Origin of the sequence: Aromatoleum toluolicum (genome assembly GCF_012911005.2) — a bacterium.
Classification (GTDB): domain Bacteria; phylum Pseudomonadota; class Gammaproteobacteria; order Burkholderiales; family Rhodocyclaceae; genus Aromatoleum; species Aromatoleum toluolicum.
This window is the reverse complement of record NZ_WTVS01000007.1, coordinates 1-57,671: the sequence shown is the minus strand read 5'-3', so window position 1 is coordinate 57,671 and position 57,671 is coordinate 1. Positions and strand designations below refer to the sequence as shown.

At 64.0% G+C, this 57,671-nt stretch carries 50 protein-coding genes (1 of these 50 running past the window's edge); 15 read left to right on the top strand and 35 right to left on the bottom strand.

Annotation, left to right across the window (positions count from 1 at the left end; translation table 11 throughout):
• The 4 genes from GPA27_RS04990 to GPA27_RS04975 all read left to right on the top strand — a co-directional run.
• Positions 1-190, top strand: partial view of a glycosyltransferase family 39 protein gene (locus tag GPA27_RS04990; RefSeq protein WP_169138209.1) — the 3' portion only. It extends 1,331 nt beyond the left edge of the window; the window shows 190 of its 1,521 coding nt (coding positions 1,332-1,521); its start codon lies beyond the left edge, outside the window; its stop codon occupies positions 188-190.
• The gene (locus GPA27_RS04985) at positions 165-596 is read left to right on the top strand and encodes a GtrA family protein (RefSeq protein WP_169138207.1); all 432 of its coding nucleotides are present in this window, start codon (positions 165-167) and stop codon (positions 594-596) included. Before GPA27_RS04990 ends, GPA27_RS04985 begins: the two co-directional genes overlap by 26 nt.
• On the top strand, positions 593-1,639 hold the full coding sequence (locus tag GPA27_RS04980; RefSeq protein ID WP_169138205.1) for a glycosyltransferase family 2 protein: 1,047 nt from the start codon (positions 593-595) through the stop codon (positions 1,637-1,639). Before GPA27_RS04985 ends, GPA27_RS04980 begins: the two co-directional genes overlap by 4 nt.
• Before the next feature lie 165 nt (positions 1,640-1,804).
• A complete protein-coding gene (locus GPA27_RS04975) occupies positions 1,805-2,512 on the top strand; it encodes a hypothetical protein (RefSeq protein WP_169138203.1) in 708 nt (235 codons plus the stop codon).
• Here GPA27_RS04975 and GPA27_RS04970 read toward each other — a convergent pair.
• From GPA27_RS04970 to GPA27_RS04915, 12 genes are all read right to left on the bottom strand, one after another.
• Positions 2,487-5,645 carry a sulfatase-like hydrolase/transferase gene (locus GPA27_RS04970; RefSeq protein ID WP_169138201.1) on the bottom strand — a complete coding sequence of 1,053 codons (3,159 nt, stop codon included), beginning with the start codon at positions 5,643-5,645 and terminating at the stop codon, positions 2,487-2,489. The two genes, GPA27_RS04975 and GPA27_RS04970, sit on opposite strands and share 26 nt — an antisense overlap.
• Before the next feature lie 2 nt (positions 5,646-5,647).
• On the bottom strand, positions 5,648-6,544 hold the full coding sequence (locus GPA27_RS04965; RefSeq protein ID WP_169138199.1) for a glycosyltransferase family 2 protein: 897 nt from the start codon (positions 6,542-6,544) through the stop codon (positions 5,648-5,650).
• Positions 6,537-7,499 carry a sulfotransferase family protein gene (locus tag GPA27_RS04960; RefSeq protein ID WP_169138197.1) on the bottom strand — a complete coding sequence of 321 codons (963 nt, stop codon included), beginning with the start codon at positions 7,497-7,499 and terminating at the stop codon, positions 6,537-6,539. Before GPA27_RS04960 ends, GPA27_RS04965 begins: the two co-directional genes overlap by 8 nt.
• Before the next feature lie 8 nt (positions 7,500-7,507).
• Entirely contained in the window at positions 7,508-8,806 is a 1,299-nt protein-coding gene (locus GPA27_RS04955) for a glycosyltransferase family 4 protein (RefSeq protein ID WP_169138195.1), read from the bottom strand.
• A gap of 532 nt (positions 8,807-9,338) precedes the next feature.
• Complete coding sequence (locus GPA27_RS04950) at positions 9,339-10,262, bottom strand: glycosyltransferase (protein WP_169138193.1); 924 nt, start codon at positions 10,260-10,262, stop codon at positions 9,339-9,341.
• Positions 10,259-11,245 (bottom strand): glycosyltransferase family 2 protein, encoded by a 987-nt coding sequence (locus tag GPA27_RS04945; RefSeq protein WP_169138191.1) that lies wholly within the window; start codon positions 11,243-11,245, stop codon positions 10,259-10,261. Before GPA27_RS04945 ends, GPA27_RS04950 begins: the two co-directional genes overlap by 4 nt.
• Before the next feature lie 3 nt (positions 11,246-11,248).
• Complete coding sequence (locus GPA27_RS04940; RefSeq protein ID WP_169138189.1) at positions 11,249-12,040, bottom strand: polysaccharide deacetylase family protein; 792 nt, start codon at positions 12,038-12,040, stop codon at positions 11,249-11,251.
• A gap of 149 nt (positions 12,041-12,189) precedes the next feature.
• Complete coding sequence (locus GPA27_RS04935; protein WP_246260944.1) at positions 12,190-13,266, bottom strand: glycosyltransferase WbsX family protein; 1,077 nt, start codon at positions 13,264-13,266, stop codon at positions 12,190-12,192.
• Positions 13,267-13,320: 54 nt separating this feature from the next.
• Complete coding sequence (locus GPA27_RS04930) at positions 13,321-15,300, bottom strand: hypothetical protein (RefSeq protein ID WP_169138188.1); 1,980 nt, start codon at positions 15,298-15,300, stop codon at positions 13,321-13,323.
• A gap of 26 nt (positions 15,301-15,326) precedes the next feature.
• Positions 15,327-16,793: a lipopolysaccharide biosynthesis protein gene (locus GPA27_RS04925; protein ID WP_169138187.1), complete on the bottom strand. Its 1,467-nt coding sequence runs from the start codon at positions 16,791-16,793 to the stop codon at positions 15,327-15,329.
• A 47-nt stretch (positions 16,794-16,840) separates the two neighbouring features.
• A complete protein-coding gene (locus GPA27_RS04920) occupies positions 16,841-17,626 on the bottom strand; it encodes a class I SAM-dependent methyltransferase (RefSeq protein ID WP_211164833.1) in 786 nt (261 codons plus the stop codon).
• 827 nt (positions 17,627-18,453) lie between these two features.
• Positions 18,454-22,035: a VanZ family protein gene (locus GPA27_RS04915; RefSeq protein WP_169138186.1), complete on the bottom strand. Its 3,582-nt coding sequence runs from the start codon at positions 22,033-22,035 to the stop codon at positions 18,454-18,456.
• Between the two features lie 223 nt (positions 22,036-22,258).
• Here GPA27_RS04915 and GPA27_RS04910 point away from each other — a divergent pair, with 223 nt between their 5' ends.
• Positions 22,259-22,672, top strand: coding sequence for a hypothetical protein (locus tag GPA27_RS04910; protein ID WP_169138185.1), 414 nt, complete (start codon positions 22,259-22,261; stop codon positions 22,670-22,672).
• Here GPA27_RS04910 and GPA27_RS04905 read toward each other — a convergent pair.
• Entirely contained in the window at positions 22,669-23,874 is a 1,206-nt protein-coding gene (locus tag GPA27_RS04905; RefSeq protein WP_169138298.1) for a pyridoxal-dependent decarboxylase, exosortase A system-associated, read from the bottom strand. The genes GPA27_RS04910 and GPA27_RS04905 overlap by 4 nt on opposite strands.
• A 35-nt stretch (positions 23,875-23,909) precedes the next feature.
• Complete coding sequence (locus GPA27_RS04900) at positions 23,910-25,511, bottom strand: acyl-CoA ligase (AMP-forming), exosortase A system-associated (protein ID WP_169138184.1); 1,602 nt, start codon at positions 25,509-25,511, stop codon at positions 23,910-23,912.
• A 153-nt stretch (positions 25,512-25,664) separates the two neighbouring features.
• Here GPA27_RS04900 and GPA27_RS04895 point away from each other — a divergent pair, with 153 nt between their 5' ends.
• Positions 25,665-25,916, top strand: a complete 252-nt coding sequence (locus tag GPA27_RS04895; protein WP_076602209.1) for an acyl carrier protein — start codon at positions 25,665-25,667, stop codon at positions 25,914-25,916.
• 6 nt (positions 25,917-25,922) lie between these two features.
• Here the strand turns inward: GPA27_RS04895 and GPA27_RS04890 are convergent, their stop codons facing one another.
• Entirely contained in the window at positions 25,923-27,650 is a 1,728-nt protein-coding gene (locus GPA27_RS04890) for an SLC13 family permease (RefSeq protein ID WP_169138183.1), read from the bottom strand.
• Positions 27,647-28,444, bottom strand: a complete 798-nt coding sequence (gene cysQ / locus GPA27_RS04885) for a 3'(2'),5'-bisphosphate nucleotidase CysQ (RefSeq protein WP_256222778.1) — start codon at positions 28,442-28,444, stop codon at positions 27,647-27,649. The genes GPA27_RS04890 and cysQ overlap by 4 nt, the downstream gene beginning before the upstream one ends.
• 98 nt (positions 28,445-28,542) lie before the next feature.
• Between cysQ and cysD the strand changes: the two genes are divergently transcribed.
• Together cysD and cysN are read left to right on the top strand one after the other, a co-directional pair.
• Positions 28,543-29,442 (top strand): sulfate adenylyltransferase subunit CysD, encoded by a 900-nt coding sequence (gene cysD, locus GPA27_RS04880; RefSeq protein WP_169138180.1) that lies wholly within the window; start codon positions 28,543-28,545, stop codon positions 29,440-29,442.
• Position 29,443: 1 nt separating this feature from the next.
• Positions 29,444-31,351, top strand: coding sequence for a sulfate adenylyltransferase subunit CysN (cysN, locus tag GPA27_RS04875; RefSeq protein ID WP_169138179.1), 1,908 nt, complete (start codon positions 29,444-29,446; stop codon positions 31,349-31,351).
• Between the two features lie 70 nt (positions 31,352-31,421).
• Here the strand turns inward: cysN and argB are convergent, their stop codons facing one another.
• Both argB and GPA27_RS04865 read right to left on the bottom strand, forming a co-directional pair.
• Complete coding sequence (gene argB, locus GPA27_RS04870; RefSeq protein WP_169138178.1) at positions 31,422-32,324, bottom strand: acetylglutamate kinase; 903 nt, start codon at positions 32,322-32,324, stop codon at positions 31,422-31,424.
• A gap of 116 nt (positions 32,325-32,440) precedes the next feature.
• On the bottom strand, positions 32,441-32,860 hold the full coding sequence (locus tag GPA27_RS04865; RefSeq protein WP_169138176.1) for an Hsp20/alpha crystallin family protein: 420 nt from the start codon (positions 32,858-32,860) through the stop codon (positions 32,441-32,443).
• A gap of 119 nt (positions 32,861-32,979) precedes the next feature.
• Between GPA27_RS04865 and GPA27_RS04860 the strand changes: the two genes are divergently transcribed.
• Positions 32,980-33,189: a cysteine-rich CWC family protein gene (locus GPA27_RS04860; RefSeq protein WP_246260943.1), complete on the top strand. Its 210-nt coding sequence runs from the start codon at positions 32,980-32,982 to the stop codon at positions 33,187-33,189.
• Positions 33,190-33,211: 22 nt separating this feature from the next.
• On the opposite strand, the gene nudB is transcribed toward GPA27_RS04860, so the two are convergent.
• From nudB to GPA27_RS04805, 11 genes are all read right to left on the bottom strand, one after another.
• Entirely contained in the window at positions 33,212-33,667 is a 456-nt protein-coding gene (gene nudB / locus GPA27_RS04855) for a dihydroneopterin triphosphate diphosphatase (protein WP_169138174.1), read from the bottom strand.
• An 8-nt stretch (positions 33,668-33,675) separates the two neighbouring features.
• The gene (locus tag GPA27_RS04850; RefSeq protein WP_169138172.1) at positions 33,676-34,119 is read right to left on the bottom strand and encodes a barstar family protein; all 444 of its coding nucleotides are present in this window, start codon (positions 34,117-34,119) and stop codon (positions 33,676-33,678) included.
• A 14-nt stretch (positions 34,120-34,133) separates the two neighbouring features.
• Complete coding sequence (locus GPA27_RS04845; protein WP_169138170.1) at positions 34,134-34,499, bottom strand: guanyl-specific ribonuclease; 366 nt, start codon at positions 34,497-34,499, stop codon at positions 34,134-34,136.
• A gap of 53 nt (positions 34,500-34,552) precedes the next feature.
• Positions 34,553-36,175, bottom strand: a complete 1,623-nt coding sequence (locus GPA27_RS04840; protein WP_169138168.1) for a response regulator — start codon at positions 36,173-36,175, stop codon at positions 34,553-34,555.
• Between the two features lie 177 nt (positions 36,176-36,352).
• Positions 36,353-38,152: an aspartate--tRNA ligase gene (gene aspS / locus GPA27_RS04835; protein ID WP_169138166.1), complete on the bottom strand. Its 1,800-nt coding sequence runs from the start codon at positions 38,150-38,152 to the stop codon at positions 36,353-36,355.
• 45 nt (positions 38,153-38,197) lie between these two features.
• Positions 38,198-38,824, bottom strand: a complete 627-nt coding sequence (locus tag GPA27_RS04830; protein WP_169138164.1) for a DUF502 domain-containing protein — start codon at positions 38,822-38,824, stop codon at positions 38,198-38,200.
• Positions 38,825-38,839: 15 nt separating this feature from the next.
• Entirely contained in the window at positions 38,840-39,100 is a 261-nt protein-coding gene (locus tag GPA27_RS04825) for an FmdB family zinc ribbon protein (protein WP_169138162.1), read from the bottom strand.
• 130 nt (positions 39,101-39,230) lie between these two features.
• On the bottom strand, positions 39,231-40,082 hold the full coding sequence (locus tag GPA27_RS04820) for a prepilin peptidase (RefSeq protein ID WP_169138160.1): 852 nt from the start codon (positions 40,080-40,082) through the stop codon (positions 39,231-39,233).
• Positions 40,083-40,136: 54 nt separating this feature from the next.
• Positions 40,137-41,369, bottom strand: coding sequence for a type II secretion system F family protein (locus GPA27_RS04815; RefSeq protein WP_169138158.1), 1,233 nt, complete (start codon positions 41,367-41,369; stop codon positions 40,137-40,139).
• A 16-nt stretch (positions 41,370-41,385) separates the two neighbouring features.
• Complete coding sequence (gene pilB / locus GPA27_RS04810; protein ID WP_169138156.1) at positions 41,386-43,101, bottom strand: type IV-A pilus assembly ATPase PilB; 1,716 nt, start codon at positions 43,099-43,101, stop codon at positions 41,386-41,388.
• A 103-nt stretch (positions 43,102-43,204) separates the two neighbouring features.
• Positions 43,205-44,032, bottom strand: coding sequence for a cytochrome C assembly family protein (locus GPA27_RS04805; RefSeq protein WP_169138154.1), 828 nt, complete (start codon positions 44,030-44,032; stop codon positions 43,205-43,207).
• Between the two features lie 42 nt (positions 44,033-44,074).
• Between GPA27_RS04805 and ffh the strand changes: the two genes are divergently transcribed.
• The 6 genes from ffh to tssA all read left to right on the top strand — a co-directional run bounded on the left by ffh (position 44,075) and on the right by tssA (position 49,280).
• Positions 44,075-45,433, top strand: coding sequence for a signal recognition particle protein (gene ffh, locus GPA27_RS04800; RefSeq protein ID WP_169138143.1), 1,359 nt, complete (start codon positions 44,075-44,077; stop codon positions 45,431-45,433).
• Positions 45,434-45,446: 13 nt separating this feature from the next.
• A complete protein-coding gene (locus tag GPA27_RS04795; RefSeq protein WP_169138141.1) occupies positions 45,447-46,217 on the top strand; it encodes an EI24 domain-containing protein in 771 nt (256 codons plus the stop codon).
• A 3-nt stretch (positions 46,218-46,220) separates the two neighbouring features.
• Complete coding sequence (locus GPA27_RS04790; protein ID WP_169138139.1) at positions 46,221-46,973, top strand: competence/damage-inducible protein A; 753 nt, start codon at positions 46,221-46,223, stop codon at positions 46,971-46,973.
• The gene (locus GPA27_RS04785; protein WP_256222775.1) at positions 46,970-47,743 is read left to right on the top strand and encodes a M48 family metallopeptidase; all 774 of its coding nucleotides are present in this window, start codon (positions 46,970-46,972) and stop codon (positions 47,741-47,743) included. Before GPA27_RS04790 ends, GPA27_RS04785 begins: the two co-directional genes overlap by 4 nt.
• A gap of 14 nt (positions 47,744-47,757) precedes the next feature.
• Positions 47,758-48,141, top strand: coding sequence for a lactoylglutathione lyase (gene gloA, locus GPA27_RS04780; protein WP_169138135.1), 384 nt, complete (start codon positions 47,758-47,760; stop codon positions 48,139-48,141).
• Positions 48,142-48,215: 74 nt separating this feature from the next.
• A complete protein-coding gene (gene tssA, locus GPA27_RS04775) occupies positions 48,216-49,280 on the top strand; it encodes a type VI secretion system protein TssA (RefSeq protein ID WP_211164832.1) in 1,065 nt (354 codons plus the stop codon).
• A 15-nt stretch (positions 49,281-49,295) separates the two neighbouring features.
• Here the strand turns inward: tssA and GPA27_RS04770 are convergent, their stop codons facing one another.
• Genes GPA27_RS04770 through GPA27_RS04745 form a run of 6 tightly spaced genes read right to left on the bottom strand, consistent with a single transcriptional unit; the run spans position 49,296 to position 57,204 of the window.
• The gene (locus GPA27_RS04770; RefSeq protein WP_169138132.1) at positions 49,296-50,078 is read right to left on the bottom strand and encodes an OmpA family protein; all 783 of its coding nucleotides are present in this window, start codon (positions 50,076-50,078) and stop codon (positions 49,296-49,298) included.
• Complete coding sequence (tagF, locus tag GPA27_RS04765; protein WP_169138130.1) at positions 50,075-51,058, bottom strand: type VI secretion system-associated protein TagF; 984 nt, start codon at positions 51,056-51,058, stop codon at positions 50,075-50,077. Before tagF ends, GPA27_RS04770 begins: the two co-directional genes overlap by 4 nt.
• Entirely contained in the window at positions 51,055-54,825 is a 3,771-nt protein-coding gene (gene tssM / locus GPA27_RS04760) for a type VI secretion system membrane subunit TssM (RefSeq protein WP_169138128.1), read from the bottom strand. Before tssM ends, tagF begins: the two co-directional genes overlap by 4 nt.
• Before the next feature lie 3 nt (positions 54,826-54,828).
• Positions 54,829-56,259 carry a hypothetical protein gene (locus GPA27_RS04755; protein WP_169138126.1) on the bottom strand — a complete coding sequence of 477 codons (1,431 nt, stop codon included), beginning with the start codon at positions 56,257-56,259 and terminating at the stop codon, positions 54,829-54,831.
• A 15-nt stretch (positions 56,260-56,274) separates the two neighbouring features.
• Positions 56,275-56,541 carry a PAAR domain-containing protein gene (locus GPA27_RS04750; protein WP_169138124.1) on the bottom strand — a complete coding sequence of 89 codons (267 nt, stop codon included), beginning with the start codon at positions 56,539-56,541 and terminating at the stop codon, positions 56,275-56,277.
• 51 nt (positions 56,542-56,592) lie between these two features.
• Positions 56,593-57,204 (bottom strand): M15 family metallopeptidase, encoded by a 612-nt coding sequence (locus GPA27_RS04745; protein ID WP_256222774.1) that lies wholly within the window; start codon positions 57,202-57,204, stop codon positions 56,593-56,595.
• Positions 57,205-57,671 lie beyond the last annotated feature (467 nt).

Sequence of the window (57,671 nt, the reverse complement as noted above, 5' to 3'; positions counted from 1 at the left end):
CCTGATCCGGCGTGGGGCATCCGTGGCGCCGATCGTCCGCACGCCACTGTGGCTCTGGCTGTATCTCCTGATCCTGCATGCCGTATTCGAGAGCGCGGGAAAATATCATGTGCCGGTCCTGTGGGTCCTGATCGTGCTCCTTGCCGGCTATGCCGCGCGCCTGCATGAGCTCGAAGATCATGCAGCTTAGAAACCAGTTCCTGCCTTTCCTGCTGATAGGGGGATTCGCGACCGCGCTGCACTTCGTTGTCCTCATCGCTCTGGTGCAGAGCAGCATGCTACCGCCCGTCCCTGCCAGCAGTGTCGGCTTCGGGCTGAGTGCGTTGCTCAACTACGCCCTCAACCGGCACTACACCTTCGAATCCGATAGTCCTCACGCGCGGGCGCTGCCGCGCTTCGCCGTCGTTGCCACGAGCGCGCTCGGCCTGAATGCGCTGTTGCTTTATCTGATGCAAGGCGTTTTCGGCATCCACTACGTGCCTGCTCAGGTCGTAGCGACGTCGGGCACGCTGATCTGGAACTTCGCTCTGAACCGGAGCTGGACCTTCGCGGCCACCGTGCTTCCCGTCCCGCAGGTCAAGGAGCCCGAATCATGATCCTGTCCGTCGTCGTGCCCTGCTACAACGAGGAGGCGGTGCTCCCGGAAACTGCCCGGCGCCTTCTGGCCTTGCTCAATGAACTAGTCGGTGATGGGCGAATCGCCTCGGGCAGCCATGTCATCTTTGTCGATGACGGTAGTCGCGACCGGACTTGGCCTCTCATCGAGGAGTTGTCGAGCCTGCATTCCTGTGTCCGCGGGCTCAAGTTGTCTCGCAATCGGGGGCACCAGAACGCACTTCTGGCCGGACTTTTCGCTGCAGAGGGCGATGCAGTCGTTACCGTGGATGCCGACCTCCAGGATGATCTCGGCGCGATCGTTGAAATGCTGGTTGCTCATGCGCACGGTGCAGAAGTCGTGTACGGCGTGCGCAAGCATCGCAGCACCGATACCCTGTTCAAACGCTTCACCGCCGAAGCCTACTATCGAATGGTGGCGCGCATGGGGGTCGAGATCATCTTCAATCATGCCGACTACCGATTGCTCGGCAGGCGGGCTCTCGAGGCTTTGCGCCAGTTCGGCGAGAGCAATCTTTTCCTGCGGGGCATCATTCCTCAGCTTGGTTTTCCCTCGGCCATCGTCTATTACGATCGCGCCGAGCGTTTCGCTGGCGAATCCAAGTACCCGCTCGGGAAGATGCTCGCATTCGCGTGGCAGGGGGTTACATCGTTTTCGGCAGCGCCGCTGCGGATGATCACAGGGCTCGGCGTGCTCATCTCGCTCGCGAGCTTCGCCGTGACGATCTGGGCAGTATGGATCCGCCTCTTCTCCGACAGCGCCGTACCTGGCTGGGCGTCGACGGTGGTTCCGATGTACCTGCTGGGCGGTGTTCAGCTGCTGTGTATCGGCATCATCGGCGAGTATCTGGCGAAGATCTACATGGAGACCAAACGTCGGCCGCAGTTCTTTGTTGAGAGGTACTCCGGTGCCTGGCCGGGCGGTGATACCGCGTGTCGTCCTGCTGCGGGCGAGGTGGTCGACTCGATGCGGAGCAGGGATCAGGCAAAGGATCGGATGCCCGCGCAGCAGATGGATTCTTGAGGGAGAGCATCGATGTCATGTCACAGGATCGCGCCGCTTGTGGTCGGAATTGTTGGCCTCCTGGTGAGTAGTGCAGGCATAGCGCTCGAACCATTCGGCGCAACGCCTCAGGAAACGGCCCTCTGTTCTGCGCTCGTCTTTGGTGGGAAGGACAAGCGCTACCACATGAAAACCGAGCCAGATGTGGGGTGGGAACATACACATCACTGGTGCGACTGCGTCCGTTTACGCTATCGGGCGATCAAGGCTCTTGGGGACAAGGCTACGTTCTCGCACAATCTCAATGAAGCAATTGGCGGCTGCGACTACGTGATTCGTGCCGCAAAACCCGGGTTCCGGATGTTGCCGAAGGTCCATGTCGACAGGGGGCGTGCGCTGAAGCTGCGGGGTGATACAGGGGCAGCCGTTCTTGCATTCCAGCGAGCAATTTCCCTTGACCCTATGGAGATTAGTGCGTACAGCGAGCTATCACTGATTCAAGAGGAGCAAGGTCAAGAAGGAGAGGCCCGTGAAACGGTCACACGTGGTTTACAGCATAATCCCGATTCGCAAATGCTGCAGAAGCGTTATCTCGAATTAGGTGGGAAGGAGCCGTTTCCCGAACCGATCGCGCGAATAGCTCCTCTCCCCGCTCCCGCCGACAGGCCCACAGAGGCGCCGCCGTCCGATACCCTCGAGCTCGAGCTTCAGGATCCGGTCCTTGCAGTGGAGGCTCCGGTCGAACCGACCGTGCAAAACGATGGGCTATCGACGGAAGCTGGCAAACCCGCTGACGTAGGGAGCGGTCGCTCTTGTCGCTTCTGCCCACCGGAGGAAATTCAGCGGCGTTGGATCGAGTCGTTCAAGACTAACCAAGAGAAGAAGCCGGAATAGCCGGCGTTGCGGACGGTGCGCTCAAGAGGTGACGGCGCACAACCGGATCGCGTTCGATCCAGTCGCGCAAGTCCTGCCACAGCCGATTTACGAGTTCCGGATTTTCGGCTGAGAGGTCGCGAGTGCAGTTTGCGTCGGTTTCGAGGTCGAAGAGGGTGAGCTTCATGCCGTTTTCCAACGGTTGATAGACGAGTTTCCAACGGCCGTCGCGCAACATACGGTCTTTGGCGACCACAACTCGTTCCTTGTACTCGTGCTTGATCGACAGCGAGCCGCTGGCCTCATTCGGTATGTCCAAGAGTTCCAGCAGTTCGGGGTAGTTGAGGTGGTCGCTCGGCAGGCCGGGCACTCTCGCGATCCAGATGCCGGTCTCGTTGAAGCCTTTCAGATTCAGCTCGCGCGGTGGATCCTGCATCGTTGCCGTGAGCGACACGCCGTCACAGCGCACCGAGGGGGCGGCGAGCAGGTCGAGGAGGGTGGGCAGCACGTCGATCGAGCGCACGACCTGACCGACCCGCACCGGTTCATTCATTCTCGGGTCCGCGATCACCAGCGGCACCCGCGCACTGAAATCGCCCACCGCCGAATTGCCCTGCCCCCACGTATCGTGCTCGAAGAACTCCATGCCGTGGTCGCTGTACAGCACGACGACGGTGTTGTCGGCAAGTCCCGTTGCGGCCAGATGGTTCATGAGTTTGCCGACTTCGTCGTCGAATTGCGACACGCAGCCGTCGTATAGCGCGAGGATCTGATCGAGGTCGAACTCCTCGCGCGGCTCGCCCTGGCGGCGGATGATCTCGAAGGGGTCGGTCAGCCGCGCCATCGCGAACTTCGATGCCCCCGAATAGTCCGGATCCGCATGGCGCAGGTAGTACGGGTACTCGGACGCGAAGGGCGGATGCGTCGTGGAATAGAAGACGTTGAGCAGGAAGGGCTCAGACGTGCTCGCGAGCCTGGAAATCAGCCTGCGGGTGCGCTGGCCGAGCTGGGTCGTCTGCGGTGCGCCGCTCAGATAGTGCACTTCAGGCAGCAACAGGCGGCCGACGCGGTTGTGCAGGAAGAGCGACAGGAACAGGCGGATGTCCTTCGGGCCTTGGCGGATGAGGAACTTCAGGTTCCACTGGTCCTCGGGCAGATCCAGCACGTCGAAGCCCAGCGAGAACTTGCCCAGATCGCCGCCGCACCAGTCCGATACGGCCGCCGTTCGGTAGCCGAGGGCGCGCAGGATCGTCGGCAAGGCCTGGACTTCCAGCTGCGTTTCGTCGGTCGCGACGAAGTTGTCGCGGATGCCGTGCGTGTGCGGCCAGGTGCCCGTGAACAGCGAAATCAGGCTGGGCGCCGTTCTCGCGCAGGGGACGTAGCAGTTCTCGAAGTGCACCCCGCGGCGCGCGAGGGCGTCGATGTGCGGCGTCAGCGCCTGCCCCTTGCGCCGGGTGCCGACGCGGTCGGCGCGCAGCGTGTCGGAGCCGATCAGGATCAGGTTCGGACGCCCCGACGGCTGCGGTGCGGCAATCTCGCCCTCGGGCTCCCACAGCGCGAACACCAGAACCCCCCAGTAGCCGACGCCCAGGCTGGCGAGGGCTGCAGCCGACGCTCCGTGCCCGGTCAGCGTCAGCGCGATCACCAGTCCCGTGAACAGGCTCGCGGTCACCACGGCGCCTGCGATGGCGGCCTGCCGCAGCCCTCGTGCGGAAAGGCGGTTCCACAGGCGCTGGAGGCGGTCGGTGCGATACTGCCAGGAGGCGACGATGAGCCCGGGGTTGTGCACCAGGGTTCGGCAGGTGACATACGTGCCGATGAGTCCCAGCGACAGCAGGCCTCCGGCAGCCGCGCGCCACGGCTCGTGCGGAACCCCGAGCACATCGGCCCCGGCTGCCGCAACCACGGCGCCCGGCAGCGTACAGAACAGGCCTATGATCAGCGACCACACGCCCAATCGAGCCATCGCGAAGGGAAAGTACGCGCGGTAACGGCGCACGATTTCCTCGCGCAGTTGCGGCCCGGTCTGCGAGAAGTCGATGACCGATTTGACTACCAGCGCGAGCGTCACCAGCGTGGCGACCACCAACGCCGGCAGCAGCACATCGGGAATCCTCGACCACGCAAGTTGGGCGGCAAGTCCGAAGCCGGCAAACCCGAGTGTGCCGGCCAACGCAAGGCTGGTCTGCACCGGCAGCCAGGGCAGGCGAGCACGCCGGCGCCGGTGCCGCGCGGCTTCGCGCATGCCGCTCATCTCGCCGAAGGCCGACGCGAGCCGCACGAGATAGAAGCGCCGAACCTGCGAGCGCAGCGCCAGCGTGCAGCCGCCCGCATAGGCGGCGACCTTGCGCCACATGTACAACGGCACACCGCTCTCCGTTCGACGGAAGCGCATCACCGACTTCGAGCGCTGGAAGCCCTTGCGCATCAGGTACCACAGCGTAAGGCGCTCGCCGTCGACGTAGTGATACTGGACGATTTCCGGCGCGTATTGCAGGACGGCGCCCGTGCGCATCGCGCGGCGAACCCACTCCAGATCCTCGGCGCCCCCCAGGTTATGGCCGGTCGGGCCGAGTTCGGTGAGGAAGGGGCCGGTGGTGCGCAAGACCTCGAGGCGCGCAACAAGATTGCCGCCGCCCGGGATGTTGCCATCCAGATCGACGCGCATTGGCGTGTCGCCCTGATCGTAGCGGGGCACGGGCAGCGGATAGATGCGATAGGGGCCGTCATCGTGCACCCAGTCCGGTTCGGTGCCATCCCAGTCAGGCAGGATGCGCCCGCAGATCAGGCCCGCCTGCGGCCAAGTCCGCGCCGCATGCGCGATGCCGCACAGATAGCCGGCGTCCACGCGGTGATCGTCGTCGACGAAGGCCACGACCGGGTCTCCGAGCATCGGCAGCGCACGGTTGAGCGCGTGCGACTTTCCCGGGGTCGGCTCGTTGATCCACTCCAGCGGCAAGCGTCCCGCCGTAGCGCCGTATGCGTCGAGCAGCGCATGCGTGCCGTCCGTGCATGCATTCGCCACGACGAAGAGGCGGACCTGTGCATTTTCCGGCCTCTGTGCGACGTTCAGCGACTCGATGACACGTGCGAGCAGTTCGGCACGGTTATACGTACAGATCAGGACCGTGATGCGCAGCGGTTCGCCCGGCATGGCTACACCGTCCGGTTGCTCAGCATCGCCAGCAGCAGGCCCGCCATCAACCGGCCGCGGCTGATGGGCGCGATGCACAGGCCGGTCAGCAGGTCGCGCAGCGCCTGCCCGCGCCGCTGCGAACGCCACGCCCACTTTGCGTAGTCCGACAGCATTCCCGCATAGGCGTGACGCCAGAACGCGCCGCGCTTGTCGGGTGGCAGCAGGTGGCGGTTCTTGCGCATCACGCGCCGCGCCGCGTCGCGCATCACGTCCAGGTTGCGGCTCATGCTGTCCGGGCGTTTGGTGATGACGACGAGCGGTTCCGCGACGCACGCATAGCCGCCGACGGCCGCCAGGCGCATCCACATGTCGACGTCCTCGAGGCTGCGCAGGCTCTCGTCGAACGGGCCCGCCTTCGCAAGCGCGTCCGCCCGGGCCATCACCGCCGAGCCGCTGCCGGCGATCGAGCCGTTTGCCGCGAAGATGGCGTCGAGCACGGGTTGCCCGCTGCAGCCGCAGGGCCAGTCGCCCAGGTGGCGCCCCTCCGGATCGGCGATGCGCGCCGCCGTCGAGCAGAATGCGAGCTCCGGCCGATCCTCCATCAGCGCCACCTGGCGCGCGAGCTTGTCGGCCTCCCACCAGTCGTCCGCGTCCAGGAACGCCACATAGGCCCCCCGCGCCGCGGCGATCCCCGCGTTGCGCGCGCTGCTCAGGCCGCCATTCGGCTTCGCGAGCACGCGCGATCCCGGCGCGCAGCCTGCCAGCACCTCGGCCGTCCCGTCGGTGCTGCCGTCATCGACCACGATCAGCTCGACCTCGCGATACGTCTGGGCGAGCACGCTGCGCACGGCCCGCTCGATGCACCAGGCCGCGTTGTAGGCGGGGATGACGACGCTGACCGTCGGCGCCTCAGTCATCCGGGTCGTACCCCATTTCGCGCATCAGCGGAGCAATCATCGGCAGGATCCGCTCGACCGCTGCCGGATTGTGTTCCTTCCACTTCTGCTTCTGCGGTGCCCCCTTCACGATGCTCGTCGGTCGCGACACCAGATTCGCGCACCGCTGCGCGGTCTGCGCATCGAACGGCACCTCCAGGCGCTCGAACGCCTCGCGGAACATGTCGACGGGGCGCTCGAAGATGTCCTCGTAATGCAGGCCGATCCACTGTTGCGGGGGAATGGCGCGGGCAGCGTCGAGCGCGAGGCGGTTCGCCGTGATCCACTGGAAGGCGCACACCTCCTCGAGGCTTGCGTGGTTTAACTCGCGCCATCCCGGCGGCAGGAAGAAGTGCCATTCGCGGAACTCCCCGCCGCTTATCGCAACCGGCTCGGGCGGAAGACCGAAAAATTGCGTCAGTCCGAAGCCCCCGTCGGTACGCCCCAGGCGCCAGCCGTCCATCATCGAGCTGACGTTGTCGCGGCCGTCGCGCTGGATGAACACGAAGCGCGCCTGCGGGAACAGGGCATGCAGGTAAGACACGCGCAGCGTGTTGATGCAGGTCTTGTCGAGCACCGGCCCCGCGCCGAGCCGTGCGTAGAAGTACGCTAGCACGCGGTCGCGGTGCTCCGGCCGTGCATCGTCCGCGGTGGCGGCCTCCGAGTCCCAGCCGTTGTTCAGCGGGCCGTGCAGTGCGTTCCAGAGTTGTGGAATCTCGTAATCGAAGTGCAGGAAATGCCCCGATGCCGCGATCGTCTCGAAGGTCACCGTCGTCCCCGAGCGCGAGCAACCGATCACGAACACCGGATCGGGCGTTGCAGGCCGCGTGATCGACCAGAGCGCCTCCTTCGCCCGCCACCCCAGCGCGCGCAGGTTCTTGTCGCGAATCTCGGGATCGAGCAGTTTCGGCAGCTTGGCGAGGACCGTTAGCGACATCGTTTCCTCTACTTGAAGTCGGCGCCCGAAAGCCGTGTGAGCTCCTCGTCACCCTCGGCTGGACTGCCGTTCCCGTTCAGCGCTTCCATGTAGATGCGCTCAAGCTCACGCACCGGCTGATCCGTGAATCTGTTGCGAACGATCTCAAACGCCTTGTTCCCGAGCCTGAGGCGTTCCTCTGGGTGATCCAGGAGCCAGCAGGTATGGCGCTTCAGCGTATCGAAATCCTCTCGGTCGAACAGGAGACCATTCATGCCATCCTGAATGATCTCCGGTGTGCCGCCCGTGCGCGACGCAATGATCGGCTTCTTGGCGGCCGCCGTTTCGAACAGCACCATCGCGCAGGCTTCCTCACATTGGGTCGGCATGATCAACACGTCCGCTGTCGCATAGATGTTCTCGGGATCGGTCCGGTAGCCCAGATAGCGGACTCTCGGGTTGCACGTGGTAATTTCCCTGAAGCGCGCCGAAAACGCCGGATCCGTTTCCATGATCTCGCCCGCAATCAGAAACTTCACGTCGGGCCGGTCGAGTTCCTCGGTGAGGCGCAGAAAGAGTTCTATGCCTTTGAGTCGCTTCACATGTCCCAGAAATCCGACGACGAGATCACCGCACGCCAAGCCGAGTTCGTCGCGAATCGATCGTCCACGGGTGAAGCGCTCGAGGTCGGAGATATTGTGAATGGCCGCCACGTGGCGCGTCCCGAATCCTGAGTGTCTGGCCACGTACTGCGACACCGCGACGATCTGTTTCGCATACTTGATGAAGGGCGTCGGTTCTGGATCTACCATGTGAAAGTGCATGACCACGGGAATTCGCAGTAGCCGGGCTGCCAGTACCTCCGGTGGTTTCCAGCCCAGCGAGCCGATGTTCATGTGGACAAGGTCAACCCTGCGGCGCAACAGAAATGCTGCGCTGCGTGCAACGTTCAGGGCGTACCGGAATGGATTGCCGTCCCAGTCATGCTTTGGGCGTATGGCGCTTTCGATTCCCTTCGCGGCAAGGGTGTTGACCAGCTTGCCGCTTTGCGTGACGACGACCAGTGGTTCGAATTTTCGCCGGTCGATGCGCACGACGAAATTCAGCAAGGCCCGGCTTGCACCGCCCCAGTCCTCGAATGTCCCCAGGTAGTAGCAAACTCTCGCCGTCATCGTGAATTCTCGCCATCTGATAGCCGGCCGTTGCGGGGTGCGTCTCGAAAGATCGGACGCGTCGTCATGGCGGAGCTGAGATATGCCACTCTCGAGAGCAATCGCCTTGATGCGGATCGATGCAGCATGTGCCCGGGCCTCGGCCGGCTGTCGCATGGTGATCGCCGGCGTACTGCCTGGTGAGCCGATTCTTATCCCCGTCGAGTGGGCGAATCTCCATCTGCTACGGTGCCTCGATCACATATCCACCATCTTCCTGATGCCGGCAGGTGCACACCGGCGTCGGTGCCGGCCGACACCTTGCCGTCGACGATGGGCGCGGCCAGCGTGGCGATGCGGGTTCGACCAAGGAAACGTGATGATCAAGTGGAGCGTACAGGATCCTTGTTCCATAGCGCGAGCGTACGAATGTTTCGTTCCCGGATGTCAGGGTGTCCACCGACCGACGTGCCTTTCCGCATGACGTCTTTCCCGCGAGCCAGTGCCCGTAGCGCGACTATCGCATCGGCTCACCTTATTCGCGCCACGTTACAGCCGTCGAGGACGTGCATCACGCAGCAGACTCGATCGTGACTGCGTCCTACCCTCGGGAGTGCCTACCTTCCGATCCTGCAGCCATACTTTCTTAATAGTGTCGCGAGCCCCCGATCCGGGTTCGACAATCTCGCATGAACCGTAGCGCTGTGGCCTATGGCCGTGTGCGTTGCCGATAGCCAACGAGGCAGCCGAACGTGTTAATTGCGTTCATGGCCTGTCGCAGTGAGCCAGGCCTTTGCGTGATCTGCATGCCGATCGACCTCATTGCTTGACGGAGAAACTGCACAACCAGGAACGGTGGTACATCAAAGAGCGTGCGATCATAGCTGGGCAAGCGGTATCGTCCCTGCCGCACTCCTGCCAGATAGTGCAAACGAAGAAAGTAGCTCCGCTTCAGTTTCCAGTCATCCACCGCATGCAGCACCCCCATGTCGGGCCGGTATCGGATCCGTGCGCCCTGGGCGAGTAGGGTGCGGAACATCATCGCGTCCTCGCCGCCGCCTATGCCCTCGCCGGCCCGGTTGTAACGTAGATCGAAACGCAGTTGCGGATTCTCTCTAAAGAGTCGCATGTTGTATGCGATGTTTCCGCACCAAACGGGCCTCGAGGCATCTTCGATCCAGAACGGGCTCGCGCCGTGATCTAGTTCGCCGAGAAAACCAGCGACCTCGTCATCGAGCCACGTGGGGCGCTCGTTCTCACCCAGGTCGATCGTGATCCTGCCTCCTGCACATTGCGCCCCTTCCGTGGCAATCGCGGAGTGTGCCGCCCTCAGAAGGCCTGCCACCGGAAGCTCGTCGTCGTCGATGAAAACAAGGACGTCGCTGCCGATGGCTTCCTCGATCGCACGGTTGCGGGCCGGAACGATGCCCTGCTGTGTCTCGGTGACGAATCGCAGTGGTGCGCCGGGTTGTGCCGCCTGGGCCGTTAGCACTTCGACTGTGTTGTCGGTGCTGTTGTTGTTGATAGCCAGGATCTCGAACGGTACGGGGCAGTCCTGGGCCCGCATTGATTCGACAAGTCTGGAGATTCGACTCGCCCGATTGAAGGTACAGAACGCGAATGTCAGCATCATCGCTCGTCCTGGCGCTGCCGCGCGTCATCGGCAGAGTCATTCGACAGTGCCCCTAGCAGTGCCTGATGCAGACCCAAGGGAAGAAGCGCCGTGATCAAGTATTTCCAGTCGCGCAGCCCGCCATAGCCCTCTTTCATCACGGCGCGAAAGATTGCGCGCGCAGCGAGGAGGTCGCGCTTCCAGTAACTCTCATAGCCGCGTTTCAGGAGTTCTCCCGCAGTTAGTTCGCGCACGCGATTCGTGCCGAGCCGTTCGCGCACACCAGGGTTTGCGATCAGGAACTTCTCCTGAACTCGCCGGTGATTGAGCGCGATCCTCGCGCGGTTCTTCGTAATCTGATCGCCCTGATGGTGATGATAGTTGGCCAGAACGCGCGGTACGCGGACAAGAGGTAGCGTCGCGCCCAAGCGTAACCAAAGGTCATAGTCCATGCAAGAACTCAGGCTCTCGTCGAAGCCCCCGCTTTCGCGAATCGCTTCTGCGCTCACAAGCGCAGCGTGGATCGGCCAGCGACAGCCCTGAAGAAGTGCTTCGATCTTGCCACCATGTTCGTAGTCCGGCGGCACAAATGGTGGTGCTGTGTGCGAGCCGTTGTCGGTAATATTCTGCCAGCCGCAGTAGGTCAAGCCATGAGCGCCTGCATTCCGCAGCGCCTGCTCCATTACCTCGAGGAACTCGGGATGCCAAGTGTCGTCGGCATCGAGAAAGGCGATGTAGAAACCGCGTGCTTCACGCAGCGCGTGGTTGCGCGCTGCCGCAGCTCCCGCGTTCCTCTGCCGAAATATGCGAATCCGCGATTCGTCTTGCGCCAGTCGCTGAAGCTCGGTCCATGACGCGTCCTGTGAGCCGTCATCAACGATGATGAGCTCCCAATCTCCACTCGTCTGGGCTAGCACGCTTCCCACGCTCATCTGCAGGTGGCTTGCGGCATTGAAACAGGGCATCACGATCGAGACGGTGGGGGAATACTTTTGGCCGGACATCGTTCAGCCTCGCAAGCGCCGCAGCGCATAACGGGCGATGTCGCTCCAACCGACCTCGTGACTACCGAAATACAGCTTGCGGGCTAGGGTGCCTGCCGTGTCGTGGTTGAAGATTGTGAGCCTGCGTAGCGTGAATGGATTGCCGTCGCGCAGGGCCCAACCGGTACGTGTAGTGCACGCGGCGAGATACCCTGCCGCGCGGACCGCACCCGCACAGCGCATGTCCCATGCTCCGTATGGATACGCAAAGCTTGTCACCGCAAGGCCGAGGGCATCCTCGAGTGCCGCCCGCGAGTCTTGCAGTTCAAGCGCAAGCGCGTTGTCGTCCAGGGCAGGTAGTCGCGCGTGATGCACCGTGTGTGAGCCTATCTCCATGCCGGCTGCATGCATGTCACGCAGTTCGGCGACGCTGAGCAAACGCCCGGCAGGGCGGCCATCGCCTGGCCAGTTTGGCGTCGCACCAAACGCACCCGTGACGACCAGCCATGTGGCGCGCAATCCTCGTTCAAGGAGCGCTTGATAAGCCTGCAAGTTATCGACATAGCCGTCATCGAACGTAATCGCAACCGTCCGTTCTCCATGATCGAACTTTCCCATTGCCAAGTCCGCCATCGTGATGACCCGGTACCCTTGCGCAACCAGGAAATCCACCTGCTCGACAAAACGGTGCAACGATACCGCCCAAGGCCACATCGGCGATTCCTTTCCGGACTGCACCGAATGGTATGCCAGCATCACGGGACCGTGTTCGCCCGCGTTTCGATGCAGAAGAACGGAGATGGGATCAGGTTTCATCAGGTTAAACTCCGCCTCGGTCGGCCGCGCACGCTGCCATGTCGCCATGCAAACGACGCGAATCTTGTCGTGCCGTGCTAACTAGGCGTCATTCGTGTAGCGTTGGGGGCCTGATTTCGTTGTACGGAAGGAGCGCGCGTAGACGATCCTCATTCGAGGATCTCCTCGCGGATTACCTCCAGCCACGCCCGGCCCCATTTCTGGTCAGGCTCGACGTAATTGCCTTCCGCCCATTCGTTCCATGCCTTCAAGAATACAATTCTCTGCTCTGCTTCTCGATTGGATACGCGACCGATGGCTTCACGCAGATGACCGCGGAAAAGTTCTGGCGTCGCATTGTGGAATACCAGTCCGCGCATTCCCGCCCTCGGCGTGTTGTCCCAGTTGGGAAGCGCCAGTGGATAGTCGGGCCATTCCACCGGTGTACTCCGTAGGAGAATCGACCTTACTTCCTCGTAATCCCAGATGGTCAATTCATGCGTGTTGCCCCGCAACGCAAGTTTCAGCTTCGTCGTAAGATAACGGCGCGGAATTCGCCCGTCGTGTCGTGGCAAAGCCTGCATTGTAGATGCGTCCAGGCCGCGCGGTCTCGGATCCCATCCCTCGCTTCTGTGGGATACGCCAATGAGATAAAGACCCGGCAAACCTGCCTGAAGCGCTCGCTCGCGCCAGAAATCGGTCACCCTCACTACATCGGGAATGTCATCCGGTCGATAGATCACGAAGATCGGCTTACCATCGACCGTCAGGTAGCGCCGGTCGGTGAAGGCCTGCAACAACCAATTGAAATGAGCGGCGTGATCGTCCATCCCAAGGTAGACCTGCTCGATCAGCGGTCGGTTCGTTCCTTGCCATGCCGTGCTCCAACTGTGGTTCGCCCAGCAAAGGCAAAACGGGAAATCGGGCTCGGACGAGAGCAGAATCTCGTTGACCGGTCGCTCGAGGATACGCCTTCCCCCGAACCAGTAGTGGTAATAGCAGAATCCCTCAACACCGTAGTCCTGCGCCAGGTTCGCCTGCGCATGACGGGCCTCGGGCAGACGAAGATCGTAGAAGCCCAAGTCGGCAGGTATGTGAGGCTGGTAATGGCCTGGGAACAGAGGCCGCGCCTTGGCAACATTGGTCCACTCGGTAAATCCCTTGCCCCACCACGCGTCATTCTCAGGTGTTGGATGAAACTGCGGCAGGTGAAAAGCAATCAGGCGAGCTCGTCGGTTCATTGGCATGGCATCACAGGTTTGACATACGAAACACATTGCCCTTGAAGATTCAGGCGCACTTCATGCGGTGTCAGGTGGATTCGGCGGAGAATAGTGATGCCCCCACAGCCAGCCATGCGCTGGCACCGATGTGGAACTTCCCGCTCCATCGGATGAGACCCATCGGAGCGTTGTGTCTGGTTCTTTCCGCCAGGCTAGGGGAATGTCCCGCGTCGTAGGGTTGATGATGAGGATTTCGTCCCTGTAGCTTCGCCCGAGATTTGCAATGCGTAGTTGCGAATCGACCGGTGACGGACATGCCCTTCGTTCTGACACGGGAACGACCTCGGTGTTCGTGCCAAGGAGCGCAGGAGGTAGCCCGAAGCCGGCTCTTGCGCACTGCAGCATGGCTTCGGCCAGCCAGATTCTATGCGCGGCGTTACCGCTCGTCATGCACAAGTGCCACAGCGCGTCCACCCAAAAAACAAGCGCGTGCCCCCTTTCCCCGAGGCTGCCCCAATACTCCAGCAAGGGACCATTGCGCGTGTAGGCCAGAGCTGGCTCGATGACGTCGCGGAGGTCTTCCTCGCTGAAGCGGTGCTGGTAACGGAGCAAGTCCCAAACGTTGACCGTGTGGTACGCATGACTGACGCCGGCAAGGTTTATTGCCCGGTCAATGTAGCCGTTGGGCATGACAAGACGTGGCCAGCGAATGCGTATACGGTGCATTCGCGGAACCAGATATTTCCAGCCAAGACGCTTCAGGGCACGTAGGGGCATTGGTAGCCGAGCCGCCGAGTTCGCGGGCAACCACGTGAGTTCTATCACTCGAAATAGAAGTGCATAGAGCTTCTCGGCAGGGCGGCATGCTAGAAGTGCCCTCGTAGCGGCCTGTCCTGAGGCTATCAGGGCGTCGAACTTCGTCTCACCTGTCAGCGCTCGATAGCGATCTAGCGCAATCAGACTGTCGAGATGGGTGTTGAGAACCAGCATGTTCGTTTCCGACTTTTGCCATGTTCGGCTGCCTTGCCACGCGAATGGGCACTTGTCCATGCCTGCCGCCGACAATTCGAGGGTGTCGTGCAGAAACCAGGCGCCTTTCTCCGTTTGATCGGCCAGCTCCGTTACGAATGCGGCGGCCTTCGCGAGTGCCGTCCTGACGGCTGGGTGGCTGTCTTCCTCCAGTGCCGTGGCGAGCAAATGCATGCCACCGACATGCAGCCGTACGTGGCACTCCATGTCATCCGTCCACTCGCCGTGATACCAGGCGCCATCGTCGCGCTGGCGAGCAATGACTGATACCACCACCTGCTGTTTCAAGAGCCCGTACAGACGCTTTCCACTAGCGAGTTCGAGACCCGTCAGAACGAGAAACAGGGCATATGCATCGAGTTCATCAGCGATCTTCCAGTTGCGAGGCCAGGCGAATTGCGTCTCGTATACGTGTCCATGCACCAGATGCGCATAGACGTCCGCGGGGCGCCGGTAACTGGAGTGAGATCCGTAGACGAAGTACGGCTGGGTCTCAATCGTCGCAAGGCAGTCAGTTTCATCGCGCCAATCAGCTAAGTCGGGCGGTAGTTTCCACAAGACGAAGTCAATATGAAACCCCATGGCCGGGCTGGAAAACTGCGCGAAGAGCAGAGCATCGGATGCCGTCATGCCGGTCAATGTAGCCGGAGACTCGTGTGTGATATGCCCATGCCCATCAAGTGAGCGCAGCATAGGGGGGCGAGGAATCCAGTACAGCGGGCTGCCTTCGATCGACGAGACCAGCAACCAGCCACCGGCAGCGACTGATTGGAGTCGGTAGCCTCCCCTTAGTGCCACTTCGATCGATCGCGTTTCCGTGCCTGTGGTACGCAGAAACAAGCATGCAGCGCCGCCAACATTGTCGAGCACGCAAGACGTGCCGTCCGTCAAACTCCATTCGATGCGATGGATTGCGCCGCGCGTGCCGTCCGAAAGAGAGACTCGTCGGACCATGTGCCTCGACGCATCTCCCGACTCAGGCGGCGGAGCGAAGAGGTCCTCGAGAAAGTAGCGTTGTGTGCTGCTCATGAAGGTCGCGGTCTTGGATGGATTGCCTAATCCTGACGCGCTAGACGTAAGCGAAGCTTCCAGCGTTGCGATTCATCGATAAGCGCGGTAGGTGGGCAATATAGGAAGATGATGGAATAGACGAATGCTCCGGTTAATGTGCAGATCAGAAGATAGACGGGGGCAGAATCCCGAGGCATGTTGGGTGGCAAGACAAGATCGAGCAAGGCGAGCGTGGCGAGCAATGCTGTATTGAGCAACATGCCGGGCGTCACGGCTACGAAGAGATCAGAGAGTCGCGTATCGATGCACTTTCTTGCCAGTACGTAGAAATGTGTGGTTGCGTAGATCTGACTGACGACGATGCCGAAGGCGACGCCCGCAAGTCCCCAGTTCAGACCCATATAGCAGCCGCCTGCCACGAGTACGAGGGTGATTGCCTGAAGTACCATTTCGCGCCCCAGGCGGTTCGACGCAGCTAGCAGCGCGCCGCACGGATGGCCGATGCAGTAGAGTGCACCGAGTGGCGCGAGTATCTGGAGCGGTATCGCCGCGTCCAACCACTGCTTTCCATACACAACGACCACGAAAGGCTCCGCCAGCCACCAGAGGCCTATGTAGAAAGGCAGCGTGTACACGGTGAGCAACGAGATCATCTTGTAGAAGAGGTACTTGAGTTTGTCTTGGTTGTCCTGCTCCTCGGACATGGCACGAAACACCGGCTGATAAATCGGTCCGCTTATTGTGTTGAATGGAAGTTTTGCAAGGCTGTCCCCCTTATTGAACAAGCCGACCATCGTGGCCCCTCCAACCGTAGTGATGATGAAGTTGCTTGTCTGATGGCGAAGATAGCTAATCAGGTCATTAAGCGAAATCTTGATGCCAAAGCCGCTATGGCGGTATGCAAGTTCACGGTCGAATACCACGCGGGGGCGCAGCGGTGTGAGGCGTTGGAATAGCGCCAGGTTGATCATGCTTCCGGCCAAGCCGCCAAGGACAAGACTCCAAACGCCATGGCCGGTCACGGCCAGCCCAATGCTGAAAAGACTGCTAATGATATTTGCTATAAGATTTCCGATCGATGATTCCTTGAATCGCATCTCGCGTTGCAGCCAAATCCCATGGAGATTGATGAAGGGGCGCAGCAGGAAGCTCAATGTCGATACTCGAACCAGGTCTTCGTAGCGGGAGTCTTGAAACCACGAGGCAAGGAATGGCGCCAGGCCGAAGAACGTCGTATATATGATTCCGCCGATGGCGAGCTGGAGACTGAAGACGACGTGAAAATCCGCCTGTGTCACGTCCTTTGCGCGAATCAGCGCTTGACCCATACCCCCGGAAGCGATAAGCCCGACGAGTCCAGTAAAGATCTGGATCGTCACAATCATGCCGAAATCTGCGGGGACCAGCAGACGCGCCAGTATCACTCCGAATCCGAATTGCAGCACTTGGCCGACGATGTTGTTTCCGACGAGCCATGTTGAACTGCTTCGAATAGACTGACGGAGGGGCATGCAAGTATTCTTGTCGGTGGGCTGATGCAAGGAGGCGATTGCCGCTGTTAGTGGTCGCGAACGAGATAGAAACACGCCTGATCGCCATCGCCGGCAAGATTAAGCTGTGCTGCACGCTGCCGGTATTGTTGAATCTGCTCGCGGGTGAATATGGAGCTTTCTGGATTTACTTCGTAGGAGCGTGGGTCCAGTAACGGTATATCGCGGACGTATTGTTCGCTGCCCCAGAATTGCAGAGGTTCAGAGTCGAAAACGATATCCCCAAGGCGGAAGCCTGCTTGCTTGGCCAGCACCTGCATGCTCATGATGCTGTGTAGGAAAAGGTGCCGAGGGGCGTCTAGCTGGACCCAGTTATGTCCATACGTTCGCCACGCATTCGTGCCGCAGACCGGGATGCGGATCAGCACGGCATGACCCGGTTTGACGAGGCGGAACAGGCTTTGCAGCGTCGGCAGCGGATCCGGCATATGCTCGAACGAGTGGTGTAGTGTAATGAAATCGAAGGCGCCGTCCATCTCATGAACCGAGAGCTTTAGTACACGCACGCCGTTCTGGTAATGAATATCATTGCCGATGAACGGATCGATTCCGACCAGATTAGTAAAGCCCTCCCGACGCAGGGTGAGCAGTCGGTCGCCTAGACCACACCCGACATCTAGGATCGCGGCACTGAAATCACGTACGCCGCCGCGCCGCAACCATCCAAAGTGACGCGGTTGCACATGCTGCATTGCAGCGATCTTTCCGACTATGTGTAGATCTGTAGTGAGCCAATATTCGGCACGCTGCCTGCGAAGCCAGCTTGAAACGGGTCCTTCTGCGACCTTGTTCATGCGCGGCAGCTGGAAGTCCCAATAATTCTTCGGGTAATACTTGGAAAGGTCCTCAGGGGGGTGTGCAATCTGAAGGCAGCCGCACCGGCCACATATGATGTATGTGAATTCATCGCGAAAGCCAAACATCATTTCGCGCGCGACGATCTCGTTATTCTCACTCTCGTTCGCACAGATTCTGCAAGCAACCATTGTTAGGGTTCTCGGTTCGATAGCAGTGTACTGGGCCGACGAGCGTTGCTGCGAAGATTGGTCGGTCGCGAAAGCCGCTGTTCCTTGTGTAGGCAATTCGCCTTCCAAAGCCAGCTTAGTTGGGCTGGTTTCTGTCCTGGCACGCTTGGTGCTCGGTAAAGCGTGTGTTCGAGTTAGGTCCGCGACATATAATTATAATGTTGGCACTGATCGGACGACGACGCCGTGAATTATCAGTCACCTCTTGGTGCGCGTATCGCTTGCTCGTGCTGCGGTAGCCTGTCCTGCGGCGCGGTACAAGAGTGTCGTAGTAGGACGGGTGATGGGGCGTAAGCGCGATTCGGTCGGCTTCGGTCGTGACAGATGTCTCGTCGGGGGAGTCGCGGGGGCCATGAAGCCGTCCGTCATTGGAAGGGGCGTCGATATCGAAGCGCTGGACATTCGCAGATGCCTGCTGAACGCAGAATGGCAGCGGCTGTGGCGACTGGCGTGCTAAGTACCGACTGTCCCACCCCTTGGGGTTGTCGCCAACAACGGTCCGGTGGGCGTGGGTCATTCATTGTTTGGCTGATTTTCGGCGATGATCGGCGAAAGTCGGTTATGTTGTCTTTCCTTCGCTACGGCCTCGCGGTGGTTCAGCGATCGAGTCGTAGCGCCGAGCGCAGCCACGCTGTCCAGTGGTGTTCGAGCGAGGCGGGGGTGACGTTGTCGCTGCGTAGTCCGTGGATCTTGACCGATGGCGCCTCGCCGATCTCGATGCGCACGCCGAGCTGACCGGGTGTGAACCACCAGCGCGTCGTGCGCTGGGGTCCGGCGATTTCGCAGCCCAGTTCCTCGCCCTGTCGCAGCAGGCGCACGCGATGGGCGGGGCGCGTGTCCGCGCTGGTGGGCAGCAATACCACGAGGAAGCGGTCTTCGAGGGCGTCGTGCGCGGGCATAAGTTCTACCCTCCAGCCACCGGCCTCCGGCGCCGGAGGCGGGCGACGCATCGCCTCGACGAGCTTGCCGTCGTCGTCGTGATTGCGGCCATCGACGAAGAACTCGAAACCGCGCCCGCCTGTGGTCAGCAGGCGGCGTTCCTGCGGAAGCAGCACGCGGGCTTCGAGTCGGCCGCCCGACCGCGCCGCTCCGCGCGGCGGTGCGGCGACGACGAAGCCCTCGTTGCTGACCTCCGGTGCCGAATTGGCGTGCAGGAGCCAGCGTTTGCGGAAGGCGGGGTCGGTGGCGCGGACGTCGTCGTAGATCACGACGACGTCGTCGATCCGGTCGTAGCCAAACACCCGCCACGCGCGTTCGACGCGGCGGCTGCGGTGCGAAGCTTCGCCACGCGCGGAGTGGGCGTTCGTGTAGGCGGGGGTGAGGTCGGCGACCGCGACGGTGAGCGCATCCTCGTCTAGAAGGCGGGCGATCCGGCCGGTGTGGTAGAGCTCGCGCGCTCGCTCCCATTCGTCGCGGTCGATGGGCGCCGGGGCGACATGCCAGCCGGAGCCGACGCGCCGCTGTCCGCCGTCGTTCGCGATGGGCCGCGGGCCCTCCGGGGTCGGGAGGGGGGCGTCGTCGGCCGGATCGGTGACGGTGAGGGCGTTGTGAGCCACGGTCTGGTAGGCGTAGTTCATGTGGTGGTCCGAGCCGTAGCGCGGGCCGTAGATGCCGCTGTCGACCGCGAGCGGGCCGCCCTTGTCGATCGTGAAGGCGCCCTGGTCGAGATGGCTGTGGGACCAGAAGTTGTCGCCGGCCTTGAACGTGACGTAGGTGGCGTCGGGTGTCCAGTCGTTGCGGGCGACGACCAGGCCGATGCCGTCGAAGTGCCGCGAGAGGGGGCGCGTTGCGACGGAGCCCGGATCGGTAAGTGTGGCTTCGGACAGCGGACCCCAGGGCCAACCGGTGGGCGTCGGGGCCGCGGGCGCGGCGGCAAGACCGTAGGCTGCTGCGTGGCGGTAGTGCAGGGCGAGTGGCGCGGCGTCGGGCGGGTGCCGCTGCAGGTTGCTGGCGTCGCCCCAGCGGATCTGGGTGCCGTCGGGGCGTGTGCGGTAGACGAGGAAGTCGAGGAAGCCGCGTAGCCCGACCTCGGACTCGAAGAGGTTCTCGCCGGTCGCGGCGAGCCACATCGCGGGGACCGTGTAGACCGCCTGGCCGATGCCGACCGCGACGTATTCGCCGCCTTCGTGCCAGCCGCCGTGGGTGCCGAACACCTGGCGCCACACCGGCAGCACGCGCCGTGTCCACAGGTCGTGAGTGAAGGCCATGAGGGCGTCGCCGCGCGGGTGTTCGCGGTACAGGGCAATTGAGCACGCCATCAGCGCCTGCAGCGGGCTGTTGTAGAGGATGGCGTTGTACGGCGAGAGGCGTTCGCGGCGGATGAAGTCGATGACGTACTGGCAGCCCTCGCCGAGCTTGTCGTGGAGGGCGATGCGCTCGGCGTAGCTCCACTGTGCGTGCAGCCAGTCGTAGGCAAGCGCGAGCGCTTTGACCTGGTCGTCGCCGCGATCGGTGAAGCGCATTTCCATCAGGCGGCGGTGCAGCAGGCCGAGATCCTGGCTGCCGGGTGCGGCCAGGGCAGTGAAGGCGACGGCATCGACCGGCCCCTTGCCCCCGCCCGCAGCATTGCGCCGTGCCGCAAGGTAGCCCGGATTGCGTGCCGCGAGTTGCGCCAGATCGGCCGCCGATGGGTGCGGAAGCCGCGGATGGGCGTCGCGGAAGCCGGGCAGCGACACCGCCGGCGCGGCTTCGGGGGGAGGGAAGGTGGTGTGCGCGCCGTTGTCGGCGGGCGACCAGGACGCAGGAGGGCGGGTTGCAGCGACGACGGCGCCAAGCGCGGCGACTGGGAGCGCGACACCGAGGGGGAGCCGCCACAGGGGGGCTGGTCTGCGGGGGGATGATTGCACTGTTGTCGGGCTTGTTTCTTGCGTGCGGCGCAGCGCCCGGCTCGCCAGTGCGTCGGTGAGCCATACGCTCGCCCCCGCGATCAGGAGATTGGTCGGGTCGGGGTGCTTTGCGGCGGTAAAGAGCTTCAAGACTTCGATGCCGAGGCACAGGGCGGCCCCGAGCAGGATTGCAGCCCAGGCTGCGCGCCGCCGGCCCGGAAAAGCGAGCGCGGCCGCCAGGCCGATGGGCGCGTAGCTCCCAGCAATCGCGAGTACGCTGCGCACCGCGGCGGTTTCGGACGTGTAGTAGTGATAGTAGAAGGGCAGGAAGCGCAGTTCAGCGAGCTTTTCAGTCGCAGCCCAGAGCGGCTGGAGACGCAGGGGCAGTACTTCGTTCAGGGCGAGCGTCAGGAGCAGGTAAAGAGGTGTGGCGAGCAATACCGCGCGCCGGGCGGCGCCGGGTTCGATCCGTAGCCCGCCCTCGACGGCACTGCGCGCAAGGGCTGCACCCCACGCCGCGCCGAGTCCGCGCGTGAGCACCGATATCCCTTGAGTCGTACCCGATGCGAGCAGAATCTGCACGAGTTCGATCGCCAGGCCGAGACACATCCCCAAGGCAAGACCCGCGAATGCGCCTGCTCGCCTCGCTTGCTGCGTACCTGCCCCGACCACCAACAGCGCACCGAACGGCATCACCAGCACGGCCTCGGCGAACAGCTTGGTTGCGCAGCTCAGGCCCGCGCCGCAACTGGCGGTGGGGGCGAAGGCGATGGCTTCGGCGTTGGTCAGCTTGGCGGTGAGTTCGGTAGCGGAAACGAGAAAGTCGTAGGGAAAGAGGCTGAACGCGAGGTAGCCGCTGGCGTAGAGCGCGAGCAGGGCGCGAACGCTGTGGGCGCCGCCGCCGACGAAGCGTGCCCACATCGCGGCGAATCGACGCCCCGACGCGAACCACAGCGCACAACCCAGTCCGGTGCCGAGGAATTCGGCAATGAGGTCATTGAGTGAAACGGTGCGCGGCGGAAAGTAGAGCTGCAGAAACTCGATCCCCAGCGCAAGTGCGAGACACGCCCCCAGCGTACCCGCAAGTCGGAAGATTCGCGGGCTCCGTTGGTCCCCCTGGATTGCACCCGTCGCGCAGTACGCCAGCACGAGATACAGCAAAATGTTCGCGACCCAGTCGGCGCGCGAACCGACGCCGAGCGCGAGGTAGGGTGTGGCGAGAAAGGCCTGCCAGGCGTCCGGACGGGGACGGAAGTCGAGCGGGACGAGGCTCCCGTAGACGATGAAGACCGCCCATGCGAGCGTCGCTGCGGCATAGGGATTTCGCGCGACGACAGGGGCGGAAGCTGGCAAGGCGTGCTCCGGCGGAAGGCGGGCGCAGGGGCGGGCGCCACTGTCGCCGCGTCAAGGCAGTGTCCTATTATGGGATGCAGGGCCGACGCGAACAATCGATGTGACTGAATGCACGCGTGTTGGATATCACGCAAGCGCGGCACGAGATGCGGGTCTAGACTGATTTCGTTCTTTCCCTGCCGCGACCCGCCGATCGGGCCGCATTCGTTTCCGGAGGATCGTCATGAAGTGCCTGCTAGCCTCTGCCGTCCTGTCGTTTGCGTTATTGCCCACTACCGCCGGCGCTGCGTGTACGGCGGCTTCCCAGGTCACCGGTGCCACCACGTTGACGACGCTTCTGCAGGGCAAGACACTCTGCGCATTGCGCGGGACCGACCGATGGCAGGAATATCACCAGGCGGGGGGCGCCCTGATCGACTACAAGATGGGGCCGAACGACAAGGTCGATCCGACCAAGCAGGTGGGTACCTGGACGGTGACGGGCAACGGCCCTGGCACCCAGGTGCGCTACGACTACGGTCGGGGCCAGAATTACACGTACAAGGTGCACACGATCGTCCAGGACGCCAGCTACAGCCTGTGCAGTGGGACGGAGGATCTCGTCGTTACCCTCCGCCCAGGCCAGGGGCCCTGCTAGACCAGTACCTCGACCACCGGCGGATGCCCGAGGAAGGCCTGCGGGCTGGCGCTCGCGCCATAGGCGCCGGACTGGAAGATCACGACCAAATCGCCGACCTGCGCTTCCGGCAGGGGCATGCGTTCCGCCAGGAGATCGAGCGGGGTGCACAGCGGGCCGACCGCCGTCGCCACCGTGGAGGCGGGCGCGTCCGCGCGGTTGCCGATCGCCGTCGGATAGTTCTTGCGGATGACCTGGCCGAAGTTGCCCGAGGCCGAGAGGTGGTGGTGCAGGCCGCCGTCGCACACGAGGAAGACCTGCCCGCGCGACACCTTGCGGTCGACGACGCGGCTGACGTAGGCCCCCGCCTCGCCGACGAGATAGCGCCCCAGCTCGATGACGAGCGTCGCATCCGGCATCCGGCGTTCCGCTGCGTGCGCGATCTCCGCAAGATTCGCACCGATCGGGGCGAGATCGAGGCGTGTCTCGCCGGGAAAGTAGGGGATGCCAAAGCCCCCGCCGAGGTTCAGCACGCGCACCGGCGCGGGCGCTGCGTCGGCGAGGCGCTGCGCGAGCTCGAAGCTCTTCTGTTGCGCCTCGACGATCGCCTCCGCGCGCAGGTTCTGCGAACCCGCGAAGAGGTGGAAGCCCTCGAAGGCGAGGCCGAGCCGTCCGAGCTCGGCGAGGAGCTCCGGCGCCGCTTCGGCATCGACACCGAAGGGCTTGGGGCCGCCGCCCATCTTCATGCCCGAGCTCTTGAGTTCGAAGTCCGGATTCACGCGCAGGGCGACTCGCGCCGGCCAGCCGAGGCGGGCGGAGATGTCCGCGAGCCGCCGCAGCTCGCCCGCCGATTCGACGTTCAGCAGCACGCCGGCAGCGACCGCCTGCTCGAGCTCGGTGTCGCGCTTGCCGGGGCCGGCGAAGCTGATGTCGGCGGGCGGGCAGCCGGCGTCGAGCGCCACGCGCAACTCGCCTGCGGACGCCACGTCGAGGCCGTCGACGAGTTCGGCCATGAACCCGACCAGCGCGGGCATCGGGTTTGCCTTCACAGCATAGTGGAGGTCGATCGCATCGGGCAGCGCTTCGCGCAGTTCGCCCACGCGTGTGCCCAGCAGGCGCCGGTCGTAGGCGTAGAACGGCGTCTGTCCGACGCGCGCGGCCAGGCGCGTGAGCGGCACGCCGCCGACGATCAGTTCGCCGTTGCGGATCGGGAATTGCGACATCGGTGCGTGAACGGGGGCGGGTTTGGCGGCGGTGTTCACTGCGCGGATTCCTGTTGCAGGTATTCGGAGGCAAGCAGCTTGCGGTCGATCTTGCCGTTGGGGTTGCGCGGCAGCGGTCCGCTGCGGACCTCAACGCGCGCCGGCACCATGTACGCCGGCATGCGGCTGCGGCAGTCGGCGAGCAGGGCCGTCGTGTCCAGCGTCGTGCCTGGGGCGGGCGTGGCGACGATGCAGATCGCCTGTCCGAGCGCCGGATGCGGCAGCCCGAAAGCGACGCATTCGCCGACACGGCCCGTGCCATAGACGATCTCCTCGACCTCCGTGGGGCTCACGCGGTAGCCGGAGGTCTTCATCATCTCGTCGCGCCGGCCGATGAAGTACAGGAAACCTTCCTCGTCGCGACGCACGGTGTCTCCCGAAAACACGGCGATCTCGGGGATCATCAGTCCGGCATCACGTCCGCCGACGCCGGCGGGCAGCGGCTTGTAGCGCTCGGCAGTCTTTTCCGCGTCGTTCCAGTAGCCCATGCCGACCAGTGCGCCGCGCTGCACCAGTTCGCCGGGTTCGTTCGGCGCGCATTCGCTGCCATCCTCGCGCAGCACCAGCACCTCGGCGTTCGGGATCGCCTTGCCGATCGAGTCGGGGCGGCGGTCGACCTCCTCGGGCGGCAGGTAGGTGGCGCGAAAGGCTTCAGTCAGCCCGTACATCAGGAAGGGGCGGGTGCGCGGCAGTTTCGTGCGCAGCGTCTTCAGCGTTTCGAAGGGCATGCGTCCGCCGGTGTTGGCGATGTAGCGCAGGTGCCCGGCGACCGATTCCGGCCATTCGAGTCCCGCGAGTTGGATCCATAGCGGCGGGACCGCGGTGAGCCCGGTGACCCGCTCGCGCACGACCGCATTGAGCACGTCGCGCGGCAGCAGGTAGTCGATCAGCACCGCGCGCGCGCCGGCGTGGAAGGCCGTCGTGAGTTGCGAGAAGCCGGCATCGAAGGACAGCGGCAGCGCCGCGAGCAGAGTGTCGCCGGCATGGTTCTCGAGGTACTGTGCAACGCTGCGCGCGCCGGTGACGAGGTTGCGGTGGGACAGCACCACGCCCTTGGGGCGCCCGGTGCTGCCCGAGGTGTACAGGATCGCCGCCATGTCGGTGTCGATCACGCGGTGGCCACTGCGCGCAGGGGCGGCCGCAAGATCGCTCCAGCGATGCACGGTCGCGCCTTCCACAGTCGGCAACTCCGCCGGTGTGCCGACCAGCACGATCTGGCGCAGGTCGTGGCACTGTGCGAGCACCGATTGCAACAGCGGGAGGCGCTCGGCGCTCGTGACCAGCACACGGACGTTGCAGTCGCGCAGGATATGTCCGACCTGCTCGCCCTTCAGCAGCGGATTGACCGGCACGAAGACGCCACCGGCGGTGCTCGTCCCGAACGCGGCGGCGACGAACTCGAAGCGTTTTTCGAGGTAGATCGCGACCCGTTCGCCCCGTGCGAGGCCCAGTCCGAGCAGTCCCGCCGCGAATGCATCGCATTGCGTTTCGAGTTCCGCGTAGGATATGGTTTGTGCACTGCGGCTCAGCGCCGCCTGCGCGGGATTGCGTGCGACGGCGGCGCGGATCAGGTCGTGGAGCAGGGCGATCGGCATCATTGCGGTGGTCTTGGCTCGGCGTTGCGCATTCTTTATCGTGGGGAAGCGAGGCGGGCGAGTGCAGACCGGAAGTATAATGCGCGACTCCGGGCCCGCAGCGTGCGGACGGTTGTGATCGTAAAGTGTGTTGGTAGGTGCTGTGAGGTTTTTGCTTTGAACATCCAGGAACAGGTCTTGGCCCTGCTCGACGAAGTGTTGAGCCTCAACGGCCGCGGGTTGCAATTCGATGCCGATACGGCGCTGCTCGGCAGCGTGCCCGAGCTCGACTCGATGGCCGTGCTCGCGGTCATCCACGCGATCGAGGAGCGTTTCGGCATCGAGGTGCCGGACGACGAGATCGACGGCAGCTCCTTTGCGACCGTCGGTACCGTCGTCGATTTCGTCACCCGTCTCAGCGCCCGCTGAGACGTCTCAGAACGGGAAGAATACCGGCACCAGCAGCAGGACCGCGGCCGAATAGGTCAGGCTGACCGGCAGGCCTATGCGGAAGAAGTCCAGCGTGCGGTATCGGCCCGGCGACATCACCATCAGGTGGGTCTGGTAGCCGAAGGGAATCAGGAAACCCGCGCTCGCGCCGTAGGCGATTGCCATCACGAAAGGCATCGGATCGACGTCGAACGCGCGGGCGGTCGACAGCGCAATCGGAAACGCAAGCGCCGCGGCGGCGTTGTTCGTGATCACTTCGGTGAGCACGACGGTGATCAGGTATACGCCGACGAAGGCTCCGACCACACCGTGGCCGTCGAACAGGCTGCGCATCGCGTCGGCGACCAGTTCCGCCGCACCGGACGACTCCAGCGCCTTGGCGATCGCGAGCGCCGAGCCGATCGTCACCAGCAGGTCGAAGGGGAAGCGCCGACGCATTTCGCTCACCGACAGGATGCGCGTCGCGAGCAGGATCGCGAGCAGCACGAGCAGACAGTTCAGCAGCGGCCACACGCCGACTGCGGACACCGCAATGGCGAGCGCGAAGCCGGTCAGTGCGAGCGTGCTCTGGCGTGGCGTCAGCTTCGGTCGCAGCACCCCCGAGTCGAGCAGGTGGAAGTTGCGGTCGATGTTGCGGTGCTGGGCGAAATCCGGGCCGACGGCGAGCAGCAGCGCGTCACCGACGCGCAGCGGGATCCGTCCGAGCTGGCCGGTCAGGCGCTTGTCGCCACGCCGGATGCCGACGACGCCGGCGTCGAACTGCGAGCGGAAATCCACGTCCCGCAGTGTGCGATTGGGCAGGATCGACTCGTTCGAGATCACCACCTCGACGAGATTGGAGCCCAGCAGCGCGTCGGCGCGCGTGCCGAACACCTGCAGGCCGGGAATCTGCTGCAGCGCCTGCATCTTTTCGACTTGCCCGGTGAAGACGAGGACGTCGCCTTCTTCGAGGACTTCGTCCGGCCCCACCGGGGAGATCAGCCGTCCTTCGCGTTCGAGTTCCAGCAGGAACAGGCCGTCGAGGTTGCGCAGCCGGTTCTGCTCGATGCTGCGGCCGGCCAGCGGCGAATCGGGAGTGATCTGCGCCTCGAGAAAGTAGGTCTGGCGGTTTTCCCGTTCGGCCGGTTCGTGCGCCGGCAGCAGGCGCGAGCACAACACCATCACCGCAATGCATGCGAGTGCGAGCGGGATGCCGACGAGGCTGAACTGGAACATCTCCAGTGCCGGCAGCCCGGCATCGATCACGAAGGAATTGACGACGAGGTTCGTCGAGGTACCGATCAGGGTCGTGACGCCGCCCAGGATCGCGGCGTAGGAAAGGGGAATCAGCAGCTTCGACGGTGCCACGCGGCGCTGCTTGGAGACCACCCCTAGCAGGGCGCCGACGACGGCCGTGTTGTTGAGTACAGCCGAAAACATCGTCGTCACGACGGACAGGCGCAGGATCGCGCGCGCCGGCCCGCCCTTCAGGACGAGATCCGAGAAGCGGTCCAATAGCGGCGAGCGCTCCAGCGCCAGCGACACCAGCAACAGCAGGATCAGGGTGATCAGCGCGGAATTCGTGTAGCCGGCGAGCCACTCGCGTTCGCTGACGAATCCGGCCAGGTAGTACGCCGCAGCCCATACCGTGAACAGGATGGCGGGGGCGGTGCGCCCGCGAATGAGGAGCGCCAGCAGCGCGACAATGGACAGCAGGACTGCGTAAGCCGTCATTGCGCGTGGGGCGTGACGCCTTCATCAAAGCCCCATGCGGCGAAATGGGGGGTCTCGAATCCCGGCTTGGCATAGGCGAGGGGGCGTCCGTCGAGTTCGGCGACGCGTCCGCCAGCGGCTGCGAGCACGGCATGGCCGGCGGCGATGTCCCATTCCATCGTGCGCCCGAGCCGGGGGTAGAGGTCGGCTTCGCCGGCTGCGATCAGGCACAGCTTCAGCGACGAGCCGGCGTTCGCCTGTTTCGCGACCTTGCGTCCCGCGAGAAAGGCGTCGAGCGCCGCCGCGTCGCCATGCGAGCGGCTGGCGACCACGGTGAGGCCCTCGGCTGGCGGCACGCGGCAGCGGATCGCATGACGACCGTTTGCATCCTCGACGAAGGCGCCGACGCCAACCGCCCCCGCGTAGAGCCGGTCGAGGGCGGGGGCGAGAACAACGCCCAGCAGCGGCCGGCCGTCTTCGACGAGGGCGATATTGACCGTGAACTCACCATTGCGCTTGATGAACTCCTTGGTGCCGTCGAGCGGATCGACGAGCCAGAAACGCTTGCCGATGGCCGGAACGCGCCCCGCTGCGACCGCCTCTTCGGCCACCACCGGAACGTCCGGCGTGAGTGCCGCGAGCCCTGCGAGGATCACCGCTTCGGCGCGTTCGTCCGCCTCGGTGACCGGCGACGCATCGTCCTTGCCGCGCACCGAAAAATCCGTCGCATACACCGACATCACGACTTCGCCCGCCTCGCGCGCGATCGGCAGCAGGCGCTCGAGGAGATCGGAAAGGGGATGGTTATCTGACACAGGTGCCACTCCAGCCGGTTGGTATACTTGGCGACCCGGCATTGTAGGTCCGATCACGCGGGCCGACTGTGCAATTCATCGTCATCACGAGGACCTCGATGTCTCTTACCCACCTGCAGCGGCTCGAAGCCGAAAGCATCCATATCATGCGGGAGGTGGTCGCCGAAGCGGAAAACCCGGTGATGCTGTACTCCATTGGCAAGGACAGCGCGGTGATGCTGCACCTCGCGATGAAGGCCTTCCACCCGGCGCCCCCGCCGTTCCCGCTGCTGCACGTCGACACGCGCTGGAAGTTCCGCGACATGTACACCTTCCGCGACGAGATGGTGAGCAAGCTCGGGCTCGACCTGATCGTGCACATCAACCCCGAGGGTGTCGCCAAGGACATCAATCCCTTCACCCACGGTTCGGCGATCCACACCGACATCATGAAGACCGAGGGCCTCAAGCAGGCGCTCGACCAGTATGGTTTCGATGCGGCTTTCGGCGGCGCCCGCCGCGACGAGGAAAAGTCGCGCGCCAAGGAGCGCATCTTCTCCTTCCGCACCGCGCAACACCGCTGGGACCCGAAGAGCCAGCGCCCCGAGCTGTGGAAGCTCTACAACGCCCGCAAGCACAAGGGCGAGTCGATGCGCGTGTTCCCGCTGTCGAACTGGACCGAGCTCGACATCTGGCAGTACATCTACCTCGAGAAGGTGCCCATCGTGCCGCTCTACTTCGCCGCCGTGCGCCCGGTCGTCGAACGTGACGGCGCGCTGATCATGGTCGACGACGAGCGCATGCCGCTGCATGCGGGCGAGGTGCCGATGATGAAGAAGGTGCGCTTCCGCACGCTCGGCTGCTACCCGCTCACCGGCGCGGTCGAGTCCGAGGCCGAGACGCTGCCGGCGATCATCCAGGAAATGCTGCTGACCAAGACGTCCGAACGCCAGGGGCGGGTCATCGACCACGATTCCGCCGCGTCCATGGAAAAGAAAAAGCAGGAAGGGTATTTCTGATATGGCACACATCTCCGACCTGATCGCTACCGACATCGAGCAGTACCTGCAGGCGCACGAGAAAAAGAGCCTGCTGCGCTTCATTACCTGTGGCAGCGTCGACGACGGCAAGAGCACGCTGATCGGGCGCCTGCTGTACGAATCGAAGATGCTCTTCGAGGACCAACTCGCCGCAATGGAGGCCGACTCGAAGAAGTACGGCACGCAGGGCGAGAACCTCGACTTCGCGCTGCTCGTCGACGGCCTCGCCGCCGAGCGCGAGCAGGGCATCACGATCGACGTCGCCTATCGCTTCTTCTCCACCGACAAGCGCAAGTTCATCGTCGCCGACACCCCGGGCCACGAGCAATACACCCGCAACATGGTGACCGGCGCCTCGACCGCCGACGCCGCCGTGCTGATGGTCGATGCCCGCCGCGGCGTGCTCACGCAGACGCGCCGCCACAGCTACCTCGTGTCGCTGCTCGGCATCCGCCGCATCGTCGTCGCGATCAACAAGATGGACCTCGTCGACTACGCCGAGCCCGTGTTCCGGCGCATCTGCGACGACTACCGCAGCTTCGCCGAACAGATCGGCCTCGATGGCGTGACCTTCATTCCGATGTCCGCTTACAAGGGCGACAGCATCATCGAGCCCAGTGCCAATATGCCCTGGTACCACGGCACCACGCTGATGGGCTACCTCGAAACCGTCGAGGTCGACGACGAACGGCTGCAGAAGCAGCCCTTCCGCCTGCCCGTGCAGTGGGTCAATCGTCCCAACCTCGACTTCCGCGGCTTCGCCGGCTCCATTGCCGGAGGCATCGTCAAGCCGGGCGACCGCATCCGCGTCCAGCCCTCGGGCAAGGAAAGCACGGTCGCGCGCATCGTCACGCGTGACGGCGACCTCGAGCAGGCCGTCGCCGGGCAGTCGGTCACGCTCACGCTGGCCGACGAGATCGACATCTCGCGTGGCGACGTCATTTCGACCGCCGACTCGCCCGCCGGCTCGGCCGACCAGTTCGAGACGACCCTGGTGTGGATGCACGACGAGCCGCTGCTGCCCGGCCGGCCCTACCTGCTCAAGATCGGCGCGAAGACCGTGACCGCGACCGTCACCCACATCAAGTACCAGGTGAACGTGAACACGCTGGAGCATGTGGCCGCGCGCACGCTCGAGCTCAACGCGATCGGCGTGTGCAACCTCAGTCTCGACCGTCCGATCGCCTTCGATCCCTACGCCGAGAACCGCGACACCGGCGGCTTCATCCTCATCGACCGCCTGAGCAACAACACCGTCGGCGCGGGGCTGATCCATTTCGCGCTGCGTCGCAGCCAGAACATCCACATGCAGCACGTCGATGTGGACAAGGCTTCACGCGCCGCACTCAAGCACCAGAAGCCGTGCGTGCTGTGGTTCACCGGGCTGTCGGGCGCAGGCAAGTCGACGATCGCCAACCTCGTCGAGAAGAAGCTGCACGCGCATGGTTATCACACCTACCTGCTCGACGGCGACAACGTGCGCCACGGCCTCAACAAGGACCTCGGCTTCACCGAGGCCGACCGCGTCGAAAACATCCGCCGCGTGGCCGAAGTCGCGAAACTGATGGTCGATGCCGGCCTCATCGTCATCACCGCCTTCATTTCGCCGTTCCGTGCCGAGCGTCAGATGGCGCGCAGCCTGATGGCGGAAGACGAGTTCATCGAGGTGTTCATCGACACGCCGCTCGAGGTCGCCGAGGGGCGCGACGCCAAGGGGCTGTACAAGAAGGCGCGACGCGGCGAGCTCAAGAACTTTACGGGGATCGACTCTCCTTACGAGGCGCCGGAAACCCCCGATGTGCGCATCAACACCGTGACGATGAGCGCCGACGAGGCGGCCACCTACCTCGTGCTGGAGCTGCAGCGCCGGGGCGGCCTGGGCGACTGAGGTGAGCGAGGACAACAAAAAGCCGGAGCTGCGTTGCGGGCAGCCCCGGCGTCCTTGTGCCAGCTGCGGCTTACTTGCTCTTGATCATCGTGCCGACGCCGTGGTCGGTCAGGATCTCCAGCAGCAGGCAGTGCTCGACGCGGCCGTCGATGATGTGCACGGATTTGACGCCGTTGCGCGCCGCGTCCAGCGCCGAACCGATCTTCGGTAGCATCCCGCCCGACAGCGTGCCGTCATCGACCAGTCCGTCGATCTGGCGCGGCGTCAGGCCGGTCAGCAGATTGCCGTCCTTGTCCAGCACGCCCGGCGTGTTCGTCAGCAGCACCAGCTTCTCGGCCTTCAGGATCTCGGCGAGCTTGCCGGCCACCACGTCGGCGTTGATGTTGTAGGTCTCGCCCTCCTCGCCGACGCCGATCGGCGCGATCACCGGGATGAAGTCGCCCTGATCGAGGAAGGAGATCAGGCTGGGGTCGATCTGCGTGATCTCGCCAACCTGGCCGATATCGACGAGGTCGCCCAAGGGCGCGTCCTTCTTCTGCATCATCAGCTTCTTCGCGCGGATGAAGCTCGCGTCCTTGCCGGTGAGACCCACCGCCTTGCCGCCGTGCTGGTTGATCAGGCTGACGATCTCCTTGTTGACCTGGCCACCGAGCACCATTTCGACGACTTCCATCGTCTCCGCATCGGTGACGCGCATCCCCTGGACGAATTCACCCTTCTTGCCGACGCGCGCCAGCAGCGTTTCGATCTGCGGGCCGCCGCCATGCACGACGACCGGATTCAATCCCACCAGCTTCAGCAGCACGACGTCGCGCGCGAAGCAGTCCTTCAGCTTGGGATCGGTCATCGCGTTGCCGCCGTACTTGATGACGATCGTCTTGTCGAAGAAACGCTTGATGTAGGGCAGGGCCTCGGCGAGGATCTCGGCCTTCAGCGCGGGCGTGACCTTGCCGGTGTCGGGGGATGCGGACATGGAAGCTTCCTGATTGATTGTGCGCCGCCATTCTAAAGAGTCGTGTTGCAAAGCAGAAGCCGCAATCCCCCTTGCCGGAGGATTGCGGCTTGCCGGACGCGAAACAGCGAGCGATGTCAGTCGATCGTCAGCCGCTTTGCCTGCTCATGCGCCTTCTTCGGCAGACTCAGTTCGAGCACCCCATCCTTGAACTTGGCGCTCGATTTGGCCTCGTCGACTTCCTGGCCGAGCTGGAAGCTGCGTGACACCTTGCCGAAATAACGTTCGGTACGCAACACCCGCTCGCCTTCCTTGACCTCCTTCTCCTGCTTGCGTTCGGCACTGATCGACACCACCGGACCATCGATATGGACATGGATGTCCTCTTTACTGATGCCCGGCAGTTCCGCGTGAACCTGGTAGGTGTCGTTGTCCTCCTTCACATCCACGCGCATCTGGGGAGCTTCGCTGGCGCCACCGCCGCCGAAATCGACCGGGCGGACGAAGAAGCCGCGCAGCAGGTCATCGAAGGGGTCGCGACGAATCAGGTTGCTCATGGCTTTCTCCTTTCTTGCAACATGGTCTTCCCAACCCAAATATAGATTCGGAATGGAGCATTTCAAGACCGAAGAAGTGCGCGGGAGTACAATCAACGGCTCACTGGAGCGGATCCCCGATGACCGAAACCCCCCCGCCTGCTGCCGACGCAATGCGCGTCGCACCAACCTGTCCGCGCTGCGGGGCCGCCTTCACCTGCGGAATGCAGGCGGGTGAGCCGGTGTGCTGGTGTGCGGTCTTGCCGCCCCTCTCCGCGGTTCCCGACGAAGGGGCAGGCTGCTACTGCCCGGCCTGCCTGAAGGCGATGCTGGAGACTTCCGGGGGCTGAACGGATCGAACGGCGGATGCCGCTAGCGTCTGCCGTCTTGCGGGTAGTGATCGGGCAGCTGAAGGATCGCGTCGCGATTTGTCCACGAGAAGACCTTCGCTGCAGCCGCTTCCCAAGGCAGCCACAGCGCTGCGTCGTGCTCGTCGGGCGCGAGCGTGACCGGCTGACCGTCTGGCACGCACAAGCTGAACACGTGTTCCGTATTATGCGAGACGTCCGGGGCATAACGGTGACGCCATTCGTCGCGGATCGCGAAACGGTTGCTGTGGCGCCAGTCGACGAGACAATCCGTTCCGGCACCGATCCCGGTTTCCTCGCGAATCTCCCGTAACGCCGCCTCCGCGGGCGATTCGCCCGGCTCGAGGCTCCCCGTGACCGACTGCCAGAATCCCGGCGGTGACACCCTCTGCAGCAACAGGATGTCGAATGCCGCCGTATGCACCACGACCAGCACCGACACCGGCAGCTTGTAGGTCATTGCGTTTGTCACAAGCTGCGCAGGTGGACAATGCCGTCGGCCGCAAGCCCGACGAAGGTCCACAAGGGCGCATCGTCCGCGGTGTGGTCGCGGGCGGCTTCTTCCAGAATCTCGAGTGCGGTCAGGAAGTCCCCCTCCGCCGCGGTGCGAAACCGGTCCGCGTGTTCGAGGATCAAGATGTGGCCCGCAGCCGGCCACCAGCTCATGTCGCTCAGGCAATCCGCGAGCGCGTCCCAGTTGTGTCCGAACCACGCGGGAAAGCGCAGTGCCGCAGCGATGCGGCGCAGGAACTCGGCCTTGTCCTCACAGCCGTTCAGATCGGCACGAGCCACGCCTAGCCCGCCAGATGCGGCGGCCGCAGCGATGGCGACCCCTCCATCGGCGGGCAGGTGGTACACCCCGGCGCCCGAGCCCTTGCGCAGCCGGTCTGCGAGTCGATTCTCGTTTTCCATCGCTTCCTCCCGCGTCAGCGCCGCGGATCTATCCGGCGGAAACTGCGATAGTGGTCGGCGGTGTAGTAATACACCTCGGGAGGATTCCCTCCCGTGACAATCCGGCGTGCGCCGCGGTCATTCTCGCCCGGTGTCGGCACCGTGTACTCGCGGTAGTAACCGCGCGGCTTGTCGGGAAGCAGGCGTTCTCGATTCTGGAACACCGTGCCGTCCTTGCGGTACGGGAAGGGGCCGCCACGGTCGATCAGCACCAGCGTGGCCATCGCCTCCCGCGGGAGTGCGTCCGCTGTCGTCGAGTTGTCCGGTCCGCGGCCGCACCCCGGCAATGCCGCGAGCGCCGTTGCAGCGAACAGCGCGAATCTGAGTATCAGTGCCCGCAAATGGATCCCCTGAGGCTGCTCGGTCCAGGTCGGCCGGAAGTGCCTTCCCGAGGTCAGCTGTCCTGGCGCGGATTGTATTTCCGCACCAGCTGCTGCATGAAGCCGCTCAGCGCATCGAGGCGCGGGTTGCTGGGGTCCAGCCGCCGTGTGCGCGCGATCAGGCCACGAGCCTGGGCCGCGAGGCGCTCGTTCCAGCCGCGGTTCTCGATGTGCCGCAACAGGGCGAGCGCCGCGTTGAAGAGCACGTGCGGATTTCCCGGCATCTTCTGCACCGCGGCCATCATCTCCCGCACTGCGCCGTCAAAGTCGCCCGCCTTGACCATGTCGGCGCCAGCGCTGATCAGCCCACGCACCTCGACATGCACGCGCTCCTCGAGCTCGTTCGACAGATCGCCGTGCCCTCGCTCCTTGAGGATCGCGCGGGTCTTCTCCACCGTGCGTTCGTCTGCGGCGTTGCGCAGGATGTCGATCACCAGCTGACTGCCTTCGGCCTCCATGTGATTGTCCAGGCAGGCCTTCACCAATTCCTGCTTCATGTCGGTCGACAGGGACGACAGGGCGGCGCCGGCCTGCAGCGCGTTCTGGAGCGCAGCCTGCGCGAGATCGGCAGCGCCGGTGCTGGTGTGATAAAGCGCCTTCGACAGCGAGGCGCAAACCGGCGTCGCAGCCATCCCCCCCATGCTCGACTCGAGGTCGCGGATCGTCGACTGCGCTTCCTCGGTACGGCCCTGGCTGAGTTGCGCCCGGACCAGGGTCACGTGGTCCTCCGGATTGCGGAAATCGGAGTACTTGCCCTTGCGTACGACCTCCGCCAAGGTCCGCTCGGCGGCGGGAGCGTCTCCGGCGGCAAGCTGGACGCTGCCGAGATGGCGCAGGCGCCCCAGACGGTGAGGCGAAAGGGCGACCGCGCTGGTCAGGACGTCGCGCGCCTCCTCGATGCGCCCCGTCTCCTCCCGCGTGCGTGCGAGCCAGTCGTAGGCATCGACGTACCGGCTGTTTTCAGCCACCAATGCGCTCAGGATCTCCTCCGCGGCCGCGTAGTCCTTCTTTGCGAACAACATCTTGGCCAGGCCGAGCCGCGCCCACGGTACTACCTTCGCGGCCAGGATCTCGCGGTAGATGGTTTCCGCCTGCTCCGCATGTCCGAGCGCGGCGTGCAGCTCCGCTTCGAGGCGCAGGAAATCGATGCGATAGCGCGGGTGCGTATCCGCCCGGGCCGTGCAGGCCTCGATGGCCCGCTGCGTTTCGCCGGCTTCGATGAGCCGATAGACAGGCAGGAATGTCTCGCGCTTCTCCAGCGCCCGCAGCAGCCGCATGTGCAGCATGTCGGGGGTGAGCGGTTTCAGGATGTAGTCGTTCGGCGCGAGTTCGGCCGCGCTGATCACGCGCTCGTAGTTGCGCTCGCCCGTGATCATGATGAACAGGGTGTCGAGCGGAATGATCTCGTTGTTGCGCAGGTCTTCCAGCAGATGCTGGCCATCCTGGCCATCGCCGAGGCTGTATTCGCTCAGGATGACATCGTAGCGGCGGTCGCGCAGGCGGCTGATGGCCACGCCTGCGGAGGGAGCGAACTTGACGTTGGCAATCCCGAAGCTGTTGAGCATCGACCGCAACTGGCTGCGCATGCTCTGGTTGCTTTCGACGATGAGGAGGTTCAGGCGTTCGAGGTCTGCCATGGTTCCGTTGCGGGCTGTACTGGTGACGCCATGTCGGGGCGTTTTCCAAGCTTACGGCAATGTCGGGGAAATTCTGTAGCTTTTCCGTGCATCCCGTGGTCTATGGCGTGCAGCGCCCAAACAAAGAGGGCAGATGGTCGCCCATCTGCCCTCCGGTTATGCCGTGTACGTGGATCGTCAGGCCTTGGCGACTTCGACCTGCGTCTCGACCTTCTGGCGCAGACGGATATGCAGTTCGCGCAACTGCTTCTCGTCGACCGCGCTCGGCGCGTCGGTGAGCAGGCACTGCGCACGCTGGGTCTTCGGGAAGGCGATCACGTCGCGGATCGACTCGGCGCCGGTCATCAGGGTGACGACGCGGTCGAGGCCGAACGCGAGGCCGCCGTGCGGCGGGGCGCCGAACTTGAGTGCGTCGAGCAGGAAGCCGAACTTGAGCTGCTGCTCCTCGGGGCCGATGTTGAGCGCCTCGAACACGCGTGACTGAACCTCGGCACGATGGATACGGACCGAGCCCCCACCGATCTCCCAGCCGTTCAGCGCCAGGTCGTAGGCTTTCGCCAGGCACTCGCCCGGGTTCGATTCGAGCATTTCGATATGGTCATCCTTCGGGCTCGTGAAGGGATGGTGGCAGGCGACCCAGCGCTTGTCGTCCTCGTCGTACTCGAACATCGGGAAGTCGACCACCCACAGCGGGCACCAGGCATCGCCGGTGACGTAGCCCTTTTCGTGGCCGAGCTTGATGCGCAGGGCGCCGAGGGCGTCATTGACGACCTTGGTCTTGTCGGCGCCGAAGAAGATCAGGTCGCCGGACTGCGCGCCGGTGCGCTCGAGGATGGTGCGCAGCGCGGTCTCGTGGAGGTTCTTGACGATGGGCGACTGCAGGCCCGCCTCGTTCGGCTGCGCGGCGTCATTGACCTTGATATAGGCGAGGCCCTTGGCGCCATAGATGCCGACGAACTTGGTGTACTCGTCGATCTCGCCGCGCGTCAGGGCGGCGCCGCCGGGAACACGCAGCGCGGCGACACGGCCGCCGCTGGTCGCCGGACCGCTGAATACCTTGAAGGCCACGTCCTGCACGGCATCCGTTACTTCGGTCAGTTCCAGCGTCACGCGCAGGTCCGGCTTGTCCGAGCCGAAGCGGCGCATCGCCTCGGCGTAGGTCATGCGCGGGAAAGGATTCGGCAGGTCGACCGCGAGCGCTTCCTTGAACACGAAACGGATCATGTCCTCCATGATCGCGGTGATTTCGGTCTCGTTCAGGAACGAGGTCTCGATATCGACCTGGGTGAACTCCGGCTGGCGGTCGGCACGCAGATCCTCGTCGCGGAAGCACTTGGTGATCTGGTAGTAGCGGTCGAAGCCGGCAACCATCAGCAGCTGCTTGAAGAGCTGCGGCGACTGCGGCAGCGCGAAGAACTGGCCCGGATGCACGCGCGACGGCACGAGGTAGTCGCGGGCGCCTTCCGGCGTGCTCTTCGTGAGCATCGGCGTTTCGATGTCGATGAAACCCTGTGCGTCGAGGAAGCGGCGGAAAGCCATCGCAACCTTGTAGCGCAGCATCATGTTCTTCTGCATCTGCGGACGGCGCAGGTCGAGCACCCGGTTCACCAGCCGCACGTTCTCGGACAGGTTGTCGTCATCGAGTTGGAAGGGCGGCGTCGCCGAGGCGTTGAGCACCTCGATGGTGTGGCACAGCACCTCGATCTCGCCGGACACGAGGTTTGCATTCTCGGTGCCCGCCGGGCGGCGGCGCACCTTGCCGGTCAGATTGATCACGTACTCGTTGCGGATCGATTCCGCGGTACGGAAAGTTTCGGCGCGGTCGGGGTCGCACACGACCTGCACGAGGCCCTCGCGGTCGCGCAGATCGATGAAGATGACCCCGCCGTGGTCGCGGCGACGGTGTACCCAGCCGCACAGGGTCACGGTCTGGTCGAGGTCGGCGGCGGTTACCTGTCCGCAGTACTTGGTTCGCATGGGTTCAGTTCCGAAACTAAGGCGCGGCCGCTGCGGGCCGCGAGGTTACTCATTCAGGAGCGCCGAGCGCGCTGGAGCGACGTGCGCGGGAGGTGCCACCACGCCCATCGAGATGATGTACTTCAGGGCTTCATCGACACTCATGTCGAGCTCGATCACGTCTTCCCTGGCCATCATCAGGAAGAAGCCCGAGGTGGGGTTCGGTGTCGTCGGCACATAGACGCTGACATGCTCACCCTTGAGGTGAGTGGCTGCGTCGCCGCCGGGCTTGCCGGTGAGGAAGGCGATCGTCCACGAGCCCTGGCGCGGGTACTGGACGAGCAGCGCCTTGCGGAAAGCCTGGCCGGAGCTCGAAAACAGCGTGTCCGAAACCTGCTTTACCCCGTAATAGAGCGATTTGACCACCGGGATGCGGGCAAGGAGCGCCTCCCAGTAGCGGACGACCTTCTGCCCGATGACGTTGGCCGCAACGAGGCCGGTGCTCAGCAGAATGACCAGGCCGAGCACGAGGCCGGCGCCGGGAATGTCGAAGCCGAGCAGGTTCCGCGGCTGAAGTCCGTCAGGCAGCCATTCGATGATCTGGTCGAGCGTGCCGACGATCCATGCCAGGACCATGAAGGTGATCGACAGCGGGATCCAGATCAGCAGTCCGGTGATGAAGTACTTTTTCACGTGCCGCGGTCGCCCTCAACCCGGGTGGCAGGCGCAAGCGCCACCGCAGCCAGCCGGCGCAGCGGCGGGTTCGGCCTTCGCCGGGGTGGAACTGCCGCCCTTGAAATCCGTCGCATACCAGCCGGTGCCCTTCAGCTGGAAGCCGGCTGCGGAGAGCAGCTTCTGATAGCTGCCCGTGTTGCAGGACGGGCAGACGGTTAGCGGCTCGTCGCTCATCTTCTGGAGATGTTCTTTCTGGAACCCGCAGCTGTCGCAACGATATTCATAAATGGGCATGGCAACCTCCGGAAATCAAGCGTCTAAGTCTAGCGCAACGCAGCATTGGCGAGAAGGGAGCCACCGGTCGCGCGCGAGCAAGGCGGCTCTTGCCCCATTTGGGGGCACCTGGCGGGTCTTCAAGCCCGTGTCAGAGCTTGCCGAGATAGAGCTCCGTCAGGGTCTGCCCCCAGAACATCGCCAGCACGCCCGCCGCAGCGAGATAGGGGCCGAACGGGATGGGGACGTTGCGGCCGTGGCGCGCGAACACGATCAGGCCGATGCCAACCGCTGCACCCACCAGCGACGAGAATAGGATCGTCAGTGGCAGCATCTGCCATCCCAGCCACGCCCCGATCGCGGCAAGCAGCTTGAAGTCGCCATAGCCCATGCCTTCCTTGCCGGTCGCGAGCTTGAACAGCCAGTACACCGACCACAGCGCAAGGTAGCCGGCCATCGCACCGATCACGCTCGCCGAAATGTCCGTATAGGTGCCGGTGAGGTTGAGCGCGAGTCCCAGCCAGAGCAGGGGCAGCGTCAGGCTGTCGGGTAGAAGCTGGGTGTCGAGGTCGATGAAGGCGAGCGCGATCATCGTCCAGACGAAGGCCAGGGCGCCAAGTGCCGCAAGGCCGAAACCGAAATGCCAGGCGGCGTAGCCCGACAGGACGGCCGTCAGCATCTCGACGATGGGATAGCGGCGGCTGATGGACGCGCTGCAATGGCGGCAGCGCCCCCGCAGCATCAGGTAGCTCACGACCGGGATGTTCTCGAGTGCCGTGATCATGTGCCCGCAGTGCGGGCAGCGCGAGCGTGGGGTGGCGAGGTTGAACGTGTCCTGCTGCGGGGAGGGCTCGTTGCGCAATTCCGCGGCCTGTGCATGCCATTCGCGCTCCATCATCTGCGGCAGGCGATGGATCACGACGTTCAGGAAACTGCCGACGAAAAGGCCGAGAAGCGTTGCGAGGAAGGTGAACAGGAGCGGGTCGCGGAGGAAGTCTGGCATGGGAGGGCTTGCGTGGTGCCGCCCGGCATGTGCGCGCCGGGCGGCAGGGAGGGGTCAGACGACCTGGCCGAGCTTGAAGATCGGCAGGTACATCGCGACGACGAGGCCGCCGATGACCACGCCGAGGAAGACCATGATGAGCGGCTCGAGCAGGGTCGACAGGCCGGCGACCGCATCGTCCACTTCCTGTTCGAAGAAGTCGGCAACCTTGCCGAGCATCGCGTCGAGTTGGCCCGACTCCTCGCCGATCGAGACCATCTGCACGACCATGCTGGGAAAGACGTTGGAGTTCTGCATCGCTACCGTCAGGCTGGTGCCGGTGCTGACCTCGGTCTGGATCTGCTTGGTTGCCGTCAGGTACACGTAGTTGCCCGCGGCTCCCCCGACCGACTCGAGGGCTTCGACGAGCGGCACGCCTGCCGCGAACATCGTCGACAGCGTGCGCGTCCAGCGCGCGATCGTTGCCTTCAGGACGATCTCGCCGACGACGGGCAGCTTGAGTATTATCCGGTCGAGTGCGATCTGCATCGCCGTCGAGCGCTTGTATGTGTAACTGATCGCGGTGATCACCCCGGCAATGATGCCGAATATGATGTACCAGTACGCGACGAAGGCGTCGGAGATTCCGATCACCATCATCGTCGGGGCGGGCAGTTCGGCGCCGAAGCTCGCGAACACCTTCTTGAACTCGGGCACTACGAACAGCATGATCACGGTCACGACGATCGCCGCGACCACAATGACCGCCATCGGGTAGAACATCGCGGACTTGATCTTGCCCTTGATCGCGAGGATTTTTTCCTTGTAGGTCGCGATGCGGTCGAGAAGTCCGTCGAGAATACCTGCCTGCTCGCCGGCTCCGACGAGGTTGCAGAACAGCTTGTCGAAATACACGGGATGCCTGCTGAAGGCCTGGGAGAGGCTGGAACCGGTTTCGACGTCGTTGCGTACCTCGTTCAACAGTCGCGCCAGGCTGGGGTTGCCGGACCCCTTGATGCCGATGTCGAAGGCCTGCAGCAGCGGGACGCCGGACTTCATCATCGTCGCCAGCTGGCGCGTAAACAGCGCGATGTCCTTGTCGGTGATCTTGTGGCCCCGGGACATCTTGGCCTTCTTGACCTTGAGGACCTGCACGCCCTGACGGCGCAGCGTGGCCTGAACGACCGATTCGCCGCTCGCGCGCATTTCGCCGCGCACCTGCTTGCCGTTCTTGTCCTTGCCCTCCCACGTGTAGAGGGTTTCCTTGGGGCCGGTGGCGGCGCCTCTGGCTCGGGTGGTGGTCGCCATGAGCTTTCGATGTTCCCTATTCGTTGGTTGTGGCGAGCACTTCCTCGAGCGAGGTCGCACCCTGTTTCACTTTCAGCAGACCGGACTGGCGCAGGTCGCGCACGCCTTCGCGCTGAGCTTGAGCCGCGATGTCCATCGAATTGCCGTTAGTCATGATGATATGGGCAATTTCTTCGGAAATGGGCATGACCTGGTAGATACCCAGGCGCCCCTTGTAGCCGCTGCCCTTGCAGCGCTCGCACCCGACAGGGCCATACGGGCGCCAGCTGCCGTCGAGGTCTTCGCCGCTGAATCCCGCTTCGAGCAGGGCTTCGACCGGGATGTCCACCGGCTGCTTGCACGTGCACAGCCGTCGCGCCAGGCGCTGTGCGGTGATCAGGATTACGGAGGATGCGATGTTGAACGGCGCGACGCCCATGTTGCGCAGGCGCTCGAGCGTGGTCGGGGCGTCGTTGGTGTGCAGCGTCGATAGCACCAGGTGGCCGGTCTGCGCCGCCTTGATCGAGATTTCGGCGGTCTCGAGGTCGCGGATTTCGCCGACCATGATCACGTCCGGATCCTGACGCAGAAAGGCGCGAAGCGACGCGGCGAAGGTCAGACCGGCCTTGTCGTTCACGTTGACCTGATTGATGCCGGCCAGGTTGATTTCCGCGGGATCCTCGGCGGTCGAGATGTTAACGCCCGGCTTGTTCAGGATGTTGAGGCAGGTGTACAGCGACACGGTCTTGCCCGAGCCGGTTGGGCCGGTCACGAGAATCATCCCGTACGGACGCTCGATCGCGTCGAGCAGCACTTTCTTCTGTTCCGGCTCGTAACCGAGCGCGTCGACCCCCAGCATCGCCGAGGATGCATCGAGAATACGCATTACGATCTTTTCGCCATGCAGGGTCGGCAGCGACGACACGCGGAAATCGATCGACTTGTTCTTGGACAGGACGAGCTTCATGCGTCCGTCCTGGGGGATGCGCTTCTCGGAGATGTCCAGACGCGAGATGACCTTGATGCGTGCCGCGATCTTTTCCTTCAGGATCAGCGGCGGCTGCGCTATTTCCCGCAGGATGCCGTCGGTACGGACGCGGATCCGGTAGTACTTCTCGTACGGCTCGAAGTGGATGTCGGATGCGCCTTCGTTGATCGCGTCGATCAGGACCTTCTGGATGAACTTGACGACCGGGGCGTCATCGACTTCCGCTGAGGCGTCCTCGCTTGCCTGCTCCGCGGTCTCCTGGTCCTGCAGGAGGTCCATGTCGAATTCTTCGCCCGTCAAATCCTTGAGCGTGTCTTCGGTCGATTCGGACAGTGTTTCGGCGAGGCGTGCCAGGCGGTCGGCTTCGACGACGATGAGGTCGACCTGCATTCCGGTCTGGAAGCGGATCTCGTCGAGCGCGCGCATGTTGGACGGGTCGGCCGTCGCAACGGTGAGGCGATTCTGGCGCTTGCCCAGCGCGACGACCTGATGCTTGGCCATCAGCTTGCGGTCGATCGCGTCGCGGGGGATGCTGGCGCGATCCACCGACGAGATATCGAGCAGCGGATAGCCGAAAGTTTCGGCTGCGAACCAGGCTACGGCCTTGGTGTTCAGGAGCTTGCGCTGCGCAAGTTCGAGGATGAAGCCGTTCGGGACGGCTGCCGCGCTCTTGGTGCACGCCACCGCATCGGCTTCGGAGAGCCGGCCGTGCTGGATCAGTGCTCGCGCGAGTCCGCTCAGGGCGGTCTGGGGGTTTGCTGCCATGTCCCGGTCTTAGCTAACTGACATTTGATCTTGCCCGCCGCGTAATGAATTGTAAAGGCCGCGGTCGATACGTCTGGCGGCAGTCCGGGCCGCCTGTCCGGGATCAGGAGGTGCGTCCGAGAAGCACCTCGAGTACGAAACGGCTGCCGACGTACGCAAGCACCAGCGCAATGAAGCCGGCCAGCGTCCAGCGCAGCGCGACGCGTCCGCGCCAGCCCCAGACGCGCCGTCCGACGAGCAGGGCTCCGAAAAGCAGCCACGAAACGATTGCGAAGACCGTCTTGTGGTCGAGGCGGAAGGCTTGTCCGAATAGTGCTTCCGAGAACACAACCCCCGAGCTCAGTGTGAGCGTCAGCAGGATGAACGCGATTCCGATCAGGCGGAACAGGAGCGTCTCCATCGTCAGAAGCGGGGGCAGGTTCGCGAACGTCCTGGTGAGCCGTCCGCTGTGCAGCTGCCGCTCCGCGATGGCCATCAGCATCGCGTGCAGGGCTGCCAGCGTGAATACGCTGTAGGCGAGCATCGCCATGATGAAGTGGGCGCGGAATCCGGGGCTGCCGGCATTCACGAGGATATGCTGCCCCGGAAAGCCGAGGGGCAGCAGGCTGCCTGCCACGCCAGCGGCGACGACGACGCCGTGGAGGCCGTCGAGGCGGGCGTAGAAAGTCTCGATCCAGTAAAAGCACACCGCCAGCCAGATGACCAGCGATACGGCGAACCCGAAGCCGAAACGCATGCCTTCGCCGGGGAACAGTTCTCCCTGCAGTGCCCAGCCATGGGCAAGGATCGCGCCGAACATCGTGAGCCGTTCCGCGGTCGACATGCTGCGCCTCGGCTGATTCGGCGCTGCCTGTGCCGTGACTCGCCAGAAGTGGGCACCCAGTACCGCGTAGAGCGTCGCGGCGAACAGATGAAGTAGAATGGTTTGCATAGTTCCCCGCAGTTTACTCCAAGGCCTAGGGCCCCAGCCAATATGCTCGACAATCTCACTCAGCGCCTCTCCAAGGTCGTCAAGACCCTGCGTGGCCAGGCACGCCTCACCGAAGACAATATCCAGGATGCAATGCGCGAGGTGCGCCTTGCGCTCCTCGAGGCTGACGTGGCTCTGCCTGTGGTCAAGGACTTCATCGCGCGGGTGAAGGAGAAGGCCGTCGGCCAGGAAGTCGTCGGGTCGCTGACGCCCGGCCAGGCCCTTGTGGGGGTGGTGCACGACGAACTGAAGGCCCTGATGGGCGGTTCCCACGTCGGTCTGAACCTCGCGACGCAGCCGCCGGCCGTGATCCTGATGGCGGGCCTGCAGGGCGCGGGCAAGACGACCACCACCGGCAAGCTCGGCAAGCTGCTGCACGAGCGGATGAAGAAGAAGGTCCTCGCAGTCTCGGCCGACGTCTATCGACCCGCCGCAATCGAGCAGCTGAAGGCGGTCTCCGCGCAGGCCGGGATCGATTTCTATCCGACGACGCCCGACCAGAAACCCGTCGATATCGCCCTCGCGGTCATCGATCATGCGCGTCGCCACTACTATGACGTAGTGCTGTTCGATACGGCCGGTCGGCTCGCGATCGATCAGGCGATGATGGACGAGATCAAGGCGATCCATGCCGCGATCAATCCCGTGGAAACATTGTTCGTGGTCGACGCGATGCTCGGCCAGGACGCCGTGAATACGGCGCGCGCGTTCAACGAGGCCTTGCCCCTCACCGGTGTCGTGCTGACCAAGCTCGACGGCGATGCGCGCGGCGGTGCGGCGCTGTCCGTTCGCCACGTGACCGGCAAGCCGCTGAAGTTCGCCGGCGTGGGCGAGAAGCTCACCGGCCTGGAGGAATTCCACCCTGAGCGCATGGCCAGCCGGATTCTCGGCATGGGCGACATCCTCGGTCTGGTGGAGGACGCGCGGCGCGGGGTCGATGAGGAGAAAGCGCGTGCCTTCGCCGAGAAGCTCAAGACCGGCAAGGGCTTCGACCTCAACGACTTCAAGGAGCAGATCGGCCAGATGCGCAAGATGGGCGGCCTTGCTTCGATGATGGACAAGTTGCCCGCGCAGTTCTCGCAGATGGCCGGAAAGCTTCAGGGCGGCGTTGAGGAGAAGGCGATCGGGCGGATCGAGGGCATCATCAATTCGATGACGCCACTCGAGCGCGCCAAGCCGGAACTCCTCAAGGCGAGCCGCAAGCGCCGCATTGCTGCCGGGGCAGGGGTGACCGTGCAGGAAGTCAATCGCCTGCTCAATCAGTTCGAGCAGACGCAGAAGGTCATGAAGCAGTTCTCCAAGGGCGGCATGCAGAAGATGATGCGCGGCATGAAGGGCATGCTGCCCGGCATGATGCGCTGAGCGGAGAAGGGCGATGCGCGAGATCCTGCTTGCGTTCGGTCGGGCGTTGCGCAGTCTCGGGCGAAAGGGAGTATTCATCCACCTCGTGTGGCCCAGCCTGGTTGCCCTGGTCGTGTGGATGACGATTGCCGTCCTGTCGTGGTCGACGCTGGTCGATACGATCGTGAGCTGGATCCAGGGATGGGCCTTTGTCGGCGAATGGATCGCGACGTCGGAGATCGGTGCGACTGCGACGCTGATCGTCGTCGAGATCGCCCTCGCGCTGGCGTTCCTGCCGCTGATCTACGTCACCGCGGCGCTTCTGGTCGCGGTGTTCGCGCTGCCGCTGATGCTCGAGCGGGTAGCGTTGAAGGATTATGGCGAGCTGGAGTTGCGTCGCGGCGGCTCGAACCTGGGCAGTGCGTGGAATGCAATCATCGCCGGGCTGCTGTTCCTGCTCGGCATGGTCGTTTCGTTGCCGCTGTGGCTGATACCCGGGGCGGGGCTTGTCGCGTCTGTCGTATTGACCGCGTGGTTGAACCAGCGTGCGTTCGGTTATGACGCTCTGATGCTGCATGCCGACCGTGAGGAACTCAAGCGGCTGCCGCGGGTGCAGCGGACGTCCATGCTCCTGCTTGGAGGAGGTTGCGCACTGCTTGCCTATGTGCCCTTCGTCAATCTCGTGGCGCCCGCGTTCTGCGGCCTTGCATTTGTCCATCTCATGCTCGAGGCGTTGCGGCGTGAGCGCATCGAACGGGGCGTAACCGTCCTCGATGCCCCGCCCGTGCCGCAGTCGCGGGAGTAAGGGATGGCGTTCGGCGCAATCATCATCGGCGACGAAATCCTGTCCGGCAGGCGCAGCGACAAGCATCTGGCAAAACTCGTCGAGATGCTCGGCGCGCGCGGACTCCGGCTTGCCTGGGCGCGTTACGTCGGCGACGACGCGCAGCGGCTCGTCGCGGCGCTGCGTGAAAGCTTCGCAACCGGCGATGTCGTGTTCAGCTTCGGTGGCATCGGTGCCACGCCGGATGACCGCACGCGTCAGTGCGCGGCGACCGCACTGGGCCTGGAACTCGCGCTGCATCCCGAGGCCGAGGCGATCCTGCGCGAGAAATTCGGCGCCGAGATTACGCCGCATCGCCTGCAACTCGGAACCTATCCGCAGGGCAGCGCGATCATCCCGAATCCGTACAACCAGGTACCGGGTTTTTCGATCCGCGGGCATCACTTCGTGCCCGGGTTCCCCGTGATGGCCTGGCCGATGGTCGAATGGGTGCTGGATACGCAGTTTCGTCACCTGCACCATGCAGATGACTACACCGAAGCGGCGATCACGGTCCTGGACGCGGTGGAAGGAAAACTGGTCGATCTGATGGAGTACGTGTCGACGGAGTTTCCCGATCTGGAGTTGTTCAGTCTGCCGAGCGTGCCGACTGCGCCGGGAGAGGTCCGGACCATCGAGCTCGGCGTGAAAGGCCCCGCCGCGAGCGTGGCGACGGCGATGGCGCGCATCCGTGCAGAGGTCGGTGCGCGCGGATACGCATGGCAGGAGAAGGCGTGAGCCGACTGGCCGGCCTGTTGCGCCAGTCACGCCCCGCGAGCGAGGAATCGCGCAGCATCCGTCTGGGTGAGCGGGATCTCGGATACGTGCTGCGGCGTTCTCCGCGACGCAGTTTCGCGCTGCAGGTCGATCACCGCGGTGTCCGTGTCGCCGTGCCATGGCCCGCGACGCAGGCGGAGATCGACAGTTTCATCCGCAGCCACCATGATTGGCTGCTCGGGAAGCTCGCCGTTCGGGTTCCGCCGGCCGTGATGATGGTCGAGGATGGCGCCCTGTTTCCGCTTCTGGGCGAGATGTGCCGCATGCGCCTCGGGCAGGGGGGGCGCTCGGCGCGCTGGCGCCTCGGTGCAGACGGCGTCGAAGAGCTTGTGTTACCCGACGGCCCGGGGGCACGCCAGGCGCTTGTCCGCGCCCTGCGGGCTCGCGCCCTGCCCTGGTTTGGCGAGCGCGTGGCGGAGTTCTGTTACCGCCTCGGCCATGCGGTGCCTGCGGTGCGTCTGTCGTCGGCCCGCACGCGCTGGGGGAGTTGCAGCAGCCGCAGCGGTATCCGGCTGCACTGGCGGCTGATCCATCTCTCGCCGACGCTTATCGACTACGTCGTCGCCCACGAGGTGGCACATCTCGCGGAAATGAACCACTCGCCGCGGTTCTGGGCCGTGGTCGACGCGCTGTATCCGGACTGGAAGGCCGCGCGCGTGCGTCTACGCGATGCCGGGCGTGCGTTGCCCGTTATCGATGGCGCCGATGCGGCGCTCATTGCCGAAGACTGAAGAGGACTGCTGAAATGAAACTGCTTCACACCATGCTGCGTGTCGGCGATCTCGATCGTTCCATCAAGTTCTACACCGAGGTGCTCGGAATGCGGCTGCTGCGCCGCCATGACTACCCCGAGGGGAAGTTCACCCTGGCCTTCGTCGGTTATCAGGACGAGTCCGAAGGGGCGGTCATCGAACTCACCTGGAACTGGGGCGTTGATTCCTACGAGATGGGCAATGCCTTCGGCCATATCGCGCTGGCGGTACCCGATGCGTACCGTGCCTGCGATGAGATCCGGGCACGCGGCGGGAAGGTGGTGCGCGAGGCAGGTCCGATGAAGCACGGCACGACGGTCATCGCCTTCGTCGAGGATCCGGACGGCTACAAGATCGAGCTCATCCAGCACGGCTGAAAACACTCCGGCATGCTGCCGGGGTTATTTCTTCGTCATGTAAAATGGCGGTTTGCCCTCAACCGGAACCGTCCATGGATTTCGATGCACTGCTTCGACCGTTAGCCGGCAATCGCTGCGGCGAAGATCTCACCTTCTCCGCGCTTTTCGACGAGATCCAGGAGGCGCGCCGCTGCGACGATCCTTCGGTGAGCCAGGGCGAATGGGTGAGACCGCTGAAGGAGGCCGACTGGCCGCGCGTTGCGCGTCTGTGTGAGGACGCGCTGGCATGCCGCGCGAAAGATCTCCGTGTCGCCGTCTGGTTGACCGAAGCCGTGGCGAAGACACGCGGATTTGCCGGCCTTGCCGACGGCTATCGGCTGGTGGCCGGACTGTGCGAGAAGTATTGGGACGAGATCCATCCGCTTCCCGACGATGGTGACCAGGAGATGCGTGCCGGCAATCTCGATTGGCTGGTGACCCAGTCTCGCCGCATCATTCGCGACACGCCCGTGACCGATTCGATACGCGGGCGGTTCTCGACGGCGGACCTGGAATCCGCACGCAATCTGGCGGCCAGCCTGGAGCGCAACCCGCAGGACGCGGAATTCCTCATGCGCGCGGCGCCGGTGACGCTCGACCAGTTTGAAGCGGCGCGCCAGGATACGCCCCGCGAATTTTTCGTCCGTCTGGCGGGGGAGGCGGAAACGGCAAGGCAGGCGCTGGACGAGCTCGAACGGGTCGTGGATGCCAGGCTCGGTCTGGATGGTCCAGGTTTCGACGACCTGCGCCAGGCCCTGATCGAGGTGCATGACACCCTGCGGCGCTTCGGCGGCGATGCCCCGGCCCCGACCGCGCAGTCGCGCGCTGTATTGCCCGGAGAAAGTGGGTGGAACCTGGGGGGCGAGCCTGCATCCGGCGACGCAGGCCCCGGGCCGATTGCAACGCGTGCCGATGCGATAGCGCGGCTTCGGGAGGTGGCGGATTTCTTCCGGCGCACCGAGCCCCACAGTCCGGTGGCCTACCTAGCCGACAAGGCGGCGCGCTGGGGCGAGATGTCGCTGCACGAGTGGCTGCGGACCGTGGTCAGGGACGACGGGGCGCTCTCCCATGTCGAGGAGTTGCTCGGGCTCGTGACCCAGGAAGCGCCGGGACGCTGAACGGCCCGGCAGGGCTCATTCGGCGAGCCGGAATTCGATCCGGCGATTGCGCGCGCGGCCTTCCGGCGTGTCGTTCGGCGTCACCGGCCGGTCGGGTCCCGCACCCAGTGCGCTCAGGCCCGCCGGCGGGATACCCTTGCCGGAAAGATAGGTCTTGACCGCGTCGGCTCGGGCGAGGCTCAGCGTGATGTTGGTCATGCGGTTTCCGGTGGAGTCCGTATGCCCGATGATGTCGACGCGGGGGCGATCGAGTCTGGCAATGGCTGCCGCCATTTCGTCGAGAATGGCGATGCCGGTTGGCGTCAGGATTGCGGATCCGCTTTCGAATTCGACGACACGATCCGCGAGCGTCTGATCGAGCAGCGCCTGGGCGCCGGCTGGCGCGTGCAGGCCGTTATTCACCGTGTAGGTCGGGTTCAGCGCAGTCGCAATCTCGCTGGCCACTTGCTGCCGGCGCGATTCGTTGGCGACGTTGCCGCTGATTGTGACCTGGGTTCCGTTGACCTCCAGCTGTCCCTGGCGCACGTTGCGGATGCTGTTACCAAGCGTCTTCACGACGTGGCCGGTCCAGTCGGGTGGGGAGACCACCCCCCCCGAATCGAGGCGGTCGATGACCTTGTCGGCTCCATAGAGGTCGCGCAGGCGCGAAATGATTGCCACGCGTGCGTTCTCGTCGGGTACCGTTCCGGTGACGTACACCATTCCGTCCGGTGCGGGGGTTTGCGTGGGCTGTGCGCTCATGCCTGCCGTGGCATAGAGCAGTCCGGCCGCGAGTGCTGAACTGAACTTCAAGATCATTCTCCGAGAAATACTTCCCTGAAGGTGGAGAGCGCTGTGGCGAGGGTCGTCCCGGGCTGCGCGAGATAGCTCGACAGCTTGGCGATTCCGTAGTCGCTGGTCAGGTCGGGATGCGTGTCTATCCATTCGGGGGCTTCGAGGCTCACGACGGCGTCGGGCGCGCTCCCGTGCGAGATCAGGCTGACGAGCGGCAGTGGCGACGCGCCGTTGAAACCGACGACGAGCGTATTGCGTCCGGCAACCGGCGCCTGCAGCAGCTGGAGTTCGCAAGGGGTATTCCTGAGGAAGCCGCTGATGAGGTTCACCCAGACCTGTGCCAGTGCGTCACGCAGCCTGATCTCGCTCGGCAAGGGCAAGCGCAGGCCGCGTTCGATCGTCGGCCTGTCGCTGCCGAGCAGCGGTCGCAGCAGCACGCCGAGGGACAGGATGATGCGGCGCGTGCTTCCAGCGTGGCCGTCGTGTCCAAGCAGGCGGTCGATATCCGCAATGGTGATTGAATCGGGCATCGCGTCGGTGCCGGACGGTTGTGCCATGTGCGCGAGTTCCTGTGCGCAGTCGATGCGAGCGAGGGCGTGCAGCATGGAGGCAGGTTCGTCGGCCGATCGGGCAAGACCGACGAGGTGCCCGAACTTTTCCCAAAGCGACGATAGGGCCAGGGGCCCGGGGTGGACATGCCCGGCCTCCGACTCGATGGTCGACGCGACGAGGAAGGGAAAGCGTCGCGAGGACGCGTCATGGCTCGACTGAAGGTGGCCGACGACCGAGAGGCGGCTGCGCGGCCCGACAAAGGCGAAGTGGACGGGGCTCATGTTGTCGTATGGAATCCGCCAACGGGGATCGGCCGACAGCAGGTTCATGCTTTCCGAGATCCAGCGGTCGAGCATCGCGATCAGTTGTGCCGATCCCCCGCCCTTCACAAAATCGCCGCGCGCCGGCAGCTTGCCGAAATAGCCAGTGGCGTGAATGGTGGAGCCCTTCATGGCCGACTCCCCCGTTCCTGAGTCGTGGCTGCGAGTTTGGTGGGGCTTCCGGCTTCGGCGCCGGCTTGTGCCTTCACTGTCTCGCCCGCCACGCTGGAGGGGAGGGGAGCATTGCGGTTGCCCTTGGCGCTGGTGGTCTTGCCCGTCTGCATGTCCGGGCTGCTTACGATCTTGAGTGTGACCGGTACCGAGACCTCGCCCATTTGCCAGATGAGGTTGAAGGAGCCGTCTGCATTGCGGGTTTGGGTGGCGGAGTTGATCAGCTTTTCGAGTCCGAAGCGCCCGCTGAAATTCGCGACCTCGAGTTCCTGCCCTTCGAAGGTCGTTGCGGTGACCCGTGCGCCCGGGGTCCCCGCCGGATTCGGCCACACGAAGGTTGCCCACTGGGCGGCCCCATTGCGGTAGCGCAGTCGTTGTCCGTCGATCTCGATTGTGTATTCGGTCGTGCCCGGCGAGGGCAGCGGCAGCAGTCTGAAGCTCGTCTGCGCAACCGCCGCCGCGTGTGTGGTGCTGCTGCCGTCCAGCGGCGCGACCCAGTCCGGGAAAGCGGCGAGGAAATCCGGCCGCAGGCGGATGCCGAGCTCGCCCCAGGTCCGTGCTTCGATATAGTCGCCGCGCCGCACCATCAGCGTCCCGATGCTTGTCGCGGCGTACTTCGAAATTGCGCCCTCCGGACCGAAGATCTGCGCGATTTCGGCCGGCGTAGCTTCTATGCCCGAGGTGGCGTCGAACGGATATTTCCCCGCAAGTTGTCGTCCGAATGGTTCATACACGTTGGCATTCCAGCTCTTGTCGAGTTCGCGCTCGGCCGGGCCAATCAGCGCCGCGAAGGTCTGCAGCAGGGGCCTCACGAGCAGCGGGCGGAGCACTTCGCGCTGGTTGTCGGGCATCCCCGTCAGCATCTGTTCGTCCACGAACCGCAGCGTGTCTGTGAGCTCCGAATTGCCGCCCTCGATCGTTTCGCTCATCAGCTTGACCGCGCCCGGACCCGCGTCGCCCTGATTGGCGAGGAGATTGAGGCGGGTCCGCAGTCCGGAGAGCCGGCGCAGGTAGAGGTCCAGGATCGATTCCCCGCTGTCCCGCCGCGCGAGCAGACGACTGAGGCCGACGAATTCCTGGCCGATGGCGCCCATCGGGCTGGCGGTCGTCGCCGTGGTCGAGGACACGTCGAGCGTGACCGGAGCGGGCGACATTCGCAGGATCGACTGCTTGAACCACTCGATGAAGCCCTTCTGCGCGCGCTCGGCTACGGCATGGGTCACCCCCGGATTGTCCCAGGCGGTCTGTTCATACACGGTGCGCAGCAGTTTCCCCAAGGGTGAGGCAGTCGCGTCGCCGAGGCGATTCATCGCTGCCACGGCGGCGGGGAAACCGTCGAACCCGGCGACGCCGATGCCGGAGACGAATTTCTGCCATTCCTGAGCGTACTCCTTCTTGTACATCGCCACGAGCATCTTCTGGATCTGCTCCGGGCTGCCGGCGAGGGACAGGTCGTCCTTCGCGCTGGTGTCCAGGACCCAGTCCGTACTGCGCAATTCTCCGGTGGCAGCGTCCTTGATGGCGGCGTCGACATAGCCTCGCCAGGCTTCGACGGTAAATGAACCCGATATCACGTGACTTCCGCTGACAAGAGCCGCGTCATCCGCGCCAGCGAGGTTTGCCACCGTTACCGGGGGGAAGCGGGTGGCCGCGCGCGCCTTGATGTCCCCATAGACGCGTTCGATTGCAGGCATGCCGCGAACCACGTGGCGCAGCGTCCCGCGTGTTTCGTCGATCACGGAAAGCTTCCCCGCGATGGTTGGCCAGTTGGCATCGTTCGCATGCTGCAGGTGGAAACTGATGATTCGCTCTGCGCTGCGCATCATTTTTTCCCGTGGCATGGAACCGCGATTGGCATCCAGCCAGGTGCGCCAGTAGCGGCTGAGCTGATCGGAGAAATGGCCGACCTCGGTGTGAGACTTGTCGCCCAGCATCAGATAGGTTTTCAGGGCGTTGTAGGCGTCCTCGACGCTGGTCGGTGTGGCTTCCTTGTAAGGTTGCCCGTTCGGAGACGCGTTGGCGGTTGTCTCCCGGTCGGCACTGTCGGTCTGTCGCAGATGGCCGGCGTTGCGATTGACTGCGGCAAGGAAGCCTTCGATGCTCTCGCTGATCGGACGGAGCATGATTTCGGTGATGCCCCGGTAATACTCTTCGAGCAGTCTGGATTTCACCTCCTTGCCCTGGAACAGACCGAGCCCGAGCGACCGGGAGGGCTCCCTTTCGAAACGCTCAAGCTGCGCAATGCGATCCTGAAGGAGTTCGAGCGCTTCGAGCCGTGACTGCAGGTCGATGCGCTCTTCCTGAAGGCGGACAGCCCGATCGAGGTCGGCGCGGACGTTTTCGACGAGGCTGCGATTGTTCGCGTACGACCAGCTCCAGCCTGCCAGCGCAACGCCCAGCAGTGCCGCCGCGGCCAGCGAGGTGGCGTGATGCAGGCGCTTCTTTCGCCTGCAGGCATAGTGCCGTACCAGGTTGCGGTCGGCGAAGATCACCTTGGAGAATAGGTCCTTCAGGAAGAAGCCGTTGTTCGATGCGATCCGGGCTGCGGCCGGACCTTCGCCCGAAAGCCCGAAGCGCTTTTCCACGCGGTCGCTGGAGCTGCTGGGCGTCTCTCCGCTCTGTATCGCCGAGGTGATGTAGAAGCCGCGGAAGATCGGTTTGAACTGGAAGGGATTTTCCTCGAACAGCGTGGCGATGAAGGAGCGCAGGACCGGCTTGATCGCCGCAAATTCGAGGGGAAAAGTGAGCAGTCCCGGTGCCATGCGCTCGCCGCGCGCAATCGACATCTGCGCAACGCTCATCTCGCGCAGCCCTTCGTAGAGTTCATCGAAGTAGCGGTCGAACAGCCCTAAGGCGTCATTGCTTCCGTTGGTCTCGTAGGGCAACGTGGCGCCCCACACGCGGTCGCGCTCGTTCCAGTCGACGTCCTGAAAGAATTCGTTGAACCCCGCGATGAGATCGGCCTTCGAGAACATCACGTAGATCGGCGCGAACACTTCCAGATGTTCGGTGAGTTCCTGTACGCGCTGTCGCAGGTTCTTGGCGAGCGTGATTGCGAAGCCCGGGGGATTGCGGAGCAGCTCGCCGATGCTCGCCGTGACGATGATTCCGTTGATCGGCGCGAGCGGTCGATTTGTTCTCAGCAGGTCGAGAAAGCCCAGCCATTCCTCGCGGTCTTCTTCATGGACGGAGTAGCGGCCGGCCGTGTCGAGGAGGATCCCTTCCGTGGTGAAAAACCAGTCGCAGTTGCGCGTCCCACCGAGTCCCTGCACGACGCTGCCTGCGGCATCGCCGAGGGGGAAGGTGAGCCCCGAATTGACTACGGCCGTGCTCTTGCCAGCCGCAGGGTTGCCGATCGTGATGTACCACGGCAGCTCATACAGCGCGGCGCGTCCGGAGACCAGTCCTAGCTTCGATGTCTTGATCGTGCGAATGGCTTCCTTCATGCGCCGCCGCAGGGTTTCGATTTCTGCCTTCGTCCGGCCTTCGCCATCGCCCGTCCGCGGATCGAGCATCCGTTCGAGCGCGGAAGCGGCGAGCGCGGCCCGGCGTCGCCGCCACGCCCAGACCGCGATCCAGATCGCGAGGAGGGCGCACGAGGCGATCGCTGCCCATATCAATGCGAGTTCCAGCGTTTCGGCGCCCAGCATGACGAAGGCCGCAAGGGCCAGGACGCCGATAAAGGAGAGCGTGCGCGAGTCGGTCAGAAAGGTGCGGATTGAATACATCGGTCAGGTGGCGTCAGGAGCGGAGGCTGGCGTTTGCGGGGGCGACATGGAAGCTAGCGGGCTGGCGTCGACGATCATGGCCGCGCGTGCATTAGGGGATTGACAGGTCAGGCACAGAGCGACGCCATCGGCCGCGTTGGCGGCCTCAGTGGCACAAAGCAGCGTGACAAGTCCGCCGATCGGCGAGGCAAAGCCTGTTGCGGGGCCGAGGCTGAGTGTGTCCGACAGTGGCTCGAGCGCGGGGAACCGTTCCGATAGCGTCCGAAGGAGCTCCTTTGTCACCGGGGCACGATGGTCTGCGTCGGCTAGCACTTTCGATATCTGTGCCGCGTCGAGGCGCGTATCGGCCAGGATGGTGTCGATCAAGCGTTCCAGGAGCGAACTATCGGTTCTTGCTCCGGCATCGCCAGCGCGCGCGCTTCTGCCCGATGCGGCGTGCGATAGGCGGGGAAATGGCTGGCGCCCGGCAAGGGCGGCTCCAGCAGCGTTCGCGAGCAACAGCACTGCGGCCACCTCGCCGGGAATCCGGCCATCCTGCGTGTTCGCGGTGAACAAATGCGATCCGGCCTCCCAGGTCGCGATCGTCTCCTCGCCGACATGTGACACGGCGCCCATCACGAGCACGATTGCCGGGGATTCCTGACGGTTCAGCTCCGTGATCAACTCGTCGATGGTCTCGAAGGCATGAGCGTCGTCCTGCAAGTGGCGAAATCGAACGTCTGCCCGGGCGATTCCGCGCGGAGCGAGGTGCTCGCGCCGTAGCCAGGCGGCCAAGTTTGCGCGGTGTTCGTCCGGCCAGTCCCGATCCGATAGCCAGAACACAGCCCGGATCGCTTCAGGATCGGGTGCGATGGATTCCGCGATTTCGTCAAGGGCGCGGGGGAGTGTCGTATGCAGCATTGCCAGCGCACGCCTGTCCTCATCACGGGCCATCCGGCGCATGTCGACGGAATGATCGTTCAGCGTTTCGTCGAGTTCTTCAGTCGCGAGATCGGCAACCCGCGCGGCGAATACGGGAAAGCCGTGCGCGTCGTGGAGGCGGTCGTCGAGCGGAGGCGTGCAACCTTCCTTGCCCGCATCGAGCACTTGCGCCGGATCCGAGCCGTGCGCGCACTGCAGTGCGAAGGCGATCAGGAGCGCATGCGGACGTTGCGTCGCACTGGACGCTGCAGACCCTGCGAGGGCGGTCGTTGCCTTTGCGAGGAGAGCGGACCCGTTCGCGTCGGTGCGGGGCGGAAGGCGAAGGTGTTCGATGAAGGTGCGCAGGAGCCAGAAGCCGCCAAGAAGTGTTGCCGGCAAGAGGACCAGATGCGTAGCGACGTCGATCGTGCTGGGTTCGTATCCCGCGGCCCGCCACCAGCCGAGGACGAGCGTCCAGACCAGTGTTGTCGCGAGAAGGACGAGAACGATGGGCCTCAGTGCGTAGGTGAACATGGGTGCGGCCCGTTCTCAGTCGACGGTGAGCGCCTGCGAGGCGATCAGGGTCGCGCCGCAGGCGGTCTTGTCGCCATGGCGCGCGGCCGGACGCCCGTCGATGAGGGTGGTCGGATCCCCCGTCGCAATGACAGTAACGCGGCCATGACCTTTGCGCGGGCAGGTCACCTGATCCCCAACGCGCGCAATGCCTTTCCCATTGCAGTCGCTGCTGAGTGAAGCGCCGATCACGGTGCCGCCGTGATCGGTCCGGTCGCCGATGACAATGAACGGACGTGCCATGCGGAATGGATCCTCGTAGTTGCTGGTGTGTTGTGCTGACGGGGCTGCGCTTCAGGAGCGCCCGTCGGGAAGGGCTTCACGCCGGCGCAGCTCTACGTGCCCCAGGTCCATCATCTTCCAGCGTCCGCCCCAGGTCAGGCCGGTTGCCTCCGCAAGGGCGCCATAGAGTTCGTAGCCACGCATGGCCCAGGGGTCGCGTTCGGAAATGACGAGTCTGCCGTCGCGCAGGAATGCGACATCGGCGGCGAGGCCGTGCTGGTGATAACTCATGTTCGGGCCGGCCTGGGTGACGGCTGGGCCGCGCAGCAGCAGTTCCGCCTGCCGTTCCGGGTTGCGATAGCCTTCGAGGAGTACCGCCTGGTAGCCATGCTGTTCGGCGAGCAGTGCGAACACGGTGAGCAGGCGTTGCCGGAACTGGTCGTCGAGCAGATTCCATTCGCGACTGGCGGACCCGAGCGATGGTCTGAGCATTTCGACTTCGGTCGTGGCAAAGACGGCGGGCGGAAGCGGAGGCGGGGGCGTGAGATGCTCGCCGCTCAGAAGCGCTGCGATCTTGCGGTCGGGGAGCGCGGTGTCCGGAGCGAACTCGAAGATCGCGCGTTGCGACAGGGTAATTACGACCAAGGGCGGAAGGACGGCGAGCGCGATGGCGGAAATTGCCACCGGGCGGTTTTCGATTAACGGGGTGGAAATGCCAGCGCCGCAGTTCCGCACAAGGCGAAAGCCTGCCAATACGCGCCTTGTGGCGTCGCGGAACATGCTGCGCAGTACGGCGGCGAATTCACGCGTGCGTGCAGCACCGCCAGTGAGAAACGTGCGTCGCCGCGCCGGATAGCGGATGAGCGCCAGTCCGATGCAGACGAGCGCGAAGTATGCGGCCGGGGCGGCAAACAATATTGGCGAAGTCACGGTGCCGGGGGTTGGGCAAGGAAATGCCTACGTCGTTAAAATCGACTATTATATATGAATATGTCGAATGGATTGGTGCTTGTGTATGTGTCATGCTTCTAACGGAACAGCAGTCGGGGCGGGTGCTCAAGCCGCGCCGAGTCTCTTTGCAGTCGCTGTGTGCGAGCCTGGCCATGGTGATGTTCGAATCCTCGACGAGCTATCCGGTGGCAGAAGAAGGG

Coding starts and splice junctions, on each gene's coding strand:
- GPA27_RS04920 (WP_211164833.1), bottom strand. CDS start 17,626: ATGAACAAGGTCGCAGAAGGACCCGTTTCAAGCTGGCTTCGCAGGCAG.
- GPA27_RS04930 (WP_169138188.1), bottom strand. CDS start 15,300: ATGAGCAGCACACAACGCTACTTTCTCGAGGACCTCTTCGCTCCGCCG.
- pilB (WP_169138156.1), bottom strand. CDS start 43,101: ATGGCAGCAAACCCCCAGACCGCCCTGAGCGGACTCGCGCGAGCACTG.
- GPA27_RS04985 (WP_169138207.1), top strand. CDS start 165: ATGAGCTCGAAGATCATGCAGCTTAGAAACCAGTTCCTGCCTTTCCTG.
- nudB (WP_169138174.1), bottom strand. CDS start 33,667: ATGACCTACAAGCTGCCGGTGTCGGTGCTGGTCGTGGTGCATACGGCG.
- GPA27_RS04900 (WP_169138184.1), bottom strand. CDS start 25,511: ATGATGCCGATCGCCCTGCTCCACGACCTGATCCGCGCCGCCGTCGCA.
- GPA27_RS04935 (WP_246260944.1), bottom strand. CDS start 13,266: ATGCCAATGAACCGACGAGCTCGCCTGATTGCTTTTCACCTGCCGCAG.
- ffh (WP_169138143.1), top strand. CDS start 44,075: ATGCTCGACAATCTCACTCAGCGCCTCTCCAAGGTCGTCAAGACCCTG.
- GPA27_RS04815 (WP_169138158.1), bottom strand. CDS start 41,369: ATGGCGACCACCACCCGAGCCAGAGGCGCCGCCACCGGCCCCAAGGAA.
- GPA27_RS04820 (WP_169138160.1), bottom strand. CDS start 40,082: ATGCCAGACTTCCTCCGCGACCCGCTCCTGTTCACCTTCCTCGCAACG.
- tagF (WP_169138130.1), bottom strand. CDS start 51,058: ATGAAGGGCTCCACCATTCACGCCACTGGCTATTTCGGCAAGCTGCCG.
- GPA27_RS04970 (WP_169138201.1), bottom strand. CDS start 5,645: ATGCCGGGCGAACCGCTGCGCATCACGGTCCTGATCTGTACGTATAAC.
- GPA27_RS04795 (WP_169138141.1), top strand. CDS start 45,447: ATGCGCGAGATCCTGCTTGCGTTCGGTCGGGCGTTGCGCAGTCTCGGG.
- argB (WP_169138178.1), bottom strand. CDS start 32,324: ATGTCCGCATCCCCCGACACCGGCAAGGTCACGCCCGCGCTGAAGGCC.
- tssA (WP_211164832.1), top strand. CDS start 48,216: ATGGATTTCGATGCACTGCTTCGACCGTTAGCCGGCAATCGCTGCGGC.
- GPA27_RS04965 (WP_169138199.1), bottom strand. CDS start 6,544: ATGACTGAGGCGCCGACGGTCAGCGTCGTCATCCCCGCCTACAACGCG.
- cysD (WP_169138180.1), top strand. CDS start 28,543: ATGTCTCTTACCCACCTGCAGCGGCTCGAAGCCGAAAGCATCCATATC.
- GPA27_RS04955 (WP_169138195.1), bottom strand. CDS start 8,806: ATGCGACAGCCGGCCGAGGCCCGGGCACATGCTGCATCGATCCGCATC.
- GPA27_RS04750 (WP_169138124.1), bottom strand. CDS start 56,541: ATGGCACGTCCGTTCATTGTCATCGGCGACCGGACCGATCACGGCGGC.
- gloA (WP_169138135.1), top strand. CDS start 47,758: ATGAAACTGCTTCACACCATGCTGCGTGTCGGCGATCTCGATCGTTCC.
- GPA27_RS04860 (WP_246260943.1), top strand. CDS start 32,980: ATGACCGAAACCCCCCCGCCTGCTGCCGACGCAATGCGCGTCGCACCA.
- GPA27_RS04950 (WP_169138193.1), bottom strand. CDS start 10,262: ATGATGCTGACATTCGCGTTCTGTACCTTCAATCGGGCGAGTCGAATC.
- GPA27_RS04825 (WP_169138162.1), bottom strand. CDS start 39,100: ATGCCCATTTATGAATATCGTTGCGACAGCTGCGGGTTCCAGAAAGAA.
- GPA27_RS04890 (WP_169138183.1), bottom strand. CDS start 27,650: ATGACGGCTTACGCAGTCCTGCTGTCCATTGTCGCGCTGCTGGCGCTC.
- cysN (WP_169138179.1), top strand. CDS start 29,444: ATGGCACACATCTCCGACCTGATCGCTACCGACATCGAGCAGTACCTG.
- GPA27_RS04925 (WP_169138187.1), bottom strand. CDS start 16,793: ATGCCCCTCCGTCAGTCTATTCGAAGCAGTTCAACATGGCTCGTCGGA.
- GPA27_RS04945 (WP_169138191.1), bottom strand. CDS start 11,245: ATGTCCGGCCAAAAGTATTCCCCCACCGTCTCGATCGTGATGCCCTGT.
- aspS (WP_169138166.1), bottom strand. CDS start 38,152: ATGCGAACCAAGTACTGCGGACAGGTAACCGCCGCCGACCTCGACCAG.
- GPA27_RS04840 (WP_169138168.1), bottom strand. CDS start 36,175: ATGGCAGACCTCGAACGCCTGAACCTCCTCATCGTCGAAAGCAACCAG.
- GPA27_RS04940 (WP_169138189.1), bottom strand. CDS start 12,040: ATGAAACCTGATCCCATCTCCGTTCTTCTGCATCGAAACGCGGGCGAA.
- GPA27_RS04975 (WP_169138203.1), top strand. CDS start 1,805: ATGAAAACCGAGCCAGATGTGGGGTGGGAACATACACATCACTGGTGC.
- GPA27_RS04790 (WP_169138139.1), top strand. CDS start 46,221: ATGGCGTTCGGCGCAATCATCATCGGCGACGAAATCCTGTCCGGCAGG.
- GPA27_RS04905 (WP_169138298.1), bottom strand. CDS start 23,874: ATGTCGCAATTCCCGATCCGCAACGGCGAACTGATCGTCGGCGGCGTG.
- GPA27_RS04980 (WP_169138205.1), top strand. CDS start 593: ATGATCCTGTCCGTCGTCGTGCCCTGCTACAACGAGGAGGCGGTGCTC.
- GPA27_RS04960 (WP_169138197.1), bottom strand. CDS start 7,499: ATGTCGCTAACGGTCCTCGCCAAGCTGCCGAAACTGCTCGATCCCGAG.
- GPA27_RS04910 (WP_169138185.1), top strand. CDS start 22,259: ATGAAGTGCCTGCTAGCCTCTGCCGTCCTGTCGTTTGCGTTATTGCCC.
- GPA27_RS04850 (WP_169138172.1), bottom strand. CDS start 34,119: ATGGAAAACGAGAATCGACTCGCAGACCGGCTGCGCAAGGGCTCGGGC.
- GPA27_RS04755 (WP_169138126.1), bottom strand. CDS start 56,259: ATGTTCACCTACGCACTGAGGCCCATCGTTCTCGTCCTTCTCGCGACA.
- GPA27_RS04865 (WP_169138176.1), bottom strand. CDS start 32,860: ATGAGCAACCTGATTCGTCGCGACCCCTTCGATGACCTGCTGCGCGGC.
- GPA27_RS04770 (WP_169138132.1), bottom strand. CDS start 50,078: ATGATCTTGAAGTTCAGTTCAGCACTCGCGGCCGGACTGCTCTATGCC.
- tssM (WP_169138128.1), bottom strand. CDS start 54,825: ATGTATTCAATCCGCACCTTTCTGACCGACTCGCGCACGCTCTCCTTT.
- GPA27_RS04805 (WP_169138154.1), bottom strand. CDS start 44,032: ATGCAAACCATTCTACTTCATCTGTTCGCCGCGACGCTCTACGCGGTA.